At 53.6% G+C, this 57,671-nt stretch carries 51 protein-coding genes and 1 riboswitch (1 of these 52 running past the window's edge); of the genes, 37 read left to right on the top strand and 14 right to left on the bottom strand.

Features of this window, described 5'->3' with window-relative positions:
* Window positions 1-310 carry the 3' portion of a methionine synthase gene (metH, locus tag J1785_RS26535; RefSeq protein ID WP_217221063.1) on the top strand. It extends 3,392 nt beyond the left edge of the window, so the window shows 310 of its 3,702 coding nt (coding positions 3,393-3,702); its start codon lies beyond the left edge, outside the window; the stop codon is at window positions 308-310.
* A 52-nt stretch (window positions 311-362) separates the two neighbouring features.
* Here metH and J1785_RS26530 read toward each other — a convergent pair whose 3' ends face one another.
* The gene (locus J1785_RS26530; RefSeq protein WP_217221062.1) at window positions 363-1,073 is read right to left on the bottom strand and encodes a UTRA domain-containing protein; all 711 of its coding nucleotides are present in this window, start codon (window positions 1,071-1,073) and stop codon (window positions 363-365) included.
* Between the two features lie 202 nt (window positions 1,074-1,275).
* On the opposite strand from J1785_RS26530, the gene J1785_RS26525 reads away from it, so the two are divergent.
* The 7 genes from J1785_RS26525 (at window position 1,276) to J1785_RS26495 (ending at window position 8,205) form a co-directional block, all read left to right on the top strand.
* On the top strand, window positions 1,276-2,334 hold the full coding sequence (locus J1785_RS26525) for an ABC transporter substrate-binding protein (RefSeq protein WP_129954846.1): 1,059 nt from the start codon (window positions 1,276-1,278) through the stop codon (window positions 2,332-2,334).
* Between the two features lie 80 nt (window positions 2,335-2,414).
* Window positions 2,415-3,212: an alkaline phosphatase family protein gene (locus tag J1785_RS26520; RefSeq protein ID WP_129991926.1), complete on the top strand. Its 798-nt coding sequence runs from the start codon at window positions 2,415-2,417 to the stop codon at window positions 3,210-3,212.
* Window positions 3,213-3,238: 26 nt separating this feature from the next.
* The gene (locus tag J1785_RS26515; protein ID WP_129954844.1) at window positions 3,239-4,081 is read left to right on the top strand and encodes an ABC transporter permease; all 843 of its coding nucleotides are present in this window, start codon (window positions 3,239-3,241) and stop codon (window positions 4,079-4,081) included.
* Window positions 4,082-4,103: 22 nt separating this feature from the next.
* Window positions 4,104-4,889, top strand: a complete 786-nt coding sequence (locus J1785_RS26510) for an ABC transporter permease (protein ID WP_129954843.1) — start codon at window positions 4,104-4,106, stop codon at window positions 4,887-4,889.
* A gap of 2 nt (window positions 4,890-4,891) precedes the next feature.
* Window positions 4,892-5,884, top strand: a complete 993-nt coding sequence (locus tag J1785_RS26505; protein ID WP_217221061.1) for an ABC transporter ATP-binding protein — start codon at window positions 4,892-4,894, stop codon at window positions 5,882-5,884.
* The gene (locus J1785_RS26500) at window positions 5,881-6,537 is read left to right on the top strand and encodes an HAD family hydrolase (RefSeq protein WP_129954841.1); all 657 of its coding nucleotides are present in this window, start codon (window positions 5,881-5,883) and stop codon (window positions 6,535-6,537) included. Before J1785_RS26505 ends, J1785_RS26500 begins: the two co-directional genes overlap by 4 nt.
* Window positions 6,538-6,552: 15 nt before the next feature.
* The gene (locus J1785_RS26495; protein WP_015699010.1) at window positions 6,553-8,205 is read left to right on the top strand and encodes a Na/Pi cotransporter family protein; all 1,653 of its coding nucleotides are present in this window, start codon (window positions 6,553-6,555) and stop codon (window positions 8,203-8,205) included.
* A gap of 66 nt (window positions 8,206-8,271) precedes the next feature.
* On the opposite strand, the gene panS is transcribed toward J1785_RS26495, so the two are convergent.
* On the bottom strand, window positions 8,272-9,189 hold the full coding sequence (gene panS, locus J1785_RS26490; RefSeq protein ID WP_217221060.1) for a ketopantoate/pantoate/pantothenate transporter PanS: 918 nt from the start codon (window positions 9,187-9,189) through the stop codon (window positions 8,272-8,274).
* Window positions 9,190-9,282: 93 nt separating this feature from the next.
* Complete coding sequence (gene lysC / locus J1785_RS26485; protein ID WP_129991930.1) at window positions 9,283-10,671, bottom strand: lysine-sensitive aspartokinase 3; 1,389 nt, start codon at window positions 10,669-10,671, stop codon at window positions 9,283-9,285.
* Window positions 10,672-10,777: 106 nt separating this feature from the next.
* Window positions 10,778-10,968: riboswitch (Lysine riboswitch) on the bottom strand.
* A 228-nt stretch (window positions 10,969-11,196) separates the two neighbouring features.
* Here lysC and pgi point away from each other — a divergent pair.
* The 4 genes from pgi to ubiA all read left to right on the top strand — a co-directional run bounded on the left by pgi (window position 11,197) and on the right by ubiA (window position 15,039).
* On the top strand, window positions 11,197-12,843 hold the full coding sequence (pgi, locus tag J1785_RS26480; protein WP_129991931.1) for a glucose-6-phosphate isomerase: 1,647 nt from the start codon (window positions 11,197-11,199) through the stop codon (window positions 12,841-12,843).
* A gap of 251 nt (window positions 12,844-13,094) precedes the next feature.
* Entirely contained in the window at window positions 13,095-13,502 is a 408-nt protein-coding gene (gene psiE, locus J1785_RS26475) for a phosphate-starvation-inducible protein PsiE (RefSeq protein ID WP_129954837.1), read from the top strand.
* 89 nt (window positions 13,503-13,591) lie between these two features.
* Window positions 13,592-14,131 (top strand): chorismate lyase, encoded by a 540-nt coding sequence (gene ubiC, locus J1785_RS26470; protein WP_129954836.1) that lies wholly within the window; start codon window positions 13,592-13,594, stop codon window positions 14,129-14,131.
* Between the two features lie 41 nt (window positions 14,132-14,172).
* Window positions 14,173-15,039: a 4-hydroxybenzoate octaprenyltransferase gene (gene ubiA / locus J1785_RS26465; RefSeq protein ID WP_217221066.1), complete on the top strand. Its 867-nt coding sequence runs from the start codon at window positions 14,173-14,175 to the stop codon at window positions 15,037-15,039.
* A gap of 99 nt (window positions 15,040-15,138) precedes the next feature.
* On the opposite strand, the gene plsB is transcribed toward ubiA, so the two are convergent.
* The gene (gene plsB / locus J1785_RS26460) at window positions 15,139-17,622 is read right to left on the bottom strand and encodes a glycerol-3-phosphate 1-O-acyltransferase PlsB (protein WP_129954834.1); all 2,484 of its coding nucleotides are present in this window, start codon (window positions 17,620-17,622) and stop codon (window positions 15,139-15,141) included.
* Window positions 17,623-17,857: 235 nt separating this feature from the next.
* Here plsB and J1785_RS26455 point away from each other — a divergent pair, with 235 nt between their 5' ends.
* The 4 genes from J1785_RS26455 (at window position 17,858) to J1785_RS26440 (ending at window position 21,000) form a co-directional block, all read left to right on the top strand.
* The gene (locus J1785_RS26455; RefSeq protein ID WP_129954833.1) at window positions 17,858-18,226 is read left to right on the top strand and encodes a diacylglycerol kinase; all 369 of its coding nucleotides are present in this window, start codon (window positions 17,858-17,860) and stop codon (window positions 18,224-18,226) included.
* A gap of 119 nt (window positions 18,227-18,345) precedes the next feature.
* Window positions 18,346-18,954, top strand: coding sequence for a transcriptional repressor LexA (lexA, locus tag J1785_RS26450; protein ID WP_129954832.1), 609 nt, complete (start codon window positions 18,346-18,348; stop codon window positions 18,952-18,954).
* A gap of 282 nt (window positions 18,955-19,236) precedes the next feature.
* Window positions 19,237-20,601, top strand: a complete 1,365-nt coding sequence (gene dinF, locus J1785_RS26445) for an MATE family efflux transporter DinF (protein ID WP_217158762.1) — start codon at window positions 19,237-19,239, stop codon at window positions 20,599-20,601.
* A gap of 189 nt (window positions 20,602-20,790) precedes the next feature.
* Window positions 20,791-21,000: a CsbD family protein gene (locus J1785_RS26440; protein ID WP_013577368.1), complete on the top strand. Its 210-nt coding sequence runs from the start codon at window positions 20,791-20,793 to the stop codon at window positions 20,998-21,000.
* A 151-nt stretch (window positions 21,001-21,151) separates the two neighbouring features.
* Here J1785_RS26440 and zur read toward each other — a convergent pair whose 3' ends face one another.
* Window positions 21,152-21,661 (bottom strand): zinc uptake transcriptional repressor Zur, encoded by a 510-nt coding sequence (zur, locus tag J1785_RS26435; protein WP_129954862.1) that lies wholly within the window; start codon window positions 21,659-21,661, stop codon window positions 21,152-21,154.
* A gap of 99 nt (window positions 21,662-21,760) precedes the next feature.
* On the bottom strand, window positions 21,761-22,948 hold the full coding sequence (locus tag J1785_RS26430; RefSeq protein WP_217221059.1) for an ROK family transcriptional regulator: 1,188 nt from the start codon (window positions 22,946-22,948) through the stop codon (window positions 21,761-21,763).
* A gap of 109 nt (window positions 22,949-23,057) precedes the next feature.
* Here J1785_RS26430 and J1785_RS26425 point away from each other — a divergent pair, with 109 nt between their 5' ends.
* From J1785_RS26425 to pspG, 5 genes are all read left to right on the top strand, one after another.
* Window positions 23,058-26,312: a DUF5107 domain-containing protein gene (locus J1785_RS26425; RefSeq protein ID WP_217221058.1), complete on the top strand. Its 3,255-nt coding sequence runs from the start codon at window positions 23,058-23,060 to the stop codon at window positions 26,310-26,312.
* Between the two features lie 18 nt (window positions 26,313-26,330).
* Window positions 26,331-27,230: an aldose 1-epimerase gene (locus tag J1785_RS26420; protein WP_217221057.1), complete on the top strand. Its 900-nt coding sequence runs from the start codon at window positions 26,331-26,333 to the stop codon at window positions 27,228-27,230.
* 9 nt (window positions 27,231-27,239) lie between these two features.
* Entirely contained in the window at window positions 27,240-28,679 is a 1,440-nt protein-coding gene (locus tag J1785_RS26415) for a sugar porter family MFS transporter (RefSeq protein WP_129954827.1), read from the top strand.
* Window positions 28,680-28,808: 129 nt separating this feature from the next.
* On the top strand, window positions 28,809-29,813 hold the full coding sequence (gene dusA / locus J1785_RS26410; protein WP_129991937.1) for a tRNA dihydrouridine(20/20a) synthase DusA: 1,005 nt from the start codon (window positions 28,809-28,811) through the stop codon (window positions 29,811-29,813).
* Between the two features lie 191 nt (window positions 29,814-30,004).
* A complete protein-coding gene (pspG, locus tag J1785_RS26405) occupies window positions 30,005-30,241 on the top strand; it encodes an envelope stress response protein PspG (protein WP_129954825.1) in 237 nt (78 codons plus the stop codon).
* A 510-nt stretch (window positions 30,242-30,751) separates the two neighbouring features.
* Here pspG and J1785_RS26400 read toward each other — a convergent pair.
* The gene (locus J1785_RS26400) at window positions 30,752-31,735 is read right to left on the bottom strand and encodes a quinone oxidoreductase (protein ID WP_129954824.1); all 984 of its coding nucleotides are present in this window, start codon (window positions 31,733-31,735) and stop codon (window positions 30,752-30,754) included.
* Window positions 31,736-31,917: 182 nt separating this feature from the next.
* On the opposite strand from J1785_RS26400, the gene dnaB reads away from it, so the two are divergent.
* Together dnaB and alr are read left to right on the top strand one after the other, a co-directional pair.
* On the top strand, window positions 31,918-33,324 hold the full coding sequence (gene dnaB, locus J1785_RS26395) for a replicative DNA helicase (RefSeq protein ID WP_129954823.1): 1,407 nt from the start codon (window positions 31,918-31,920) through the stop codon (window positions 33,322-33,324).
* A gap of 179 nt (window positions 33,325-33,503) precedes the next feature.
* Window positions 33,504-34,583 (top strand): alanine racemase, encoded by a 1,080-nt coding sequence (gene alr, locus J1785_RS26390; protein WP_129954822.1) that lies wholly within the window; start codon window positions 33,504-33,506, stop codon window positions 34,581-34,583.
* A 3-nt stretch (window positions 34,584-34,586) separates the two neighbouring features.
* Here alr and J1785_RS26385 read toward each other — a convergent pair whose 3' ends face one another.
* Entirely contained in the window at window positions 34,587-35,366 is a 780-nt protein-coding gene (locus J1785_RS26385; RefSeq protein ID WP_217138131.1) for a transporter substrate-binding domain-containing protein, read from the bottom strand.
* A gap of 135 nt (window positions 35,367-35,501) precedes the next feature.
* Between J1785_RS26385 and J1785_RS26380 the strand changes: the two genes are divergently transcribed.
* Together J1785_RS26380 and J1785_RS26375 are read left to right on the top strand one after the other, a co-directional pair.
* Window positions 35,502-35,966: an Lrp/AsnC family transcriptional regulator gene (locus J1785_RS26380; protein ID WP_129954820.1), complete on the top strand. Its 465-nt coding sequence runs from the start codon at window positions 35,502-35,504 to the stop codon at window positions 35,964-35,966.
* Between the two features lie 245 nt (window positions 35,967-36,211).
* A complete protein-coding gene (locus J1785_RS26375) occupies window positions 36,212-36,844 on the top strand; it encodes a YitT family protein (RefSeq protein ID WP_129954819.1) in 633 nt (210 codons plus the stop codon).
* 66 nt (window positions 36,845-36,910) lie between these two features.
* Here the strand turns inward: J1785_RS26375 and J1785_RS26370 are convergent, their stop codons facing one another.
* Window positions 36,911-37,660, bottom strand: a complete 750-nt coding sequence (locus J1785_RS26370) for a 3-oxoacyl-ACP reductase family protein (protein WP_129991939.1) — start codon at window positions 37,658-37,660, stop codon at window positions 36,911-36,913.
* Window positions 37,661-37,886: 226 nt separating this feature from the next.
* Here J1785_RS26370 and J1785_RS26365 point away from each other — a divergent pair, with 226 nt between their 5' ends.
* A complete protein-coding gene (locus J1785_RS26365) occupies window positions 37,887-39,080 on the top strand; it encodes an amino acid aminotransferase (RefSeq protein ID WP_217221056.1) in 1,194 nt (397 codons plus the stop codon).
* Window positions 39,081-39,174: 94 nt separating this feature from the next.
* Here J1785_RS26365 and J1785_RS26360 read toward each other — a convergent pair whose 3' ends face one another.
* Both J1785_RS26360 and J1785_RS26355 read right to left on the bottom strand, forming a co-directional pair.
* Entirely contained in the window at window positions 39,175-39,960 is a 786-nt protein-coding gene (locus tag J1785_RS26360; RefSeq protein ID WP_129954816.1) for a DeoR/GlpR family DNA-binding transcription regulator, read from the bottom strand.
* Window positions 39,961-39,996: 36 nt separating this feature from the next.
* Window positions 39,997-40,893, bottom strand: coding sequence for a sugar kinase (locus J1785_RS26355; protein ID WP_217221055.1), 897 nt, complete (start codon window positions 40,891-40,893; stop codon window positions 39,997-39,999).
* Window positions 40,894-41,065: 172 nt separating this feature from the next.
* Here J1785_RS26355 and yihU point away from each other — a divergent pair, with 172 nt between their 5' ends.
* From yihU to J1785_RS26315, 8 genes are all read left to right on the top strand, one after another.
* Window positions 41,066-41,962, top strand: a complete 897-nt coding sequence (yihU, locus tag J1785_RS26350; RefSeq protein ID WP_217221054.1) for a sulfolactaldehyde 3-reductase — start codon at window positions 41,066-41,068, stop codon at window positions 41,960-41,962.
* A gap of 22 nt (window positions 41,963-41,984) precedes the next feature.
* Window positions 41,985-42,863, top strand: a complete 879-nt coding sequence (gene yihT / locus J1785_RS26345) for a sulfofructosephosphate aldolase (RefSeq protein WP_217158748.1) — start codon at window positions 41,985-41,987, stop codon at window positions 42,861-42,863.
* Between the two features lie 15 nt (window positions 42,864-42,878).
* Window positions 42,879-44,120 carry a sulfoquinovose isomerase gene (gene yihS / locus J1785_RS26340; RefSeq protein WP_217221053.1) on the top strand — a complete coding sequence of 414 codons (1,242 nt, stop codon included), beginning with the start codon at window positions 42,879-42,881 and terminating at the stop codon, window positions 44,118-44,120.
* A 17-nt stretch (window positions 44,121-44,137) separates the two neighbouring features.
* On the top strand, window positions 44,138-46,174 hold the full coding sequence (locus J1785_RS26335; protein WP_217221052.1) for an alpha-glucosidase: 2,037 nt from the start codon (window positions 44,138-44,140) through the stop codon (window positions 46,172-46,174).
* A gap of 56 nt (window positions 46,175-46,230) precedes the next feature.
* Complete coding sequence (locus J1785_RS26330) at window positions 46,231-47,616, top strand: MFS transporter (protein ID WP_129954810.1); 1,386 nt, start codon at window positions 46,231-46,233, stop codon at window positions 47,614-47,616.
* A gap of 45 nt (window positions 47,617-47,661) precedes the next feature.
* On the top strand, window positions 47,662-49,077 hold the full coding sequence (locus tag J1785_RS26325; protein WP_217221051.1) for an MFS transporter: 1,416 nt from the start codon (window positions 47,662-47,664) through the stop codon (window positions 49,075-49,077).
* A gap of 142 nt (window positions 49,078-49,219) precedes the next feature.
* Complete coding sequence (locus J1785_RS26320) at window positions 49,220-49,645, top strand: secondary thiamine-phosphate synthase enzyme YjbQ (protein WP_129954808.1); 426 nt, start codon at window positions 49,220-49,222, stop codon at window positions 49,643-49,645.
* Window positions 49,642-49,995, top strand: coding sequence for an MmcQ/YjbR family DNA-binding protein (locus J1785_RS26315; protein ID WP_129954807.1), 354 nt, complete (start codon window positions 49,642-49,644; stop codon window positions 49,993-49,995). The genes J1785_RS26320 and J1785_RS26315 overlap by 4 nt, the downstream gene beginning before the upstream one ends.
* Here the strand turns inward: J1785_RS26315 and J1785_RS26310 are convergent.
* Together J1785_RS26310 and J1785_RS26305 are read right to left on the bottom strand one after the other, a co-directional pair.
* Window positions 49,977-50,897, bottom strand: a complete 921-nt coding sequence (locus J1785_RS26310) for a pyridoxamine 5'-phosphate oxidase family protein (protein ID WP_217221050.1) — start codon at window positions 50,895-50,897, stop codon at window positions 49,977-49,979. The genes J1785_RS26315 and J1785_RS26310 overlap by 19 nt on opposite strands.
* Before the next feature lie 6 nt (window positions 50,898-50,903).
* Window positions 50,904-51,524, bottom strand: a complete 621-nt coding sequence (locus tag J1785_RS26305; protein WP_129991948.1) for a glutathione S-transferase — start codon at window positions 51,522-51,524, stop codon at window positions 50,904-50,906.
* A gap of 101 nt (window positions 51,525-51,625) precedes the next feature.
* On the opposite strand from J1785_RS26305, the gene J1785_RS26300 reads away from it, so the two are divergent.
* The gene (locus tag J1785_RS26300) at window positions 51,626-52,543 is read left to right on the top strand and encodes a LysR family transcriptional regulator (protein WP_217158738.1); all 918 of its coding nucleotides are present in this window, start codon (window positions 51,626-51,628) and stop codon (window positions 52,541-52,543) included.
* 115 nt (window positions 52,544-52,658) lie between these two features.
* Window positions 52,659-53,840, top strand: coding sequence for an esterase (locus tag J1785_RS26295; protein WP_217221065.1), 1,182 nt, complete (start codon window positions 52,659-52,661; stop codon window positions 53,838-53,840).
* Between the two features lie 50 nt (window positions 53,841-53,890).
* Here J1785_RS26295 and uvrA read toward each other — a convergent pair whose 3' ends face one another.
* Window positions 53,891-56,746 (bottom strand): excinuclease ABC subunit UvrA, encoded by a 2,856-nt coding sequence (gene uvrA / locus J1785_RS26290; RefSeq protein ID WP_129991950.1) that lies wholly within the window; start codon window positions 56,744-56,746, stop codon window positions 53,891-53,893.
* A gap of 325 nt (window positions 56,747-57,071) precedes the next feature.
* On the opposite strand from uvrA, the gene J1785_RS26285 reads away from it, so the two are divergent.
* Complete coding sequence (locus J1785_RS26285; protein ID WP_095924349.1) at window positions 57,072-57,614, top strand: single-stranded DNA-binding protein; 543 nt, start codon at window positions 57,072-57,074, stop codon at window positions 57,612-57,614.
* Window positions 57,615-57,671: the final 57 nt, after the last annotated feature.

The raw sequence follows: 57,671 nt of genomic DNA, 5'->3' as shown, positions 1-57,671 counted from the left end.
GATCCGCGAAAATTATCAGGGAATACGCCCGGCACCCGGTTACCCGGCCTGTCCTGAACATACTGAAAAAGGGCAAATCTGGAAGCTGCTGGATGTCGAAGCCAATACCGGTATGCAACTGACCGAGTCCTTTGCCATGTGGCCGGGGGCAGCTGTATCCGGCTGGTATTTCAGCCATCCTGACAGTAAATACTTCGCTGTGGCGCAGATCCAGCGTGATCAGGTTGAAGATTATGCAGCGCGTAAAAACATGCCGGTCGCAGAAGTGGAAAGATGGTTAGCCCCTAATCTGGGTTACGATGCCGACTAATAATATAAATGCCCGTTAACGGGCATTTTTTCCCCTTGATTTCCTTACGAATTCAGCTCACTTCCACATCAATGTGCAGTGCGTCATAGCGCCAGTATTCTAAATCGCAGTCGATGACCCGGTCGTGCTGGTCACGGTTGGTTCGCGTGATAAACAGTGCAGGGCTGCCGGGTGCCACTCTCAACGCATGCGAGGCTTCTTCACTCAGCAACGTAGGTACCATATCAAATCGTACGCGTCCGTAATGAATGTCGTAGCGCAGCGCATACAGATCGGTCAGCGATGATGTGAGATCAGCGCTGAGAATATCCTGAAAATACAGCGGATTAAGGTAGTGCTCGACATACAGTACCGGACGGTTATCGATATAACGTAACCGTCTTATGCAAATCACCTCACTCTCTGCCGGCACTAATAACTTCTGACACACCGTATCACTGGCAAGACAGTACTTCGCATCGATCACTTCGGTTTTTGCGCTGCGTCCCTGATCTTTCGCCATCGCGTGAAAATGACTTCTTTGCAGCGGGTTATAAATAATGCGCGGTGGGGACACAAACCAGCCCCGGCGCACTTCCCGGTAAATCAGACCCTGTGCCTCAAGCTGGCTCAATGCTTCCCGTAATGTGATACGGGTAGTGGAAAACTGTTCACTCAACGCGCGCTCAGAAGGCAGCCTTCCCTCTGCAGAAAATGCCCCGGCTGCAATACTTTCGCTCAATGCCTTGCAGATAACGGCAAGGGTGGTCTGCGATTCACTCATCGGTTAGCAAGCCTCATTTCAGTGCGTTTTTGCACCAATCTGACTCTGCATCGTGTCAATAATGTGCGCCCGTTAACAGCGATCAGCTTAAAACTGCTGCTTTTTCGCGCTGACATATAATTATCACAATTGAGCGTTAGATTGGCTTGGTTCTTGCTGGACTAGACCAGCACTTCACACACTATCATCTGGAGCATCCGTTATGAAACAGTTGTTCGCTTCTGTGTTAACCAGCGCGCTTGTCCTCTCCGCTTCACCGGCATTTGCCGCTGAGCCTCCTGCTGCACTCCTCAAAGCGGCACAAGCCGAAGGAACGGTAAACAGTGTCGGTATGCCTGATGACTGGGCGAACTGGAAAGGAACATGGAGTGATCTGAGCACTAAATATGGTCTGAAACACAGTGATACCGATATGAGTTCCGCCCAGGAAATCGCCAAATTCCTGGCAGAGAAGGACAATGCCAGTGCTGATATTGGTGACGTGGGCGCTGCTTTCGGACCGGTTGCTGTGCAAAAAGGCGTGACCCAGCCTTATAAACCGACAACCTGGGATCAGGTACCCGACTGGGCAAAAGATAAAGACGGTATGTGGGCGCTCGCTTACACCGGTACTATCGCCTTCATCATTGATAAATCGCAGGTTAAAGATGAGCCACACAGCTGGGCTGATCTGCTCAACAGCAAATACAAAGTGACTATTGGTGATGTGAGCACCGCAGCGCAGGCGGCAAACGGCGTGCTGGCGGCAACTTACGCGATGGGTGGGAATGAAAAGGATCTAAAACCAGGTCTGGAATATTTCGGCAAACTGGCGAAAGCAGGACGTCTGAGTCTGACGAACCCGGTGATCGCTTCTCTGGAGAAAGGTGAGGTGCAGGTTGGCGTCGTCTGGGACTTCAACGGGCTGAGCTATCGCGACAAAATCGACAGAACCCGCTTCGATGTGGTGATCCCATCGGATGGCACTATCACGTCCGGCTACACCACCATCATCAACAAATTCGCCAAACACCCAAATGCGGCAAAACTGGCACGTGAATACATCTTCTCTGATGCTGGCCAGATCAACTTAGCACAAGGTTATGCCCGCCCGATCCGTGCTGACCACATCACTCTGCCAGACGATGTAAAAGCCAAACTGCTGCCATCCAGTGAATACAAAAATGCACATCCGATTGCCGATCCGGCTGCCTGGGACAAGAGCGCGAAAACCTTGCCGCGCCTGTGGCAGGAAAACGTCATGATCAACATGCAGCAATAAATTCCTAAAAATAAGAAGAACCGGGCAGCGAAAGCATTGGTTAATGACAACACCTGTAAGAAATGAAAGGCATACATGTAATGAAAAGCATTCTGGTAGTTCTCGACGGCCTGAATTATCAGGTCGGCAACGACACAATGGGTTATTTACAGGCGCAGTGTGCCGCAGGACGTGGCCGCTTGTATCAACTGGAATGCGAATTGCCTTCGCTGTCCCGACCGCTTTATGAATGCATTCTCACCGGCATCACGCCGGTGGAGAGTGGCATCGTTCATAACCATGTTGACCGGTTATCGACACAACGCAGTATTTTTCACTATGCCCGCGACGCCGGTCTGACGACGGCTGCGGCGGCTTATCACTGGGTCAGCGAGCTGTACAACCGCACACCATTTGACCCGCCGCGTGATCGTCACACCAGTGATGAATCGCTGGCTATCCAGCACGGTCATTTCTATTACGACGACAGTTATCCTGATTCGCATTTGTTCGATGATGCCGAAAGCCTGCGACGTCGTCATGATCCCGACTTCCTGCTGATCCATCCGATGAACATTGATGATGCCGGGCATAAATTCGGCCTGTCGACACCGCAATATCGTAACAAAGCACGGATCGCAGACGGCATCCTGTCACGCTATCTGGGTGACTGGCTGGATGCCGGTTATCAGGTGATCGTGACCGCGGATCACGGCATGAATGATGACCGCAGTCACGGCGGGATTTTGCCGGAGGAGCGTCAGGTGCCGCTGTTCGTTTTTGGCAGTGCGTTCAGCTTCAAAGAGGCCGCACCGTTGCAGACCGAGTTGTGCGGAACCGTTTGTCAGATCCTTAATATTGCCCACGATAAGCCACATTGCGCGGCATTACTGGCCTGAATCCCGTCACTTTTAGAGGATACCCGATGAAAGCTAAGTGGATTGCGGCGTTGTTTATGCTGCCATTTCTGGTGTTTTTCATCGCTTTTCAGCTGGCGCCGCTGGCATGGATTGCGGTGAGCAGTTTTTACAGTGAGACGTATGAAGCCTGGGGACTGGGCAATTACACCGATATTCTGACATCACCGTTCTATTTACAGGCTATGCGTTTCTCGCTGGATATTTCCATCTGGTCGAGTTTATACGGCTTGCTTATCGCGTTGGTGGGCAGTTACTCACTTCGCCAGTTAGGCCCGACAAAGCTGCACGATTTTGTCATGTCGTTCACTAACATGACCAGCAACTTTGCCGGGGTGCCGCTGGCCTTCGCCTTCGTGATCCTGCTTGGCCTGAATGGTTGCCTGACGCTGCTGTTGAAAAAATATGGCCTGATGGAACACTTTGACCTCTATTCGAAAGACGGCCTGATTGTTCTCTATACCTATTTTCAGATCCCGCTCGGCGTGTTGCTGATGTATCCGGCATTTGATGCGCTGCGGGAGGACTGGCGTGAGTCAGCAGCCTTGCTGGGCGCGGGACGCTGGCGTTACTGGCGTCATATTGGTATTCCGGTGCTGTTCCCGGCCTTGCTCGGTACCTTCGTGATTTTGCTGGCCAATGCCCTTGGCGCGTATGCCACGGTGTATGCGCTGACCACCGGTAACTTTAACGTGGTGCCGGTGCGTATCGCGGCGTTGGTCTCGGGGGATATTTCTCTCGATCCGAACATGGGCAGTGCGCTGGCGATGTTGCTGGTGGTGCTGATGGCCTTTATCACGCTGATCCATCAGTGGTTATTGCGTAAAAGTTATCTCAGTCAGCGCAGCTGACGGGCAGAAAAAGGAACGTAAAATGTCGCGCTCTGAAGCGATTTACCACCGTGTGGTGATCTGGATTTTACTGATTGTCCTGATGTTGCCGCTGCTGGCGACGCTGGTCTATGCGCTGGTGCTGGAATGGGGTGCCACTATATTGCCTAGCGGCTTTACGCTCAAATGGCTGGTGGAATTGTGGAGTGATCCGCGTTTCCTGATTGCGCTCTGGCACTCGCTGCTGGTGTGTTTTGGCACACTTTTCCTGTCGCTGGTGCTGATCCTGCCACTCATGTTTGTGATTGCTTACTATTTTCCAAAGCTTGATGCGCTGATGAATATCCTGATCTTACTGCCGTTCGCCGTGCCACCCGTGGTGTCGTCGGTCGGTCTGATGCAACTCTATTCCGCTGAACCGCTGGCGCTGACCGGCACGCCGTGGATCCTGATCGGTTGTTACTTCACCATCGCGCTGCCGTTTATCTATCGCGCCATCTCCAACAACATGCAGGCGATCAACCTGCGTGACCTGATGGATGCGGCGCACCTGCTCGGGGCCAGCACCTGGAAAGCGGCACTGCTGGTGGTTTTACCGAACTTACGTAAAGGCGGAATGATTGCCGTCCTGCTGTCGTTTTCCTTCCTGATCGGGGAATTTGTATTCGCTAACCTGCTGGCAGGCAGCCGTTATGAAACGGTTCAGGTTTACCTCTATAACATGCGCAATGGCAGCGGCCATTTTACCAGCGCACTGGTCATCTCCTATTTCATGGTCGTCCTGATTTTCACCTGGGTGGCGAACATCCTGAACAAAGGAAAGCGCTGATTATGTCGTATTTACAGGTTACTCAACTCAATAAGTCTTACGGCCCGACGCAAATTTTCAACAACATCGATTTTTCAGCACAAGAGGGTGAATTCGTCACGCTACTGGGACCCAGCGGTTGTGGGAAATCCACACTGCTTCGCTGTCTCGCAGGGCTGACGTCGGTGGACAGCGGAAAAATTCTGATACAGGGGCAGGATATTGTGCCGTTTCCGCCGCAGCAGCGCGGTATAGGTATGGTCTTCCAGAGTTATGCGTTGTTTCCGAATATGACCGTGGAAGCTAATGTCGCATTCGGCCTGAAAATGCAAAAGATACCGGCTTCCGAGTTGCATCGCCGCGTCGGTGAAGTGCTGGAACTGGTGGAAATGAACGACTATGCCAAACGTTATCCGCATCAGCTTTCCGGTGGCCAATGTCAGCGTGTGGCGCTGGCGCGTTCACTGGTCACACAGCCGCGTCTGTTGTTGCTTGATGAACCGCTTTCCGCGCTCGATGCCCGTATCCGTAAGCATTTGCGTGAGCAAATCCGCCGTATTCAGCGTGAAATGAACCTGACGGCGATTTTCGTGACACACGATCAGGAAGAAGCGCTGACCATGTCCGATCGGATTGTGCTGATGAACAAAGGACAAATCGTCCAAAATGCTGACGCCGAAACCCTGTATACTGAACCGGTGGATGCGTTCGCCGCAGGCTTTATCGGCAGTTACAATCTGTTAAGCCCTGAACAGGCGATGGCGCTGACCGGCATACGTTATACCGGTCGCGTCGCCATCCGGCCGGAGTCGGTCACGATGTGTGAACTGACTGAGGGCATTCCGGCTAAAATTATCAGCCACAGCCTGCTCGGTAACGTCGTGCGTTATCGCGTTTTAGCGCACGGCGTTGAGCTTTCTGTGGATGTCTTAAACCGCTCTGTGGCCTCACTTCGTGCCGATGGCAGCGATATTGGTCTACAGTTAGATCTTGTTACGTTACGGGAAGTTGCATGAAACTGGCGCTGTTTGATCTCGATGAAACCCTGATTAGCGGCGACTGTTCGAGTTTGTGGTCAGCCTATATGGTGGCCAATGGCTGGGTGGCCGATGAACAGGCTTTCCTGCAACAAGATGCCGCACTGATGCAGCAATACGCTGCCGGCCAGATGGATATGCAGGAGTACATGCGTTGTACTTTGGTGCCGCTGTCCGGCCGCCGTCAACGTGATGTCGCGGCAATGGTCGCGAATTATATTCAGGATGTGATTGCCCCGCGTGTTTACGCGCAGGCGCGTGAGTGTCTGGCTGCTCACCGCGCACAGGGCGACCGGACGGTGATTATTTCCGCATCCGGTGAACATCTGGTGCAGCCAATTGCCCGTTTCCTCGGTGTTGATGAAACGCTGGCGATTGGTGTTGAAATCAAAGAAGGGCGCTTTACCGGCGCCACACAGGGGACGATGACCTACCGCGAAGGCAAAGTTTCGCGGTTACTTGAACTCATCAATCAGGACGAATCCCTGTTGCAATCAGCCAGTTTTTATTCGGATTCCCATAATGATCTGCCGTTGCTGACACGCGTTGGGCAGCCTGTGGTGGTGAATCCGGACGCCATCCTGCTCCAGCACGCCCGGCAGGCAGGATGGCCGGTCTATGCCTGGCGTTAATGGAGCTGTTTTTTCGTGTTAACCCTTTTGCATCTGTTGTCTGCTATTTCTCTGCTCGTATGGGGTACGCACATCGTGCGTACCGGCATCATGCGCGTCTTTGGCGCCAATCTGCGCCGTGTTCTGAGTAACAGTGTCGAGAAAAAACCGCTGGCGTTTGTGGCGGGGATTGGCGTAACTGCGCTGGTGCAAAGCAGTAATGCTACCGCGCTGCTGGTCACGTCGTTTGTATCGCAGGGGCTGGTGGCACTGGCGCCGGCACTGGTGATTATTCTCGGTGCAGATGTCGGGACCGCCGTGATGGCGCGTATCCTGACTTTCGATCTCTCCTGGCTTTCTCCGCTGCTGATTTTCGTCGGTGTTGCATTCTTCCTCAGCCGTAAACAAACCCGCGCGGGGCAAATGGGCCGCGTCGGTATCGGATTGGGTCTGATTTTACTGGCGCTGGAACTGATTGTGGGCGCAGCAACACCGATCATGCAGGCCTCCGGCGTGAAAGTTTTATTCTCCTCACTGACGGGTGATGTACTGCTCGATGCTCTGACCGGCGCAGTGTTTGCCATCATCAGTTATTCCAGTCTGGCTGCTGTGTTGCTGACCGCAACCCTTGCCGCAACCGGCGTGATTTCGCTTAAAGTATCGCTGTGTCTGGTCATCGGTGCCAATCTTGGCAGCGGGCTGCTGGCGATGATTAACGCCAGTAAAATGAACGCTGCCGGTCGCCGGGTCGCGCTCGGCAGCACGTTGTTTAAACTGATTGGTTTAGTGATTGTGCTGCCGTTTGTCGGACCGTTGTCGACCCAACTGGCGCGGCTTGGGATCCCGGATGAGGAACTGGTGATTTATTTTCACATGTTCTACAACCTGATCCGTTGTCTGGCAATGGTGCCGCTGACTGCGCCGATGGCGAAGATTTGCCAGATGATGATTGCCGATGTGCCGGAAGATGATCCGCGTCTGCGCCCGCGTCATCTTGACGTCAGCGCGATAGATACACCGACGCTGGCGCTGGCCAATGCCGCCCGCGAGACTTTGCGCATGGGCGACGTGGTCGAACATATGCTGATCCTCAACCGGGAAGTGATGCACGGTAAACTGGCGCAGGATCGCGAAGTGCGGCGTCTCGACGATGACGTTGATGTGTTGTACACCGCCATCAAACTGTATCTGGCGCAAATCAATAAAGAAGGGTTGGGCGAAGATGATTCCCGCCGCTGGGCAGAAATTATCGAAATGGCGCTCAACCTCGAACAGGCCGGTGACATTATCGAACGTATGACCGGCGATATCACCGCCAAATCCCACGCTACGCGCCGCGCGTTCTCGCCTGAAGGCTTGGTGGAACTGGATGCCTTACATGAAAAATTACAAGATAATCTGCGTCTGAGTTTGGGGGTATTCCTGTCAAACGATCTCACCAGCGCACGCCGTCTGCGACGTTCCAAACACCGCTTCCGCATTCTTGACCGCCGTTACGCGCATGCCCATGTTGATCGCTTGCATCAGCATAATGTGCAGAGTATTGAAACCAGTTCGCTCCACCTCGGGTTACTGGGAGATATGAAACGTCTGAACTCACTGTTCTGTGCGGTGGCGTATAACGTGCTGGATCAGGATGAGCAGGAAGACGAGCAGCGCGAACCGAATGATGATGCGCAACGGGTGTAGTCCGAATAAAAACGGGCGCTGAGGAAGGCGCCCGTTTCTTTTTCCTGTTTTTTTACGGTCTGGACATCAGTCTTTTTTGACCGGTTTGCCGGACCAGTAACCGGCCAGTAAAGAACCTGAAAGATTATGCCAGACCGAGAACAATGCACCCGGCAGTGCGGCCAGCGGGGTGAAGTAGATTTTCCCCAGCGTCGCGGCTAAGCCTGAGTTCTGCATCCCGACTTCCATCGCCAGCGTGCGACAGGTGGTTTCGTCAAAGCCAAACAGTTTTCCACCCCAGTAACCGCTCAGTAAACCAATGCCGTTGTGCAGAATAACCGCCACAATCACGATCAGTCCCACAGAACCGATAAAGCCCTGACTGCCCGCCACGACGGCGCTGATAATGGCGATAATGCACACCATTGAGAAAAGCGGCAGCAGCGGTTCGATGCGTTTTACGGTTTTCGTGAACAGATGATGAATAATCAGACCGGCTAAAATCGGGATGACGACGATTTGCAAAATGCTCAACAGCATGCCTTCCACATCGACCTTGATGTGTGTATCAACATACAGACGTGTTAGCAATGGCGTGGCGAAAACACCAACCAGCGTGGAAACCGCAGAAATCGTCACGGAAAGCGCGACGTCACCTTTCGCCAGATAAATCATAACATTAGAAGCGGTTCCGCTGGCCACGCTGCCAACCAGAATCATCCCTGCCGATAAATCTGCGGGCATATGGAACAGCTTTGCCAGTACCCATGCCGCCAGCGGCATGACCAGATAATGCAGGAAAGTAGCGGCAGCAACCGGGCCGGGCCGGGAAAGCACGCGTTTGAAATCACCGAATTCGAGAGTGACGCCCATCGCGAACATGATCAGCATCAGCAGGGTAGAAACGTGCGGGCCGATCGGCGTAAACGTGCCGGGCGAATAGTAGGCCGCAACGGATAACAGCGCGGCCCACAACGGGAACAGGCGGGTTATTATGGCTAACATTGAGGATGATCCTTGTCTTTGTTGTTTTGCAAAAGTACAGACAAAAAAAAGACCGGGCACGTGGCCCGGTCTTCTCAGATACCGCGCCCGTCTTTATTCGAATAGGTTGCGGTGTAGAGTTTTAACAACCTGATCGGCATCGTTGCCCGGCACCAGGAAGCATAAATTGTAGCTACTTGCGCCGTAGCAAATCATGCGGATATTGAACGGATCCAGTACGCCGAAGACTTCTTTGCCGACGCCACAGGCCTGTGACAGTTTGTTACCGATAATCGCGATCAGTGCCAGATTTTCTTCGACTTCCACGCGGCACAGTGAGGATAATTCTGTCAGCAGCGAGGTGGTCAGCAGGCTGTCACCCGAGGATGTGGAACCGGTGGTATCCAGCGTCAGTGCGACGCTGACTTCGGACGTTGTGATCAGATCAACAGAGATGCTGTGACGAGCCAGAATGCCAAACACTTCGGCGAGGAAACCGCGTGAATGGAGCATACTCAGGCTGTGCAGCGTGACCAGCGTTTGTCTGCGGCGCAGGGCTATCGCGCGGAACAGCGGCGGATTATCGCTGGTATCACACACCAGGGTGCCACCGCCTGACGGGTCCTTGCTCGAGCCTACAAACACCGGAATACCGCGGCGCACCGCTGGCAGCAGCGTTGCAGGATGCAGAACTTTCGCACCAAAAGTCGCCATTTCAGCCGCTTCTTCAAATGCTATACGGTCAATACGTTTTGCCGCCGGCACCAGACGTGGATCGGTAGTATAAATCCCCGGTACGTCCGTCCAGATATCCACCCGGGAAACGCTCAGCGCTTCGCCTAACAATGCGGCGGTATAATCGCTGCCACCACGGCCAAGTGTCGTGGTACGCCCTTTGCCTTCAGAACCGATAAAACCTTGTGTGATCACCAGAGCGTCCTGCAAGCGCGGTTGCAACTGCTGAACGGTTAACTCGTTTAATGCCTGAGTATCTGGCTCCGCCCGGCCAAAGCGATCATTGGTGCGCATAATTTTACGCACGTCGAACCATTCCACCGGCACGTTACGCTGGCGAATGATTTCAACAAACAGCAGAGTAGACATCAGTTCGCCATGGCTCACCAGTTCGTCAGTCAGCGCGGTAGATGTCGCCAGGCTCGCCGCTTCTGACAACATAGCGATATTTTCCAGCATGCGGCCGATTTCTTCGCGGATCACTGTCGGATTATCGAGGCGGTCGATGATAGCGCTCTGGATGCGCCGAATTTCATCAAGCAGGAACACCCGTCGTTCGGTTTCTTTACCTTCGGCCAGCTCGACTAATAAATTGGTGACGCCCGCAGAGGCGGAGAGGACAACCAGACGCACTTCAGGACGCGACAGCACGATATCCGCGCTGCGGTTCATTGCGTCGAAATCCGCCACGCTGGTACCGCCGAATTTGGCGACGATGACATTACCCAAAGGCTGCTGACTGGCGTTGCGGGATACTGCGTGATTCATGTAAAACCTCGTGTCCGGGTCGTCATACCATGACGGCCATCGATTCCATAAGAATTGGCACAAAGGGAAGAGCGGGAAACGGGAGCAGGCGTAGAGATACTACGATACACCCAGAAGCGCCCCACCTAGCCGACACCCTTTTGGGGTGTTCCGGTGACAACCCAGGGGATTCAGCCCCTGTAGTCGATCGTTCGCCTGCCGCGGGCTTATGATCTCGGCGCCGCTCCCCCTGATGTATCTTCGTAGGATTTCGGCTCCTCCGATACACTGCCTGGGCGACGCGCCTCTTCTGGCTCGCGCACCGAGCGCGCGAGTTAGGCGCTTAGGAATAGCCGTTTATCGCCCGTCTGTCAACGGTCAGGCAGCGCATGCGCTACATTTTGAGCGATTCTCATCTAATATTGTTCTCTGTCATTGTGATTAAGCAGATCTGACCTATCGCAAGAAAAGGCATCTCTTCCCGGGAACTTCAGGCTACAATCGGGACAGTTACCTCATATTTATTCTCAGCCTAAGAGCATTGCTATGAAAAATATCAATCCAACTCAGACCGCTGCCTGGCAAGCCCTGCAGCAGCATTTCGACAAGATGAAAGATGTGCAGATTAGCCATCTGTTTGCTGAAGATGGTGATCGTTTCTCCAAATTCTCTGCCACGTTTGAAGACCAGATGCTGGTCGATTTCTCTAAAAACCGTATCACTGCAGAGACGCTCGATAAACTGCAGGCGCTGGCGAAAGAGACTGACCTTCAGGGCGCAATCAAATCGATGTTCTCTGGCGAGAAGATCAACCGCACCGAAGACCGTGCTGTTCTGCACGTAGCCCTGCGTAACCGCAGCAACACACCAATCATCGTGGACGGCAAAGATGTTATGCCGGAAGTGAACGCAGTTCTGGCGAAAATTAAAGGTTTCACCGGGCGCGTTATCGGTGGCGAGTGGAAAGGGTATACCGGCAAAGCCATCACTGATGTGGTGAACATCGGGATCGGCGGTTCAGACCTCGGTCCGTTCATGGTGACTGAAGCACTGCGTCCGTACAAAAATCATCTGAATATGCATTTCGTCTCCAACGTAGATGGCACGCATATCGCTGAAACGTTGAAAGATTTGTCTCCGGAAACCACGCTGTTCCTGGTGGCATCAAAAACCTTCACCACACAGGAAACCATGACCAACGCCCACAGCGCGCGTGACTGGTTCCTGGAAACTGCCGGCGACAACAAACACGTGGCGAAACACTTCGCTGCGCTGTCTACCAACGGTAAAGCAGTGAGCGAGTTTGGTATCGATACCGACAACATGTTCGAATTCTGGGACTGGGTCGGCGGTCGTTACTCTCTGTGGTCAGCAATCGGTCTGTCTATCGCGTTGTCTGTTGGGTTCGATAACTTCGAACAATTGCTGAGCGGTGCTCATGCAATGGACAAACACTTCGCGAATACGCCGGCTGAGAAAAACCTGCCGGTGCTGCTGGCACTGATCGGCATCTGGTATAACGATTTCTACGGCACTGAAACCGAAGCTATCCTGCCATACGACCAGTACATGCACCGTTTTGCCGCTTACTTCCAGCAAGGCAACATGGAATCTAACGGTAAGTTCGTTGACCGTAACGGTAATCCGGTGGATTACCAGACGGGCCCGATCATCTGGGGTGAGCCGGGCACTAACGGCCAGCATGCGTTTTATCAGCTGATTCACCAGGGGACTAAAATCATCCCTTGTGACTTCATTGCGCCAGCCATCAGCCATAACCCGCTGAGCGATCACCACGCGAAACTGCTGTCTAACTTCTTCGCCCAGACGGAAGCGCTGGCATTCGGTAAATCTCTGGACGTTGTCGAGAAAGAATTCGCCGATCAGGGCAAAAAACCGGAAGACGTGAAACACGTTGCGCCGTTCAAAGTGTTCGAAGGGAACCGTCCGACCAACTCCATCCTGCTGCGTGAAATCACGCCTTACAGCCTGGGTGCGTTGATCGCGATGTACGAACACAAAATCTTTACTCAGGGCGTGATCCTCAACATCTACACCTTCGACCAATGGGGTGTAGAACTGGGTAAACAACTGGCAAACCGTATCCTGCCAGAACTGGAAGATGACAAAGACGTGACCGGGCATGACAGTTCGACTAACGGCCTGATCAACCGCTTCAAAAACTGGCGCTAATACCCGTTATCCTTCGCGCTGCCCCGGCGTTGGCTGCCTTCATGAACCCCGCTCACATACTTGTGTATGCTCCCGGGGATTCATTCAGTTGCCGCCTGGATGCAACACGAATGATTTAGGGCATTAAGGTTTTTATACGTCAAAATAAAAGGGTTAGCCTTCACCGGCTGGCCCTTTTTTAATGGCGCTTTTCCTGTGCTGACTCTGTGGTATTCTGCGGGTATTAATAACAAAAGTGGGATGTAGATCACATGGCAGGATCAAAGCGGGCATTAATGATATCCGTCATTATGCAGCGAATTTTGAACATATTCTTATTAGGACTGGCCGCAATCCTGATGATTTTTATCGGGCGTGAAACCTACCACTTAGCAATGGTGCTGTTCGTGAATAACGATCAGTCGTCCTCGTATCTGCTCATCGAGGGGATTGTGATTTACTTCCTCTATTTTGAGTTTATTGCTCTGATAATTAAATATTTTTCATCGGGCTATCATTTCCCTTTACGCTATTTTATTTACATCGGTATCACCGCGATCATCCGTTTGATCATCGTTGATCACAAAAGTCCTTACGACACATTGGTTTACGCCTGCGCCATCCTGGTGCTGGTTGTGACGCTGTTCCTGGCCAATGGCGAACGTCTGCGTCGCGAATAAATGAGGCAATTACTGCCTCGCATTCATACGCTAGAATGTGAGGCAGATAATTCATTGGAGGTATGAACACCTTCATTACGGAGCCATTGATGTCTGATTCCCATTCCACCGAAAAATCCCCGATCCACTGGTTTGACGATCCTTCGCAGGTGCCTGCGGATGTGGCTGACTGGCTGATGGAAATGGGATCCATGACCCGCCGGTTTGAAAAACAGGGTGTGACCGTCACCGTGAAACCGCAAAACGAATGTTTTGTCAGCCGCGAAGAACTGGGTGAAAGCGAGGCGCAGCAGTTGCCGGAAAGCGCCCGTTACTGGATCCGGGAAATCGTATTGTTTGGTGACGCACAACCGTGGCTGCTGGGGCGCACGGTCATTCCTGAAGAAACACTGACCGGGCCAGATCTGGCGCTGGTCGATTTAGGGACTGTGCCGCTGGGCCGCTACCTGTTCAGTGGCAATAATCTGTCCCGTGATTATATCCATCTGGGTCAATTACACAGTGAGCAGGGCGAGTTATGGGCACGCCGTTCCCGCCTGCGCTTGTCTGACAAGCCGCTGTTGTTGACCGAAATTTTCCTACCGGACTCACCGGTTCATCGTCCGCAAAGTCAGGCGGAGCAGGAATGAGTCAGACTAACCAAGCAGGAGAACAAAGAGTGTCAGGAAGTATGACTCAGGGCACATGGCGTGATTACTGCCGCCTGATGCGTATTGATAAGCCGATCGGCTCATTGTTGCTGTTGTGGCCAACGTTATGGGCACTGTGGGTAGCCGGTGGCGGAATGCCCTCTGCGAAGATTTTGCTGGTCTTCGTGCTGGGCGTGTTTTTCATGCGTGCCGCCGGTTGCGTAGTGAATGACTACGCCGATCGCAAATTTGATGGTCATGTAAAACGTACCGCTCAACGGCCATTGCCGAGCGGGACGATCACTGGCAAGCAGGCGAAAATATTATTCGTCGGACTGGTGCTGGTGTCATTCCTGCTGGTTTTGCTGCTTAACCGCATGACCATTTTACTGTCTCTGGCCGGACTGGCGCTGGCATGGATTTACCCATTCATGAAGCGCGTCAGTCATCTGCCTCAGGTCGTTTTAGGCGCAGCGTTTGGCTGGGCTATCCCGATGGCTTATGCGGCGGTGAGCGAAAGTGTGCCGCTCAGTTGCTGGTTAATGTTCGTGGCAAATATCTGCTGGACGGTGGCTTACGATACGCAATACGCGATGGTCGATCGTGACGATGATGTGAAAATCGGCGTGAAATCGACAGCGATTTTGTTCGGACGTTTTGACACGCTGATCATCGGCCTGCTGCAACTGGCAACGCTGGTTCTGATGGGCATTGTCGGCCATCTTTCCCAGCTCGGTGCACCGTTTTACTGGTCGCTGCTGCTGGCTGCTGCGCTGTTTGTACATCAGCAGAAGCTGATTGCCAAACGTGAACGTGATGCCTGTTTCCTGGCTTTCCGCCAGAACAATTATGTCGGGCTGGTGCTGTTCCTCGGCATTCTGATGAGCCTGTCAGGGTTCACGTTGTAAATATTCCTGAACTGATTCAACGCCCATAAAAAAACGCCCGGCCTCCGTAAAGAGTCCGGGCGTTTTTATGCAGCCAGCACTGGCTGGCGCTAATGGCGGTTAATGATTGGTATCGCGCACATCCAGCTTCGGCTCCGCCGGAGGCGCAGTCGGTTGCGGCAAATCAGACGGCATACCCGCACTCTCAATGGTCAGCTTGATGTCTGATGTCATCAGATCACTGAGCATGAGATAAATTTCACGTGTTTGTTCCTGAATGGCATCACCGCTGTCACTGATATAGCCTTCAGCGCGAAGTGTGCCGACCAGCGTCGAGAAAACGGCTTTATCGAAGAATTCAGGGGCATTGATACCGTGCAGTACGGACAAACGCTGCGCCATAATCCGGCTCTCTTTTTCCAGCGCACCACGGTTGATACTTGGGTTATTGGTGAGCAGGGAGAAGGTAATCGCGTAGCGTTGCAGCGTTTCACGTACACCGGCCGCCAGCAGTTGCAGGGTACGGATCCGCGCCGGATTAAGGGTCAGTTCATCATCTTCAAGATGAATGATTTGCTGACGTGCCAGTTCCAGCGTCAAAACATCCAGTACCTGTGGCAGCTCAGACGTCTCGAAATGCATAAACAATTCGGCTTTGAGCATCGGATAAATCAGTTCGACCTGACGCAGTAATTCCGCGCGGCTGACCTGACGGTGGTGCATCACAATGCTTGAAATCAGCGACGGCAACACCAGCATATGATGGATGTTGTTGCGGTAGTACGTCATCAGAACGGCCTGTTCGCGAGGCAGTACGATGATGTCGCCAATGTTGTCTTTCTCAACCTGGAACTTGTTCATGTTCAGCGCGTGATCGAGCAACTGATCGGCAGTCAGATCCGGCACCGTTGAATCCGCGTTGTAAGGTACGTTACGCAGTAATTGCAGGTAGCAGTCTATTTGCTCGGTCAGTTGTTCACGAGTCAGTGAACGCTGACGGGACGCCAGCAGCGCGGTACAACACAAGTTCATAGCATTGGCAGCCGCTGAATTGTTGATACGCACCATGATCTGTTCTGCTAAGTCCTGTACCGTTGGCGTCAGCCAGCTCGGACGTTGTGCTTCGATCGGGTCGATGGCTTCACGCCAGGTCGGCACATTCTGGTTCAGGTAAGTGGTCAGATGCAGCGGTTCACCAAAGTTCACATAACCCTGGCCGAGATTGCGCAGCTTGCGCAAGCCGTTAAGCATTTGCGTCAGGCTTTCTTTCTCTTTAGTCGCACCGCGCAATTCTTTGGCGTACGTACCGACTTCCATGACGTGCTCATAACCGATGTAAATTGGCACCAGCGTGATCGGGCGTGAACCACCGCGCAACATGGCCTGAATAGTCATGGCCAGCGTACCGGTTTTCGGCTCCAGCAGGCGTCCGGTTCGCGAACGCCCCCCTTCCACAAAGTATTCCACCGAATAACCACGGCTGAATAGTTCGCCCAGATATTCACGGAACACCGTTGAATAGAGCTTGTTGCCTTTGAAGGTTCGACGAATAAAGAACGCGCCCAGACGGCGGAAAATCGGGCCAGCTGGCCAGAAATTCAGGTTGATGCCAGCGGCAATATGCGGCGGTACCAGCCCCTGATGATAGAGCACGTAAGACAGAAGCAGATAGTCCATGTGGCTGCGGTGGCAGGGCACATACACAATTTCCTGACCGTCCAGCGCCAGCTGGCGTACACGCTCAGCATTATTAACATTGATGCCTTTGTACAAACGGTTCCACGTCCAGCTCAGTACGCGATCAGAGAGGCGCACGGCTTCATAAGAGAAGTCAGCGGCAATCTCTTCCATCAGGGCGATGGCATTTTGCTGGGCTTTTTCGTGGGAAATTTTCTTGCTGCGGGCTTCGTCTTCAATCGCTTTTTCAATGGCTTTTGAGGACAGCAATTTGTTGAACAAGTCCTGACGTGCCGGAAGACGTGGGCCAACGGCGGCCAGACGTTGACGGGAGAAGTGCATCCGCGCCACACGTGCCAGCTTTTGAGCAATGGTTTTATCTGTGCCGTGTTCCGTCGCCATATAACGCAGGGAAACAGTATTGGAGAAGCGGACAAAACTGTCCCGCCCCAGCCAAAGCACAGCGAAGAATTTCTGGATGCCGTTCAGTACGCGCAGATGTGGCGTGTCATCCTGACCTTCACGGCCCGGTGCCCGACCAAACATCACCGACACCGGCAACATCTGAATGTCTAAATCCGGGTTATTGCGGTGCAAATCAAGGTAGTCGTGGAACAGCTTTACGGATTCCTGCTTCGGCGTGTAATAAGAGAATACGCGCGGACCTTCAGCAATAAAGACATGGCTTGGCAGCAGGGTTCCGTCAATTTCCAGCGGAATAAGGGGATCAGGCAGATTCTGTGCCAGACATTGCGCACGCAACGTCAGCAAATCGGCTTTGGAATTATAGGGCAATACATACAAAATCGGCCGCGTCGGGTCTAAATGCAACTCGGTAACCGGATCTGAAGGTATGACCTTGCTCTTTACCAGCAATGAGAGCGGTAAATTCAATAATGTGTAATAAAGTCTACGCCAACCTGACATAAAAACGTGAAGCCTCTTGTTAGCCATTTCGCCGCAAGGATACCAGAAAGCTCAGATGAGATCTGTGGTGATGCAATACCCTTCTTATTTCAAGCCGCAGGGGTGTTGGCTTAAGACGTTCACCCGAATCACTTACTCATGTAAGCTCATCAGGATTCACTTCTTTACCGCCTTTCTGCACCCCGACTATTTGGGGTATAAAGTGCGGCAAATTCTCTAAGGATCAGTAAAAGAAATGGCTAACCAAGTCACTGGATTTACCCGAATTTATAAAGCAGCTGGCTATTCCTGGAAAGGGCTGAAAGCGGCATGGCAAAATGAAGCGGCCTTTCGCCAGGAAGCCAGCGTCGCTATTCCGTTAATTTTGTTATCTTTTTGGTTTGATGTCAGCCCCGTAGAACGCATTCTGCTGGTGGGATCCGTTGTTTTGGTCTGTGTCACTGAACTGCTCAACAGCGCGGTGGAATGCGCGATAGACCGTATCGGATCTGAGTTTCACGTACTTTCAGGCCGTGCAAAAGATATCGGCTCGGCTGCCGTACTTCTGACCATCATATTGGCGTTTTTTGTCTGGGTCAGCATCTTTTGGCCACGATGGTTCTGATTTGGAATCTGCATTCCAGGAATCAACGTTATGCCCTGTTTTTATTCAATCTTAGGTTTTCATTGATCGTTTAGCTGTATATACTCACAGCAAGACTGTATAAACAACCAGGGGGCGGAATGAAAGCTTTAACGACCAGACAACAAGAGGTCTACGACCTTATTCGCGATCATATCTCCACCACCGGTATGCCACCCACCCGCGCAGAGATTGCATCACGTCTGGGGTTCCGTTCCCCCAATGCGGCGGAAGAGCATCTCAAAGCGCTGGCGCGTAAGGGTGTTATTGAGATTGTTTCCGGCGCATCACGCGGCATTCGTTTGCTGATGGAAGAAGAAGAGGGTTTACCGCTGATCGGCCGGGTTGCTGCCGGTGAGCCGTTGCTGGCCCAGCAACATATTGAAGGACACTATCAGGTCGATCCGGCCATGTTTAAGCCGAGTGCCGATTTCCTGCTGCGTGTCAGCGGTATGTCGATGCGTGATATCGGTATTCTTGATGGCGATCTGTTGGCTGTACATAAAACGCAAGACGTGCGTAATGGACAGGTTGTCGTGGCCCGTATAGACGATGAAGTCACCGTGAAACGTCTGAAAAAACAGGGCAGTGTGGTGCAGTTATTGCCTGAAAACAGCGATTTCCAGCCGATCGTGGTTGATTTACGTGAGCAGAATTTCAGCATTGAAGGGTTGGCCGTAGGCGTCATCCGCAACGGTGACTGGATCTGACCTTCGTACTTCGGGCTGCAGATGCGTTGGCTGCGTGCGTTCACCCGAATCACTGACTCCTGTCAGCTCATCGGGATTTTTTTACTTGCCGCCTTCCTGCAACTCGAATGACTCGGTCAGATATTACTGGGTCAAATTCTTGATCCCAATGGTCATATTGTTGATTTGCGGGTTCGTTAGCCGCCTCTGACATACCGCTAAGCTTTAACGTTTCATCTCGTCGCCCCTTCCGGGGCGATGTCACTTACAGGCATAACCTGAACCTCCGGCATGAGATTCTCTATGCAACATCATTCCCTGCGACAAACACTCAAAAACACCTTTTTAAGCCCCGCCGATAAGGCGCTCTGGAGGCTGGCATTGCCGATGATTTTTTCAAATATCACGGTGCCTCTTCTCGGGCTTGTGGATACGGCGGTGATCGGTCATCTCGACAGCCCGGATTATCTCGGCGGAGTGGCTGTGGGTTCGATGATCACGACTTTCCTCTTTATGCTCTTACTTTTTTTACGGATGAGTACCACCGGCATGACCGCTCAGGCGCTGGGCGCGAATGATAACCGGTTGCTGGCACGCGCTTTCGTACAACCCTTTCTGCTGGCCGTATTGTCTGGTCTCACCATAGTGTTGTTCCGGCACCCCCTGATGGAACAGGCGTTTCATATCGTCGGGGGCAGCCAACCGGTGCTTGAACAGGCGAGGCTGTTTATCGAAATTCGCTGGTTCAGTGCCCCGGCTTCACTGGCGAATCTGGTGATCCTTGGCTGGCTGTTGGGCATTCAGTATGTTCGCGGGCCGGTGATTTTGCTGATTGCCGGGAATCTGCTGAATATCATTCTGGATCTGTGGCTGGTGATGGGGCTGGGCTGGAATGTGCGTGGTGCTGCCATGGCGACGGCAAGTTCCGAGTATTTCACGCTATTTATCGGGCTGTACTTTGTCTGGCGGGTGATGAAGCAACGGGGTATAACCGGCGCACAAATCACCTCGGCCTGGCGTGGTAACCTGCGCCGTCTGCTGGGGCTTAACCGCGACATTATGTTGCGTTCACTTCTGCTTCAGCTTTGCTTTGCCTCACTGACCGTTCTCGGCGCACGGCTTGGCAGCCACATCGTGGCGGTGAATGCGGTGCTGATGAACCTGCTGACCTTCACCGCTTTTGCGCTGGACGGTTTTGCCTATGCTATCGAAGCGCATTCCGGTGAAGCATTCGGTGCCCGGAATCGCCAGAAATTGCTGGATGTCTGGCATGCCGCGTGCCGTCAGGCCGGGCTGGTTGCCCTGATTTTTGCCCTGATTTATGCGCTTGCAGGCGGGGCGATCATTGATGCGCTGACGTCACTACCTGAGTTACGCGAACTGGCGGACCATTATCTGGGCTGGCAAATCATCCTGCCGCTGGTAGCTGTCTGGTGTTATTTACTGGATGGCATGTTTATCGGTGCCACGCGCGGGCGGGATATGCGTAACAGTATGGTCGTGGCGGCGATAGGATACGGGCTGACGCTTTTCAGCTTACCGCTGTTGGGCAACCATGCCTTGTGGCTGGCATTGACGGTTTTCCTGGGGATGCGGGGATTATCCCTTGGCTGGATTTGGCGCCGTTACTGGCGGCACGACACCTGGTTTTCGCTTCATGCGGACTGATTTGTATGCTTTTCAAAGGAATAAACCCCGCCCTGGCGTTATTTCCTGCTTTGGATTAATCCTAATAACGGGTTTTATCTCTGTTTCAGGAGGATTAATCGAGATTCTCTACTAACCTTTAAAGTGTTAAGGACGAACTGCAAGCCAGAAATGCAGTTCACAAAACCCAAGGTAACAGGAGATATTATTATGAATAAGGATCAAGCCGACGGTAACTGGAAACAGTTCAAAGGGAAAGTGAAAGAACAATGGGGTAAATTGACTGATGATGACCTGACAGTGGTTGAAGGTAAACGTGATCAGTTAGTGGGTAAAATTCAGGAGCGCTATGGCTATCAGAAAGATCAGGCCGAGAAAGAGCTCAATGAATGGGAAACCAAAAATAAATATCACTGGTAACATGCGACTCCCCCTCGCATATCAGTGACGTATCCTGAAAAATGCTGCTCCTACCCGGAACAATTCAGGATACGGGTACACGGAAGTACCCAACCTTTGCATTTCATCTTCCCGCAGTCTTTCAGTTCCTCTGCCGTAACACCTTCATCTCTCAGCGTTTTTTCACCACTATACTGTGGTCGTGATCACACCGGTCATGGCTATCACAGGTTTCCACTACTTTACATTCTGCACATAATCCATGCGCTTCCACCACAGAATGGCGAAGATCAAAGCCGGATTCCATTGCCAGTTTTGCCAGGCGCTCTTCAATGCCATCGGTGGTTTTTTCGGTGACCAGCCCACAGCGGTCACAGATAAACAGCGCAGAAGTATGGCTTGGCTCTTCAAAATGATGGCAGAGAACATAACTATTTGCAGATTCAACGCGGTGAATAAACCCCTGTTCCAGCAGAAAATCCAGCGCCCGGTAAACCGTTGGCGGTTTCGCCTGAGGTTCGCTCACACGCAACAGATCCAGCAAATCATAGGCGCTGATCGCACCGGGTTGTTGCGTCATCAGACGCAGTACTTCCAGCCGCTGCGGGGTCAGGCGAACATTGCGCTGCTGGCAAAGCTCTTCAGCTTGTGAAAGTAATTTTTCCGGGTTATTCAGGGTCATGGCAACGGTCTCTGAGCGCAGATTGGAATAAATAGGCCACATCATGCGACCCGTGATGATTTTACCATGCTTGCACCAAAACGACGAATTATGCGCCATTCAACCTGCCATCGCGTCCAGCGCCTTTTCCACATACAGATATCCGATACCCATAATCTGCTGCTCCCGGCTCAGTATTCCCGGTGCAATATGCGTCGCCTGAGTTTTGACGTGATCGATACGATCAAAGGGATTGAGGCCGCTTTGTCCGCAGACGGTTTTCAGCCAGGCATCGCCAAAACCACAACTGCGGCCATAAAGATAAATGTGATTGATATTCAGAATGTTGAGAAAGTTATACAGACTCAGCCCCAGCGCGCGGGCACCTTCCATAACCTGCTCGCAAATGGCACTTTCACCCCGATGATAGCGGTCGATCAGTTCCTGTGTTGAAGGCGTTCTCCTTGCCGGATCCGCAGGCTCAAGCTGACGGGCCTTTTTCTTTAATGCTGACAATGAGGCCAGCGTTTCGAGGCAACCATATCGTCCGCAGGCGCACCGGTCGCCGTGGGGATCAATGATGGTATGGCCGATTTGTCCGCTGCCAAACAGATTACCGCGATAAATTTGCTGGTTAATCACGAAGGAAGAACCGATGCCGTAATCGACATTAATTACACAAAAATCCTGATGATAATTAATGCCTTGCCATTTCTCCGCCAGCGCCAGCATGATGCAGTCATTGTCCATCAGGATGTCAGTTTGCAACTTTTCTTCCAGAAGATACTTAATCTCAATTTCACCGGTCCAGGGTGCCTGCGGCATCCGCTGTGATACGCCGGTAGTCGGATTAACCTGCCCGTGGATCGCCAGTGCCAGCCGGATTTTCAGTCCGGGATAGCTTTTTTTGTACTGATGAAAGCAGGCTTCGATTTGCGTCAGCAGTGCATCCGGCGTTCTGACCGAAATCTCCGTCATTTGATAGTCACTCAGCGGTAAAACGAGTCTGCTGACCAGAATACTTTCGATGCGGTAAGGCGTGATATTCAGGCACAGCACGGCGCTGCCGTCGATGGCTATCTGGTAACTTCCGCCGCCCAGCCCGCGCGAGTGTAAATTGACCGGACTGTGGATGATTAAGCCATCATTTTGCAGATCGTCGAGGATCTTACTGACGGCCGGGATCGACAGACGGGAAAGCCTGGCCAGCGTAGATTTACTGGCATTTTTCTCGCGATATAGCAACGTCATCAGCACCTGCTTATTGAACTGACGCAGCCGCAGATTATTCAATCCGGTTACCGACATTTACTAAACCCCGTTTACTGAATTGCGTGACCGTAGCAAATCCTCCCTGTCAGTACGCTGCGTAGAATCTCGAAATTGATATTTCGATCCAGCGCACTGAGGGGAAATCATGAGCACAGCGGTAAAAGTCTGGCAGGAAGCGATCGAGCTCCCGACCTGGCTGACAGGAAAACAGGACACGCACCCGATGTTTCTGGCACACCGGGTTTATCAGGGGTCTTCCGGTGCGGTATATCCGTACGGCGTGACGGATACGCTGACCGGTGCGAAGGTTATGAAAACCTATCAGGCGCTGTATCTGGAAAATGATTTTCTTAAAATCATGCTGCTACCGGAGCTGGGTGGTCGTGTCCACCGTGCCTGGGACAAAATAAAACAGCGTGATTTTGTCTATTACAACGAAGTGGTGAAACCCGCGCTGGTCGGTTTACTGGGGCCGTGGATTTCCGGGGGTATCGAATTTAACTGGCCGCAGCATCACCGTCCGACCACTTTTATGCCGGTGGATTTCACTCTTCAGGCGCACGATAACGGTGCTCAAACCGTGTGGATGGGCGAAGTGGAACCGATGCGCGGCTTGCAGGTAATGACCGGTTTCACCCTTTATCCCGATAAAGCGCTGCTGGAAATCAGCGCCAAAATTTACAACGGCAATCCGACGCCGCGCCATTTCCTGTGGTGGGCTAATCCTGCAGTTACCGGCGGAGATGGCCATCAGAGCGTATTTCCGCCGGATGTCACCGCCGTTTTCGATCACGGTAAACGGGACGTTTCTTCCTTCCCGATAGCCACCGGCACCTATTATAAGGTGGATTACTCGGCGGGCGTGGATATCTCGCGCTATAAAAACATTCCCGTTCCGACGTCCTACATGGCCGACAAATCTGACTATGACTTCGTGGGCGCGTATGACCACAAACAGCAGGGCGGATTACTGCACATCGCTGACCATCATGTATCGCCGGGTAAAAAGCAGTGGACGTGGGGGAACTGCGATTTCGGTCGTGCGTGGGATCGTAATCTGACCGATAACAACGGGCCTTATATTGAGCTGATGACCGGCGTATTCACCGATAACCAGCCGGATTTCACCTGGCTGGATGCATTTGAGGAGAAGTGTTTCGTTCAGAACTTCCTGCCTTACAGTGCCCTGGGTACGGTGCAGAATGCCTCCGGGCAGGCGGTGATTAAACTTGAGCGTCACGGGCCAAAACTGGCGTGGGGCATTTATGCGGTCAGTCCGTTGCAAGGCGCGAAAATCAGGATCAGTTCTGAAGATGGCACGCAAATTCTGCTGGAAAAGGACATGACTTTGCAGCCTGGAGACGTGGTTCAGGGCGAACTGAGTGGCGAATTCCCATCGCGCCTTCAGCTGCGCTTGCTGAATGAACAGGGGCAAGAGCTGTTGTCCTATCTGGAGCATCAGGCCAGTGAGACGCCGTTACCGTCGCCTGCCAGCGCGCCCTTGCCCGCGCAGGACATCACTTCGGCAGATGAGGCCTGGTTTATCGGTCAGCATCTTGAGCAATACAACCATGCCAGTCAGGAGGCTGTGAATTATTACCGGCGTGGTGTGGAACTGGATGCGCTGGATTATCGCTGCAATCTGGCGCTGGCAACACTCAGCTACAATCAGGCTAATTTTACTCAGGCCCTGGCTTTTGCTGATGTGGCGCTGAGCCGGGCACACAGGCTGAATAAGAATCCGCAATGCGGGCTGGCGAGTCTCGTTCGTGCGAACGCGCTTGAGGAGACCGGTGATTTTGACGCGGCTTTTGACAGCTATTACCGCGCCGTCTGGAGCGGCAACGCTAAATCCGGGGGCTACTTCGGGCTGACACGGATAGCCATCCGCCGTGAGCAGTATCCGCAGGCGCTGAGTTTCTGTGAGCAGGGGCTGGCGACGCAGGCGAATCATTACGGCCTGATAGGACTGAAAGCCACGCTGCTGTGTCTGCTAGGTCAGGACGCCGAGACGTATATCGAAGCACATTTAACACGTTACCCGCTGCATTACCTTCTGCACTTTCTGCGTTATCACCTTTCGCCTGATGCGAAATCGGCAGCGCAATTGCGCGATGTCACCGGCCGGCGTGGCGAAAACGCCATGAATATCGCCATTCAGCTGACCGGTTGCGGACTGGATGCGCTGGCACTCGAAGCGCTGGACGTGCTGAAAAGTCAGGAAACGTTACCGCTGTATTTGCAAGCTTCCCTGCAAAAAGAAGGGCGCGAGGCATTGTGTCTGGCAGCGCGAAATGCTTTCCCGCAGCATGTTCGTTTCCCGCAATGGCTGGCGGAAGTTCGCATGCTTGAGGCTTTCCCTGATGACGCATTTGCCTTGCATTTACTGGCGTCTTTCCATTACAGCAAAGGTAATACACAAACGGCGGTGGCCTGCTGGCAGCGTTGTCTGGTGCTGGAACCGGACTTTGCGGATGCATGGCGCGGACTGGGAATTGATGCGTGGAACCGTCAGCAAGATAGTGCAAAAGCGCACCACTGTCTGGAAGAGGCGTGCCGTTTACAGCCACAGGATGCGCGGCTGTTATTTGAATCTGATCTGCTTAACCGCCTGACCGGCGTTGCGCCGCAAATCCGTCTGGCGCGGTTGGAAAAAGTGTTGTCCGTCGCCACACAGCGTGACGATCTGATCGCTGAACTTCTCAGTTTATATAACCAGTGCGGACAGTTACAGGCAGCACGGGCACTGCTGGCTGACCGGAAATTCCATCCATGGGAAGGCGGTGAAGGGCGCATCACCGGTCAGTATCTGCTGAATAAACAGTTGCTGGCGTTTGAATATCTCAGTGCAGGAGATGTGGTTGCCGCGCAGACGCAGCTGTTATCCGCGCTGGAATATCCGCAAAACCTCAGCGAAGGACGGCTGGTCGGGCAAACGGATAACGATATCTGCTTCTGGCTGGGTATTTGTGCGCAAAAACTTCAGCAGCATAAACAGGCGCAGACTTGGTTTGAGCGTGCGGCGGCGGGCGACAAAGGGATTGGCGAGCGGCGCTATTACAATGATCAGCCGGTAGATTATTTGTTCTATCAGGGTATGGCACTGCGCAAACTTAATGATATAGAGCAAAGCCGTCAGGTCTTCAGGCACATGCTGGAATGGGCGGAGAGCACAGCGGACCAGCCTGTTCAGGCTGATTTCTTCGCGGTGTCATTGCCGGATTTAGTCGTGCTTACCAGCGATCGTCAGAAAGAGCATCGCATTCATTATCTGCTGGTGAAAGCGCTGGCCCTGCGTGGTCTGGAAAACGAGGCTTACGCCGATGTGTTGCAGCAAATCTTTGCGCTGGATCCTTCCTGTGCCAAAGCACATCTCTTTTCACAATTGCCGGATTGCTGAGTGAAGGAGAAGAGAAAAATGGCTCTGTATTCTCTGGAAAATCATCGGCTTGCATTGACTGTGTCGCCATGCGGCGGCACTATCCTGCAACTGCTGGCAAAGCGGGCGGATGACAATGTCCCTCTGCTGCGCCCGTCAGTACTGAGTGAGGATACCCCAGCCGCAGAGTCGGCCTGTTTTCCTCTTCTTCCCTTTGGTAACCGTCTGAAAGGCAACGCTTTTGATTTTGAAAGCCGCCATTACACTCTGCCGCCCAACACCGGGGACGCGCATTATCTGCATGGCGATGGCTGGCTGGGAAACTGGCAATGCGTTTTTCAGAATGAGGTCGCGCTGACGCTGGCGTTTACGCATCGCAGCGACAGTTACTGCTATCGGGCGGAGCAGCATTTTTCTTTGCATGATAACCGGCTGGATATCAGCTTATGTATCACCAATCAGGGGGCTGATCCTCTGCCTTTCGGGCTGGGATGGCACCCGTTTTTCCCGCTCAGCGAAACCACCCGTCTTCAGGCAACAGCGTCCGGTTACTGGCAGGAAGACGCGCAGTGGCTGGCGGGCAAACACCATAACAAGCTGCCTGCCGGTCTGGATTTCTGCACGCCTCAGCCCCTTCCCCGCCACTGGGTGAATAACGGTTTTTCCGGCTGGGATGGCAAGGCAGAGATTGTCTGGCCAGAATCCGGCCATACGCTGCGGCTGACCATGTCTCCGGACTGCCCGGTGTTCTTCCTGTTTATATCCGACAGCCGTTTTGACCCCGGTTGTCAGCATGATTTCTTCTGTTTTGAACCCATGACCCATGCGGCAAACGATCATCATTTGCCGCACGGGGGCTCGCTGCGGGTGTTATCTCCCGGCGAATCTCTGACACAGCAAATGTCGCTGCATAGCGCGACGATTAACATCCCGGAATGAGGAATGCTTATGTCTGACTCAAAAGCTTTGAATATGCCCTACGTGTGGATGATTTGTCTGGTGGCTGCCTGCGGCGGCTTATTGTTTGGCTATGACTGGGTGGTGATCGGCGGCGCAAAACCTTTCTACGAGGCGTATTTCGGCATCACCGATGCGGCAATGTCTGGTTGGGCCATGAGCTCCGCGCTGCTGGGTTGTGTTCTGGGCGCGGCGGGTTCGGGCTCACTTTCGGACCGGTACGGACGTCGCCTGCCTCTGATTATCGCTGCCGTTCTGTTCACTGCATCAGGTGTCGGTACGGCACTGGCATTCAGCTTTAACAGCTTTGTGTTCTGGCGAATTGTGGGCGGTGTTGGGATTGGCCTGGCTTCCGCGCTGGCCCCGGTTTACATCGCAGAAATCAGTCCGGCAGAAAAGCGCGGGCGCTTTGTGGCCGTGAATCAGCTGACAATTGTGCTGGGGGTGCTGGCCGCACAGCTTATTAATCTGATGATAGCCGAACCGGTCGCCTCTGCCGCTGTGCAGGCGGACATTTTACAGAGCTGGAACGGTCAGACCGGCTGGCGTTATATGTTTGGTGCTGAAGCTATCCCGGCCGCCATCTTCCTGATCCTGATGTTTGTGGTACCGGAATCCCCGCGCTGGCTGGCGAAAGCTAACCGTTATCCGCAGGCCGAAAAAGTTCTGCAACGGATCGGTTCCGTGGAATATGCCCGCGTTACGCTGGCGGATATCCGCCGGTCACTGGGCTCGGAAAACCAGAAAGTGCCGTTTTCCACGCTGTGGGAGCCGCGCGTCAGGCCGGTCATTCTGATGGGGATTGTGCTGGCAATTTTCCAGCAATGGTGCGGCATCAACGTGATATTCAACTATGCACAGGAAATTTTTGCCTCGGCGGGATTTGACATCAACGATACGCTGAAATCGATTGTCGCCACCGGCCTCATCAACCTTATTTTCACTTTACTGGCACTGCCGCTGGTGGACAGAATCGGCCGCCGTCGCCTGATGCAGCTGGGTTCTGCGGGGCTGACCGTCATTTATATTTTGATCGGACTGTCTTATTCGTTTGGTGTCACGGGGTTACCGGTGTTACTGCTGGTGCTGGTGGCTATCGCCATTTATGCCATGACGCTGGCACCGGTGACCTGGGTATTGCTGTCTGAAATTTTCCCTAACCGGGTGCGTGGTAACGCGATGGCGGTGGGCACGCTGGCATTGTGGATCGCCTGTTTCCTGCTGACTTACACCTTCCCGCTGATGAACGCAGCGCTGGGTGCAGCGGGCAGTTTCTTCATCTACGCTGTTATCTGTCTGGCGGGTTGGATTTTCATCCAGTGCAACGTGCCGGAAACTCGCGGGGTGACGCTTGAAGCACTGGAGCAGCGTCTCAGCCGTACCGACGCCGAGCGAAAAGCTGAAAAAGCGGCGATGTCCGAAAGCCACTAAACCCCATACGATGCCGAATCTTTGTTCTGTGGTATAATCAGCGATTAACTTCCCTCTGGCGTTGCGCCGGAGGGAGCACCACGAACCCCTTCAGCGAATGTCAGGCCGATGTCAGAAACTCAACACGCAATGCCCCAGCCCACCTCTTTTTCCGCCCAGCGTTTTTCCGTTGCGCCGATGCTCGACTGGACCGATCGCCACTGTCGCCATTTTCACCGGCTGTTGACCGGTCAGACGTTGCTGTATACCGAAATGGTGACCACCGGTGCCATTATTCACGGCAAAGGGGATTATCTGGGGTTTGGTGAAGAAGAACATCCGGTTTCATTGCAGCTTGGCGGCAGCAACCCGGCCGATCTGGCGTATTGCGCGAAGCTGGCGCAAGAGCGTGGTTATGATGAAATTAACCTGAATGTTGGCTGCCCGTCTGATCGTGTGCAGAACGGCATGTTTGGGGCCTGTCTGATGGGGCAGGCATCGCTGGTCGCCGACTGCATTAAAGCGATGCGCGATGTCGTCTCGGTTCCGGTTACGGTCAAAACCCGTATCGGCATTGACGATCAGGACAGCTACGAATTCTTGTGTGATTTTATCCGTCAGGTCTCTGAAAACGGCGGTTGCGATACTTTCATTATTCATGCGCGTAAAGCCTGGCTTTCCGGCCTCAGTCCGAAAGAAAACCGTGAAATTCCGCCGCTGGATTATCCGCGCGTGTATCAGCTCAAGCGTGATTTCCCGCACCTGACCATGGCCATTAACGGCGGCATCAAAACCCTCGAAGAAGCTAAAACGCATCTGCAACATATGGATGGCGTGATGGTCGGTCGCGAGGCTTACCAGAATCCGGGTATGTTGCTGAACGTTGATCGTGAATTATTCGGCTCTGATGCACCGCTAAAAACCGGGCCGGATATTATCCGCGCGCTGTATCCGTATATCGAAGCGGAACTGAGCAAAGGCACTTACCTCGGCCACATCACCCGTCATATTCTCGGCCTGTTTCAGGGGGTGCCGGGAGCGCGTCAGTTCCGTCGCCATCTTAGCGAGAATGCACATAAAGCGGGTGCGGGCATCGATGTGGTCGAACAGGCGCTGCAAATGGTTGCTCAGCAGCAAGTGACAGCGCAGGCCTGAAAACAGGTGAGTAAAATCACTATTTATTAGTCAAATTTACTATATTTTCGCAGGCTGTACGTGCCTGCGAAGATTTTTTCCTTTATTATTCAACACATTATTTATCCTCTCATACTGGCACGTTTCTTGTAATGGCTAATACGTGTTTGGACGCTACGTCTTATTGCACATGGCTTATTAAGGAGCACCCGATGCTGGAAATTCTCTTCGTGCTTGGTTTTTTCTTTATGCTGATGCTGACCGGCATTTCTCTGCTGGGTATGGTTGCGGCTCTGATCGTAGCATTTGCTCTGATGATGTTGGGCGGCTTCCTGGCTATTGTTATAAAAATGTTACCATGGCTGGTTCTGGCCGTGATTACGGTCTGGATTTATCGGACATATTTCCGGCCTGATGAGCCGAAATACCGCCGCCGTCGCTTGCCGTAATAACAGCTTCAATTTATAGATTTACGTAACTGCATGAAATCATGGTGATTGCTGGCTGTGTTTTGAGCGCAAAAAAATGTAACCGTTGCAGCGATAACTTTTGCTTATGTGCTAGCGATCACAAGCTGAATCAGAATGTGCGGTCGAAATACATAAATCATATTTTTTAACATGGGTGACTGTTAGGATGGAATTCATTGGCAGCCAGCAGGCTGTAAAACGAATTCATCAAGTCCGCTGAGGCACACAATAGTCGCTTAAGTGACATCGCCCTGCGGATTTACCCGGCAGTACCCTACAGCAGTACCCGTCTGATATCAGAGGTCGTCTGAGTCAGGCAGTAAAAAAGGCTTTCACATCCGTGAAAGCCTTTTTTGCATTTTTCCCCGTCGCCCTTGCCGCCACAGCTGTATTAGCTGCACTCACTCACCCGAATCACTTACCTGAGTAAGCTCATCGGAACGCATTCGTTTGCTGCCTTGCTGTAACGTCAATGGCTTAAGGAAACTGTTATGGGAGGAGCAAACTCGAGCCTTGCGTCACGCGGCTTTCCAGCGTTTCATGTGCGCGTTTTGCCTCGGAAAGCGGGAATTTCTGGGCATCGCTGACCTCCACTTTTATCGCGCCACTGGCGATCAGTGAGAACAACTCACTGCTTGCTTCCAGCAGTTCTTCCCGGTTAGTCACGTAGCCATTCAGGGAAGGACGCGTCACAAACAGCGAACCTTTCTGATTGAGTATCGCCAGATCTACGCCTTTTACCGGGCCGGACGCATTGCCGAAACTGACCAGCAAACCGCGGCGTTTCAGGCTGTTTAACGATTTTTCAAAGGTATCTTTGCCGACGGAGTCATAAACCACACCGACTTTTTCACCGTTGGTCAGTTCTGCCACGCGGGTTGCGATATCTTCTGTCCGGTAATTAATGGTTTCCCACGCACCGGCTTGTCTGGCACGTTCAGCTTTTTCATCGGAGCCCACGGTGCCAATCAGTTTTACACCCAGTGCTTTCGCCCACTGGCAGGCAATCAGGCCTACGCCACCTGCTGCGGCATGGAAGAGAATGGTTTCACCGGCCTGAACTTCATGGGTTTTGCGCAGTAAATAATAAACTGTCAGCCCTTTAAGGAAAGAGGCTGCGGCCTGTTCAAAGCTGATCGCCTCCGGCAAAAGAGCAATTTTTTCCTGCGGCACGTTATGGAATTCGCTGTAAGCGCCAGGCGCGGATTGTGCATATACCACACGATCGCCCGGTTTGATGTCAGTGACACCGCTGCCAACTTTGCTGACTACGCCTGCCGCTTCCGTGCCTAAACCCGCCGGAAAACTGGCTGGTGCATAAAGACCGCTGCGCACGTAAGTATCAATATAGTTGATGCCGATGGCTTTATTCTCGACCTGGACTTCACCTGCCTGCGGATCCCGGGGCTGATAATCAACGTATTGCAGGACGTCCGGGGAACCTGTTTCAGAAAACTGGATGCGCTTTGCCATGTTTTTTCCTCGTGATGGAGACTGATTTCAACCCTAGGCTAAATGTCCCGGACAATCCAGATTTTCGGCACTAAGGGTTAATACCCTTTTGAAATGGTTTATACTGTCGCGCGAGTCAGGCTCCGATTTTTGGAAACCTGACGCTCATAAAACAGGCGCTTAGAGCAGGAAATAATCCACAGATGGCAGCAAAAAAACCGACCAATCAACAGAACGAAAACCGCGATCGCCAGATGGAAGGCTTGAAACTTCCGCCGCATTCGCTGGAAGCTGAACAATCCGTTCTGGGCGGGCTGATGCTGGACAATGAACGCTGGGATAACGTGGCCGAGCGGGTGGTCAGCAATGATTTCTTCAGTCGCCCGCACCGCCTGATTTTTACCGAAATGCAGCGTTTGCTGGAAATGAGCAAGCCGATCGACCTGATCACGCTTTCTGAATCTCTGGAACAGAAAGGCGATCTGGATTCTGTCGGCGGTTTTGCTTACCTGGCAGAACTTTCTAAAAACACCCCAAGTGCGGCGAACATCGGCGCTTACGCGGACATTGTGCGTGAACGTGCTGTGGTCCGGGAAATGATCTCCGTCGCTAATGAAATTGCCGACGCAGGCTATGATCCGCAAGGCCGCAGCAGCGAAGACCTGCTGGACTTAGCCGAATCCCGGGTATTCCAGATTGCCGAAAGCCGCGCCAGTAAAGACGAAGGTCCGAAAAGCATCGACCGTATTCTGGAAAGCACGGTTTCCCGTATCGAAGAGCTGTTCCAGCGTCCGCACGACGGTGTAACCGGCGTTTCAACCGGTTATGCTGACCTCGACAAGAAAACGGCGGGTCTGCAAAAATCTGATCTGATCATCGTGGCGGCGCGTCCGTCGATGGGTAAAACCACTTTTGCGATGAACCTCGCCGAAAATGCCGCGATGATGCAGGATAAACCGGTCTTAATCTTCAGCCTTGAGATGCCCGGCGATCAGCTCATGATGCGTATGCTGGCGTCGCTTTCCCGCGTCGATCAGACCAAAATCCGTACCGGTCAGCTTGATGATGAAGACTGGGCGCGTATTTCCAGCACCATGGGGATTTTGCTCGAAAAACGTAACATGTATATCGATGACTCCTCCGGCCTGACGCCAACCGAAGTTCGTTCGCGTGCGCGACGCATCTTCCGTGAGCACGGGGGTCTGAGCCTGATCATGATCGACTATTTGCAACTGATGCGCGTTCCGGCGTTGTCCGACAATCGTACGCTGGAAATCGCCGAAATCTCCCGCTCGCTGAAAGCGCTGGCGAAAGAATTGCAGGTGCCGGTGGTAGCGCTGTCGCAGCTGAACCGAAGCCTGGAACAACGTGCGGATAAACGCCCGGTCAACTCCGACTTACGTGAGTCCGGCTCAATCGAGCAGGATGCCGACTTAATCATGTTTATCTATCGTGACGAGGTCTATCACGACAACAGTGAAGAAAAAGGCATCGCGCAAATTATTCTCGGCAAACAGCGTAACGGCCCGATCGGTACCGTCCGCCTGACCTTCAACGGTCAGTGGTCGCGGTTTGATAACTATGGCGGCCCGCAATACGACGAAGATTAGTGTGGGGCTATTTTGCTTGCCATTTTGTGGCCGGGCAGTGCTCACTTTTTTTGGAAAGATTGGCTCGTGTACTACGTGTACACTCCGGTTTTTCCGCGCTGGCCGAACGCAAACTGGCTGCGCCAATAACGCCCCTTTAGGCTGCTAAAACCTCAATAATTTCATGCAAAGGACTTAAAATGAAAGCGGCTACGGCTGTCATTGATCGCCGCGCTCTGCGACACAATCTGCAACGGGTTCGTCATCTGGCGACACAAAGTCGTCTGGTTGCGGTGGTGAAAGCAAACGCTTATGGGCACGGTCTGCTGGAGACGGTGCACAGCCTGCAGGATGCCGATTATTACGGTGTTTCGCGGCTCAGTGAGGCACTGATGCTGCGTAAAGCCGGAGTGGTAAAGCCCGTCCTCCTGCTCGAAGGTTTTTTCTCTGCCAGCGAATTACCGCTGCTGGTCGGCCATCAGCTGGATACCGCTGTTCACAGCATCGAACAACTTGAGGCGCTGGAAAGTGCTGATCTCGCGCGTCCGCTGAATGTCTGGTTGAAAATCGACACCGGTATGCACCGTTTAGGTGTCCATCCGGCACAGGCCGATGCATTCTATCAGCGTCTGAGTGCCTGCAAAAACGTGGTTCAGCCAGTCAATATGATGAGCCATTTCTGCCGCGCGGATGAACCGGAAAGCGATGCCACACCGAAACAGCTGAGCTGCTTTAATGAATTTGCCAAAGGCAAGCCGGGGCAAAAATCCATTGCGGCTTCCGGCGGTATTTTACTGTGGCCGGAATCGCATATGAATCTGGTTCGCCCGGGCATTATTTTATATGGTGTGTCGCCGATGGAAACCGGAACGGCCAGCGATTTTGGGCTTCAACCGGCAATGACCCTGACTTCCAGCCTGATTGCCATACGTGAACATGCCGCCGGTGAACCTGTCGGTTACGGCAGTACCTGGGTCAGTGACCGCCATACCCGCCTTGGTGTGGTGGCAATGGGATACGGCGACGGTTATCCGCGCAGTGCGCCAAATGGTACACCTGTGTGGGTTAATGGCCGTGAGGTACCGGTTGCCGGGCGCGTGTCGATGGACATGATCACCGTCGATCTGGGGCCGGAAGCCACAGACAACGTAGGGGATGAGGTGATTTTCTGGGGCGAGAAATTACCGGTTGAGCGCATTGCGCAGGCAACCGGTATCAGTGCTTATGAGCTGATTACCCAACTCAGCGAGCGGGTCGCCCGCGTTTATATTGGCGACTAAACCTTACTTTTTCACCGCCAGCCACTGGCTGACAATTTTCTGATATTCGCCGGTGGCTTTACTCAGGTGCAGCCACTGGTCGACATACATCTTCCAGCTTATGTCATCACGCGGCAGCATGTAGGCCTTTTCGCCATATTGCAGCGGCTTCTTCGGATTCACCGCACACAGTTTCGGATAATGTTTCTGCTGATACAGCGCTTCCGACGCATCAGTGATCATCACGTCCGCTTTCTTATCCACCAGCTTCTGGAAGATGGTCACGTTATCGCTCAGTGCCAGCGTGCCTTGCGGCAGATGGCTGTGCACGAAGGCTTCATTGGTACCGCCCGCCGGTTCAATCAGGCGCACGGACGGGCGATTTAACTGCGCAATCGTCTGGTACTGACGCACATTTTCACAGCGCACCAGCGGGATTTTCCCGTCCTGATCCAATACATTAGCGAACCAGGCTTTTTGCTGGCGTTTAAGCGTCACTGAAATTCCGCCCATCGCGATATCACAATGCCCGGCGCTCATTTCGTCCGGCAGTGTTTTCCAGGTGACCGGCACCCAGTTCACTTTTACATCCAGACTTGCCGCCAGTGATCCCGCCATCGCAATATCAATACCTTCGTACTCTCCGTTTTCTTTCAAAAACGTATACGGTTTATAGTCACCGGTGGTACAGACATTCAGCGAGCCTTTCTGTAATACGCGCTCAAGGTGTGAAGATGGGGTGTCAGCTTTTGCCAGACCGGGCAAGGCAGACAGCAAAACGAGAGAGCAGAGTACTTTTTTCATTATTTTTTCCTTGCGTTTAAATCATGCGCAAGTATAAGAAAAAATCGCCGGGAAGTATTTATAACTGGCCAGAGTGGGAATGTTTTTTGCAATAAGAATCCGACACATAAAAATTAAAACGACAGGAACACTGCCATGTACAGCATTGATGATTACGATCTTAAAATTCTGACCTTATTACAAACGAACGGAAGGCTGACCAATCAGGAATTAAGCGAACTGGTGGGGCTGTCAGCATCACAGTGTTCACGTCGGCGGATTGGCCTTGAACAGGCTCAGATGATCCTCGGCTATCACGCGCGTCTGGCACCGGAAGCACTGGGCTTGGGGATGATTGGACTGATTGAAGTCAGGCTTATAAACCATTTACCTGCACAGGTCGATGCATTTCACAGCATGTTGGGTGAAGTTGATGCGATTATTGATGCCTATAAAACCACCGGGGATGCGGATTATCTGCTGAAAGTTGCGGTGAAAGATTTAGCCGGTTTAAGTACGTTGATCAGCCAAATCCTGTCAGCGCATAAAAGTGTCTCCCATGTAAAAACATCGGTAGTGCTTAACCGTCTAAAAGAAAACGGCTTATTGACGATTGCCTGAAAAAATCCCCCCTTTATTTTGCGTGCACTATTAAGGTGATTTGTTTTGGTGCAATATCACTTTTATGGTGCATTATTTTGAATTAATATGCGTGTTTTGTGCATGTAAAGAATAATTAACGCGTCATAAAATCTTATTTTCGATTTTTGATGCAAATTACGCGCGTGAATATTGCCTTAATTCTCTATCTCAATAATTATCTCAAAATCAGACGTTAGGATTATTATTTTGGGGTATGGGGAATTATGGCAACTCTTGATGACATCAAACAGCCGGTTGAACAGCCGCGCATCGGGCATACGCTGATTGAAGATGCGCTGGCGATCATTATCGGTACACTGATGGTCTCTTTTGGCGTGGTGATGTTGCGGCAGGTCGGCGCACTGACCGGCGGCACGGCAGGAATGGCATTTCTGGCACATTACGTCACGCAGGTTTCGTTCGGTACGGCCTTTTTTATCATCAACTTACCTTTCTATTATCTCTCTTTTCGTCGTATGGGTTTGCCGTTCACGCTGAAAACGTTTGCCGCTGTTGCACTGGTTTCCGTCTTCTCCGATCTGCATCCGCTTTTCGTGCACTTTGATCATCTTCAGCCATTCTACGCGACGTTGTTTGCTAACGTGATTATGGGCATCGGCTTTATTGTGCTGTTCCGTCATAAAGCCAGTCTGGGCGGCGTGAACATTCTGGCGCTGTTTCTGCAGGACAAATACGGTATCCGTGCCGGTAAACTGCAAATGGGTGTGGACTGCTGCATCGTCCTGGCGTCGCTGTTCGTCGTCAGTTACGAAATGCTGATTGCTTCGGTGTTGGGTGCGGTGATCGTCAATCTGATCATTGCAATGAATCACCGGCCGGGGCGCTACAGCGTCTGACGACATGGATGAAAATGACGCAGGGTTCAGAGACCTGCGCCATTTTTGTCAGTACATCGGCATAAATTATGCGCCGAAGCCGCCGTCAATCGTCAGGTTCGCACCGGTGATATAACCCGCTTCAGGGCCGGAAAGATAAGCCACAAAGCTGGCGATTTCACTGTCTTTGCCGTAGCGGTTGAGCGCCATATAAGAACGCATGCCATCAGCCATTTCGCCGTCAGCCGGGTTCATATCGGTATCGACCGGGCCGGGTTGGACGTTGTTCACGGTAATGCCACGCGGCCCTAAATCCCGTGCCAGACCTTTGGTCAGGCCGACGATAGCTGATTTGCTCATGGCATAAACAGCACCACCCTGGAATGGCATGCGATCGGCATTGACGCTGCCGATGGTGATGATGCGTCCGCCGTCAGGCATATGGCGCGCAGCCTGTTGGCTGGCGACAAAAACGCTGCGCACATTGATGGCGATGGTACGGTCGAAATCATCCATCGTCAGCGCATCGATTTCGCCGAACGCCAGCACACCGGCGTTATTGACCAGAATATCGATTTTACCGAATGCTTTCGCCGCGCTGTCGATGGCGGAGCGGACGCTACTTTCATCGGCGCTGTCGGCTTTAATCGCCAGCGCTTTGCCACCGCTGGCTTCGATAGTTTTCACCAGCGCCTGCGCTTTATCTTCAGATGAGACATACGTGAAAGCCACGCTGGCACCTTCGCTGGCCAGACGCTGAACAATAGCGGCACCGATGCCGCGTGAACCGCCCTGAACGAAAGCGGCTTTACTTTGCAATGCGTATTGAGTCGTCATATTACGGTACTCCGGATGGATGAGGTGATGGTTTGATCGTAGCTCATAGCAGCAAATCAGAATCTCAGGTGAACGGCCGGTTTGATATGCAATACGTGCCCGAAAATTGCCAACATAGTTGTCATCTTTTTTAACGAACTTTGATAGTCTGTGAAACAGTTGTGATGCGCCGGCTTACCGGACGTGGATCGCAGCGCCACTCAACCCAACCCAGGAGATGTATACCGTGTTCCAACATGTCGATGCCTATGCCGGTGACCCGATTTTGTCGCTGATGGAAAGCTTCAAGACCGATCCGAGACAAGATAAGGTAAACCTGAGTATCGGTCTTTATTACGACGGGCAGGGTATTATTCCGCAACTGGCGGCGGTGGAAAAAGCCGAGCAACAACTGAATGCCGGGCCGCAGGCCGCGTCAGTCTATCTGCCAATGGAAGGGTTACCTGCGTATCGTGCAGGTATCCAGGCGCTGCTGTTTGGTGCCGGACATCCGGCGCTGAAACAACAGCGTATCGCGACTATTCAGACCGTCGGCGGTTCCGGTGCACTGAAAGTTGGCGCTGATTTCCTGAAGTTTTATTTCCCGAATTCTGAAGTTTATGTGAGCGATCCGACCTGGGAAAACCACGTGGCCATCTTTAGTGGCGCAGGTTTCAAAGTGCATACTTATCCTTACTTTGATCCTGAAACCTTGGGAGTGAATTTCCCGGCGATGATTGACCGCCTGAAAAGTTTACCAGCGCAAAGCATCGTTCTGCTGCATCCGTGCTGTCACAACCCGACCGGTTCTGACCTGACGCCAGCACAGTGGGATCAGGTGATTGAAATCACCAAACAGCGTGAGCTGATCCCGTTCCTCGACATCGCTTATCAGGGCTTTGGCGCGGGCATTGACGACGACGCCTACGCTATCCGCGCGATGGCCTCTGCTGGCGTTAACTGCTTTGTCAGTAACTCCTTCTCGAAAATTTTCTCCCTGTACGGTGAACGTGTCGGCGGCCTGTCTGTGGTCTGCGAAGACAGCGATGCGGCGGGACGTGTGCTGGGTCAGCTGAAAGCAACCGTGCGCCGTAACTACTCCAGCCCGCCGAGCTTCGGTGCAAAAGTCGTTGCAGAAGTTCTGAGCGACAGCGCCCTGAACGCCCAGTGGAAAGCGGAAGTCGAGAGAATGCGCATCCGTATTCTGGAAATGCGCCACACCCTGGTCGACAGCCTGAAAACGGCCTTACCGGGGCGTGATTTTGGCTACCTGCTGCAACAGCGCGGTATGTTCAGCTACACCGGTTTCAGCGAAGCGCAGGTTATCCGTCTGCGTGAAGAGTTTGGCGTTTACCTGATCCTCAGCGGCCGCGTCTGCATGGCCGGTCTGAATCACCATAACGTCAGGCAAGTGGCTGAAGCTTTCGCCGCGGTCCAGTAAATTCCCGTCATATTTCGGGCTGCGGATGCGTTGGTTGCGCTCATTCACCCCGGTCACAGGGTACGCTTAAAGGCCGACAGAAATGTCGGCTTTTTTATTCCGCCGTGCTGACTTTGATGACTTCTACCTGATGGTTTTTCAGTACCTTGAGCAACCCGGCGGCCGGAAGTTCGTCAGTGAACAGCGCTGTGGCTTGCGAGATATTGCCGATTTCGACCGCTGCAGAGGCATGATATTTGGTATGGTCAGCGGCCAGCAGAATATGACGTGAATGCGCCATCATGGTTTTCACCACGCTGGCTTCGTTGACGTCGAACTCCAGCAGGGCACCGTCGCTTTCAATAGCGCCGACACTGGTCACCAGATAGTCGGCACGGAATCCTGCGACAAAAGCCGTGGCGGCAGGGCCGATAATTCCGCCATTGTGCGGACGCAGTGTTCCGCCCGGCACCATCACTTCAAAGCGCGGATTCTTATACAAGATATGTGCGACGCGCAGACAGTTGGTGATAATCCGCAGGCGGTTATGATTGAGCAGCGAATGGGCGACCTGCTCGACCGTGGTACCGATGGTGATAAACACTGTCGAGCCGTCAGGAATGTAATCAGCGATGGCTTCCGCAATGGCTTTTTTCTCTTCCGTCCAGGAAATCTCGCGCTGTTCGAAGGCGGTATTAACCACACTTGACGCACGCCCCGCGCCGCCGTGATGGCGCGTGATCAGCCCCTGATCGCTGAGTTTGCGGATATCGCGGCGGGCAGTTTGGGTCGAGACATCCAGCAGCGCCGCCAGCTCTTCAATGTTCATGTAACCGCGCTCGGCAATCAGTGCGAGCAGTTGATCGTGGCGCGGATTGCCGGTCAGTTCAGTAAGACTCATGGATACATCCTTCAAAATGAGCGTCTGAGTCGTATTCTATACAGAAAGTGACAAAAAAGACCGGGTCTGATCACAGTCAGGTATCCCCGCGCGGCCACCAGGCTGTGTACATTTCAGTGCCGCGACCCCGCTGGCAAAGCGAACCGCTTCGGCAGGCAAGGCGTTCTGAGACAGACTGACCGCCAGTGCGCCATGAAAAACATCGCCTGCGCCGGTTGTGTCTACGACATTAACGGCGAAGCCCGGCTGATGATGCAGCCTGTCATTTTCCAGCCACAGACAACCTTGCCCGCCCTGTGTGACATAGACATGACCCTTTGTGAGCGTTTTGGCTTTGGCTAATGCAGAACCGGCGTCAGATTTTCCGGTCAGCCGTTGTAAACCCGGAGCGGAAAACGCGGCGTGATCGCTTAAAGCGACTAAATCGGCGATATCCTGCGGCGTCACATCGGCATCCAGCACCGTCATTACACCCACCTGACGCGCCAGCGTAAATGCCTGTTTCGCTCCCTCATGCCAGCGCACATCTGCCAGCACCACATCCCACTGTGAAAAATCGATAGCCTGTAACCATGTGGCACAAGCGGGCAAATCCGGGCCGGGATAATTGATAATGATCCGCTCACCGTTGTTGTCCACCAGAACGGCGGATTGAGACGAGCTGGCGCCTTCCACGCGGCGGACGTACCGGGTATTTACCCCCAGGGAGTCCAGCTCCGCGAGCAGCCGGTTTCCGGTATCGTCATCACCCACACGGCCAATAAAATCCACCTGCGCCCCCAGCCGGGCTGCCGCAACGGCTGCCGTAGCGGCGGGACCGCCGCCCACTTCATGATATTTTTCAGCGACATATTTTCCCCCTCCCGCAGGCAATTCTTCAACGTAATAGATCCGGTCCATTACGGTAATCCCGACACAGGCAATGCGAATCATGGCTATTCCTTAAGCGTATTTTGATGAGGTTATTTTAATTTAGCCAATTGTTAAAAAAGTGATGGCTGTCAATTTTTTGACTTTAAATTACAAATACGATCAAAAAACGACAAACAAAGACACCGCTGATTATCAAAAAGTGACATGTCTGATCAGCACAAAGGAGAGACGCATGGCAAATGTGGCATTTATTGGTCTGGGGCAAATGGGCGCTCCGATGGCGGCCAATCTGGTTAAACAGGGGCACCGGTTAGCGGTGTTCGATCTCAGCCCGCAGGCAGTACAGAAGCTGGTACATCAGGGCGCATCGGGCGTTAAGAGTGCGGCAGAGGCGGCGCAGGGTGCGGATTTTGTTATCACCATGCTGCCCAATGGTGATCTGGTGCGCGAGGTTCTGTTTGGCCCTGAGGGTGTCTGCGAAACCCTGAACCCGTCGGCACTGGTTATCGATATGTCGACAATTCACCCGTTACAGACCGACAAGCTGATTGCTCAGATGCACGAAAAGGGCTTCAGCATGATGGATGTGCCGGTGGGCAGAACCTCTGATCATGCAGTGGCCGGGACTTTACTGCTGCTGGCGGGCGGTACGCCTGAACAGGTTGAACGCGCAACGCCGGTGCTGATGGCGATGGGGTCTGAACTGATCAATGCGGGCGGGCCGGGCAAAGGGATCCGCGTCAAGCTGATCAACAACTACATGAGCATTGCCCTGAATGCGCTCTCCGCTGAAGCCGCCGTGTTGTGCGAGGCACTGGATCTGTCTTTCGATGTGGCGCTGCAGGTGATGAGCGGAACACCGGCCGGAAAAGGCCACTTCACCACGTCATGGCCGAACAAAGTGCTGAAAGGGGATGTGTCACCCGCTTTCATGATTGACCTCGCCCATAAAGATCTGGGTATTGCGCTGGATGTCGCTAATCAGCTGCATGTGCCGATGCCGCTCGGTGCGGCTTCCCGTGAAGTATACAACCAGGCACGCGCCGCAGGACGCGGACGTCAGGACTGGACGGCCATTCTTGAGCAGGTGCGCACCAGCGCCGGTCTGACACAAAAAATACATCCGTAACGCCTTAACCAAGGAAAGTTGAATGACTCACTACAGCCTTAACGATATCACCCGTCCGTCCGGCGGATTCGCCATGCTGGCGGTCGACCAGCGTGAAGCCATGCGTTTAATGTTCGTGGCCGCCGGCGCGAAAGCTCCGGTTACCGATCAGGTGCTGACCGATTTTAAAGTCAATGCCGCGCGGATTTTATCGCCGTACGCTTCTGCAATTTTGGTCGATCAGCCGTTCTGTTACCGCCAGATTGTTGAGCAGAATGCCATCGCGCAAAACTGCGCCATGATTGTGGCGGCTGACGAATTTATTCCGGGCAACGGCATGCCGGTGGACAGCGTGGTGATCGACAAAAGTGTAGATCCACAGGCGGTCCGGGAAAACGGCGGCAAGGCGCTGAAATTACTGGTGTTGTGGCGCAGCGATGAAGATCCGCAACAACGTCTGGAGATGGTGAAAACATTTAATCAACGCTGCCATGCGCACGGTCTGCTGAGCATTATCGAACCGGTGGTCAGGCCGCCTCGCCGTGGCGATAAATTTGACCGCGAACAGGCGATTATTGATGCCGCGAAAGAACTCGGTGACAGCGGCGCTGACCTTTATAAAGTCGAAATGCCCCTTTGCGGGCGCGGTACACAGGCCGAACTGCTGCGCGCATCACAACACCTCAATGAACACATTCATATGCCGTGGGTGATCCTCTCCTCAGGTGTTGATGAAAAACTCTTTCCGCGCGCAGTCAGCGTCGCCATGACGGCAGGCGCCTCCGGTTTCCTCGCAGGCCGTGCAGTCTGGTCATCCGTGGTCGGTTTACCGGATACCGAACTTATGCTCAGGGATATTTCCGCGCCGAAATTGCAGCGTCTGGGCGAGATTGTCGACGACATGATGGCCCGCCGCCGCTAACGAAAGGAGTGGAAAATGAAATGGTTTAACACGATGAGCCACCACCGCTGGCTTGAACAGGAAACCGACCGGATCTTCGAATTTGGCAAAAATGCCGCTGTCGCCACCGGCTTCGGCTGGCTGGGTAATAACGGACAAGTCAGGGCGGATATGGGGGCCCATTTGTGGATCACCGCCCGCATGTTGCACGTGTATTCGGTTGCCGCAGGCATGGGGCGTCCCGGAGCGTATGCGCTGGTGGATCACGGGATCCGCGCCCTTAACGGCGCACTGGCGGATAAACAGTACGGCGGCTGGTACGCCTGTGTAAACGATGAGGGCGTGGTGGATGCCTCGAAGCAAGGTTATCAGCATTTCTTCGTTTTACTGGGCGCAGCCAGCGCCGTCACCACCGGCCATCCGGAAGCCAGAACGTTACTCGATCAGGCTATCGGTGTGATCGAAAAATACTTCTGGAGTGAAGATGAACAGATGTGCCTCGAGTCGTGGGATGAAGCGTTCAGCCAAACCGAAGCTTATCGCGGCGGCAATGCAAATATGCACGCCGTCGAAGCTTTCCTGATTGTCTACGACGTTACGCACGAGCGGAAATGGCTGGATCGCGCACTGAGAATTGCCTCGGTGATTATTCATGACGTCGCCCGTCGCGGCGAATACCGGGTCAATGAGCATTTTGATACGCAGTGGAACCCGATCCGCGATTACAACAAAGATAATCCGGCGCACCGTTTCCGTGCTTACGGCGGCACGCCAGGGCATTGGATCGAATGGGGCCGCCTGATGTTGCATCTTCATGCTGCGCTGGAAGCCCGTTTTGAAACGCCTCCGGCCTGGCTGCTGGAGGATGCAAAAGGATTATTCCACGCCACAATCCGCGATGCCTGGGCACCGGACGGCGCAGATGGTTTTGTCTATTCCGTCGGCTGGGACGGGAAACCCATTGTGCGTGAACGTGTGCGCTGGCCGGTTGTTGAGGCGATGGGCACCGCGTATGCCCTGCATTGTGTTACCGGCGAAGCGCAATACGAAACCTGGTATCAGACCTGGTGGGACTATTGCGTGAAATACCTGATGGATTACGAAAATGGTTCATGGTGGCAGGAGCTCGATACCGACAATAAAGTCACTACCAAAGTCTGGGATGGCAAACAGGATATTTATCATCTCCTGCATTGTCTGGTGATCCCGCGTCTGCCGCTGGCGCCGGGGCTGGCACCTGCCGTGGCCGCCGGACTGCTGGACATCAATGCAAAATAAAAATCACGGAGACCATCATGAGTACCCTACAAAATAAAAATACTCAGATTGAATTTACCGCCGGTAATAATGAATTTTCGCTGATTTATCAGCAGCGCCTGATTTTACGTCATACCGCGCAAGCACCCTGTTTATGGATTGGCGGCGGCGAAGCGGATATCGCTATGTTTCGTGGCAATTTCAGTATTAAAGATCGCCTGAATGAAAAGGTTGCGCTGACGGATATCACCATCACCGCTCAGGCTGCGGGGTGGCAAGTGCGTTTCAGCCGTGGTGGTACGCTCAGCGCAACGCTGATTATCACCACCGATGATACCGGGCGTTTACAGCTCAACCTGCAAAACGACGACAGCAGGCATAACCGCATCTGGTTGCGGCTGTCGGCGCAGGCGGAAGATCATATTTACGGCTGCGGTGAACAGTTCTCTTACTTCGATTTACGCGGCAAACCCTTCCCGCTGTGGACCAGCGAACAGGGCGTCGGGCGCAACAAACAAACCTATGTTACCTGGCAGGCCGACTGCAAAGAGAACGCAGGCGGCGACTATTACTGGACATTTTTCCCACAGCCGACCTTTGTCAGCACACAAAAGTATTACTGCCATGTGGAAAACAGCGGCTACATGAATTTCGATTTCAGCGCGCCGGAATACCATGAACTGGCCTTTTGGGAAGATAACGCCACCCTGCGTTTTGAATGCGCCAGTGACTATATCAGCCTGCTGGAAAAACTCACCGCGCTGTTAGGCCGCCAGCCTGAGTTGCCGGACTGGGTGTATGACGGCGTGACGCTGGGCATTCAGGGCGGTACGGAAGTCTGCCAGCAAAAACTGGACGTGATGCGCGAAGCGGGTGTGAAGGTTAACGGCATCTGGGCACAGGACTGGTCCGGCATTCGCATGACCTCGTTCGGTAAACGTGTGATGTGGAACTGGAAATGGAACAGCGAACTGTATCCGCAGCTTGACGCACGTATTCCGCAGTGGAAAGAAGAGGGCGTGCAGTTCCTTTCTTACATCAATCCCTACGTTGCCAGCGACCGGGATTTGTGCACCGAAGCCGCAAAAAAAGGCTACCTGACGCGGGATGCCAGCGGCGGTGATTATCACGTCGAGTTTGGCGAGTTCTGTGCAGGCGTGGTGGACCTGACTCATCCGGCGGCCTATGAGTGGTTCAAAAACGTTATCAAAAAGAACCTGATTGAACTGGGTTGCGGCGGATGGATGGCAGATTTTGGCGAATATCTGCCGACCGACACTTTCCTGCACAACGGCATCAGCGCGGAAATCATGCATAACGCCTGGCCTGCACTGTGGGCGAAATGTAACTACGAAGCCCTGCAGGAAACCGGCAAACTCGGCGAGGTGCTGTTCTTTATGCGTGCCGGTTACACCGGCAGCCAGAAATATTCGACGATGATGTGGGCAGGCGACCAGAACGTGGACTGGAGTCTGGACGACGGACTGGCCTCGGTTATTCCGGCGGCATTGTCTCTGGCGATGAGCGGTCACGGTTTACATCACAGCGACATCGGCGGTTACACCACACTGTTCGGGATGAAACGTAGCAAGGAATTGCTGCTGCGCTGGTGCGATTTCAGCGCCTTCACGCCGATGATGCGCACCCACGAAGGCAACCGTCCGGGCGATAACTGGCAGTTTGACGGCGACGCCGAAACCATTGCGCATTTTGCCCGCATGACCGGCGTATTCACTCATCTCAAACCCTATATCCGGCAGGCCGTACAGCAAAACAGCCAAAGCGGTTTACCGGTGATGCGTCCGCTGTTTCTGCATTACGAAGAGGATGCCCGCACGTATACCCTGAAATACCAGTATCTGTTCGGTCGTGATCTGCTGGTGGCACCGGTGTATGAGGAAGGGCGCAGCGACGGGTCTCTGTATCTGCCGCAGGATACCTGGATCAACATCTGGACCGGCGAAACGCATCACGGCGGCGATGTAACGGTGGCCGCACCGTTGGGTCAGCCACCGGTCTTTTATCGTGCAGACAGCGAGTGGGCAGCGCTGTTCGGTGCATTACGTCATATCTGATAAGACTCAGCCGCCGGGGTTGGCGACCACGCCCCGGCGTATGAAGGAGAATCATAATGAGTCAGACAACACCGGAAAATCCCGCGACCCTGCGCCTGCCTTTCAGGGAAAAACTGGCCTACGGCATGGGGGATTTAGGCTCCAATATCCTGCTCGATATTGGCACGCTGTACCTGCTGAAGTTTTACACGGACGTGCTCGGTTTGCCGGGCACTTACGGTGGCATCATTTTTCTGATCGCCAAATTCTTTACCGCCTTCACCGATATGGGCACCGGCATCATGCTGGATTCACGGCGTAAGATCGGCCCAAAAGGCAAATTCCGTCCCTTCGTATTGTATGCCGCGTTTCCGGTCACCCTGCTGGCGGTCGCTAACTTTGTCGGCACACCGTTTGAGATAACCGGTAAGACCGTCGTGGCAACACTGCTGTTTATGTTGTACGGGTTGTTTTTCAGCATGATGAACTGCTCCTATGGCGCGATGGTGCCTGCCATCACCAAAAATCCGGACGAGCGTGCGTCGCTTGCGGCCTGGCGGCAGGGCGGTGCCACACTGGGGCTGCTACTGTGCACTGTCGGTTTTGTGCCGGTAATGAATCTGCTCGAAGGTAATGCGCAGCGCAGTTATATCTTTGCCGCGACGCTGTTCTCGCTGGTGGGTTTGCTGTTTATGTGGCTGTGTTATGCCGGAGTGAAAGAGCGTTATGGCGAGGCGCAACCTGCAAATCAGACGCAAAAACCGGGGCTTTTGCCGTCATTTCGCGCCATCGCCGGTAACCGTCCTTTGTTCATCCTGTGTATCGCCAATCTCTGTACGCTGGGGGCGTTTAACGTCAAGCTGGCGATTCAGGTGTATTACACGCAGTACGTGCTGAACGACCCTATTCTGCTCTCCTATATGGGCTTTTTCAGCATGGGATGCATTTTCATCGGCGTATTCCTGATGCCTGCCGCCGTCAGACGATTCGGCAAGAAAAAAGTCTATATCGGCGGTCTGGCGCTGTGGATCGTCGGCGACATCCTCAACTACTTCTATGGCAGCGGCTCCGTCAGCTTCGTCGCATTCTCCTGTCTGGCGTTCTTCGGTTCGGCGTTCGTCAATAGCCTGAACTGGGCACTGGTGTCCGATACGGTGGAATACGGCGAGTGGCGTACCGGCGTTCGTTCGGAAGGTACGGTTTACACCGGCTTCACCTTCTTTCGCAAAGTCTCACAGGCACTGGCAGGATTTTTCCCCGGCCTGATGCTGACGCAAATCGGCTATGTGCCCAATGTTGTGCAGTCGGCGCACACGCAGGAAGGGTTGCGTCAGTTGATCTTCATTTATCCCTGTGTGCTGGCGGCAATCACCATCGTGGCGATGGGCTGTTTCTATAACCTCAACGAGAAAATGTACGTGCGCATCGTTGCGGAAATTGAACAGCGTAAGCAGACGGCATAGTGCATTCACTGTAACAGCGCCCTGCGGGGCGCTTTGAGGATTGCCATGAAGGATTTTCATCACCCTGATCCGCTGACATTGCGGGAGAAGTGTGCCTATGGAATGGGCGATTTTGGCTCGAACCTGATGTTGTGTATCGGGACGCTGTATCTCCTGAAATTTTATACTGATGAGCTGGGCATGCCGGCGTTTTATGGCGGCATCATCTTTCTGGTGGCGAAGTTTTTCACCGCGTTTACCGATATGCTGACCGGCGTGTTACTTGATTCCCGTCGTCATATTGGAGCCCGGGGTAAGTTCAGACCGTTCATTTTATATGCCTCCGTGCCGGTCGGGCTGGTTGCGACGGCGCAGTTTATGGCGAATGACTTCGGTCTGCCGGTAAAAACGGCACTCGCCACTGTCCTGTTTATGTTGTTCGGCTTGTTCTACAGCCTGATGAATTGTTCTTACGGCGCGATGGTGCCGGCTATCACCAGAAATCCGCATGAGCGGGCGCAGCTTGCCGCCTGGCGTCAGGGCGGTGCCACACTCGGGTTGCTGCTGTGTACGGTCGGGTTTATGCCTGTCCAGGCGTTGCTGGGCAATTCCCCTTCGGTGGGATATTTCTGTGCCGCGCTGATTTTTGCCACCTGCGGTATTCTGTGTATGGGCTGGTGTTATCGCGGCGTCAGGGAGCGTTACGTCGGGATTACGCCTGCGGAACATAAATCCGGTATTCTGCGGTCATTTCGCGCCATATTCCGTAATCCGCCGTTACTGGTACTGTGCCTCGCCAACCTGTGTACGCTGGCGGCGTTTAATATCAAACTGGCGATCCAGGTGTATTACACGCAGTACGTTCTCCACGATATTCATCTGCTGTCATGGATGGGTTTTTTCAGCATGGGCTGCATATTGATTGGCGTGTTTCTGGTACCGGGTTGTGTGAAACGCTTCGGCAAAAAGCAGGTATACCTGGGAGGATTATTGCTGTGGGCAACCGGCGATATACTTAACTTCTTTTGGGGAAACAGTTCGTTAAGCTTTGTGTTGTTTTCCTGCATGGCATTCTTTGGCACCGCATTTGTCAACAGCCTGAACTGGGCACTGGTACCGGATACCGTGGATTACGGCGAATGGAAAACCGGTATTCGTGCCGAAGGCTCGGTGTATACCGGTTATACCTTTTCACGAAAAATATCTGCCGCGCTTGCCGGTTTCCTGCCGGGAATTATGCTGACGCAAATCGGTTATATCCCGAATGCGGTGCAGGGCAGCGCGACCTTACTCGGTTTACGCCAGTTGATCTTTGTCTGGCCCTGCTTACTTGCCATTACCGCCGCCATCATCATGGGCCTCTTTTATAAACTGAACGAAGCACGCTTCGCGAAAATAATTGAGGAAATCGCTCAGCGCAAAAATGATAACGAGCCTGAAACACCGGCTGAAAAAAGCAATCTTTCCGCCGTTATACAATAAAAAAGCAGGTCGCCACGATGAACGGATAATGGGGCGGCCTTTTTCATCTTTACGGCTCTTTACGTCTCCCGCCTTTATTTTTCGCCATGTTGTTGCACACTTACTACAGTTGAATTTACGGCTGAAAGGATGTGGAAAGTATATGTGGCATCAGCAAACTATTACGCTCGGCGCGAAAGCGCGGGGTTTCCATCTGATCACCGATGAAGTGGTCAGCCAAATTGAGCGTCTGCATGAAGTACAAACCGGGCTGGTGCATTTATTTATTCAGCACACTTCAGCGTCGCTGACGCTGAATGAGAACTGTGACCCGACCGTGCGCTACGACATGGAACAACATTTCATGCGTACCGTGCCGGAAAACGCGCCCTACGAGCATGACTACGAAGGCCGCGATGATATGCCGGGTCACATTAAGTCATCGCTGTTAGGTGCATCATTAGTGCTGCCCGTTTCCCGGGGAAGGTTGCTGCTTGGCACCTGGCAGGGGATCTGGATGGGCGAACATCGGATCGACGGCGGACAACGCCGGATCGTCATCACGTTACAAGGAGAAATCCAGGCATGACCAGTTCAGAATTGCTGACCTACTGCATGGGGAAACCCGGTGCGGAGCAAAGTGTTGAAAATCAGCGCGGCGCAAATCAGGTAAAAGTGGGCGATGCGATGTTCGCCATGGTGTGTGAAATCGACGGTCGCGAGGCCATTTCGCTGAAAGCCAGCCCGGAGCTGGCAGAGCAATTACGTGCAACACATCCGGATATCGTGCCGGGAGATCATCTCAACAAAGCACACTGGAATACGGTATTCCTCGACGGTTCGCTGCCCGATTCCCAGTTTTATTATCTGATCGACGGCTCTTATGCGTTGGTGGTATCCGGTCTGCCGGAAGCGATACGTCAGGAAATCGGCCGCTGATTGTCCGGCCAGTTGCCGCTGTTAAGTGTTGAGGGGGAGAAGTCTGCCGCCTTAGCCCGCCATGGCAGTGCGCCACGAAAGCGCCACGCGCGTGTGATGTCCAGACTCCAGTAACGTTCTGCGCCCGCAGGCCCTGGAATATCTTCCGGGTGCCAGTGGATCTGCGTGTGTCCCTGAAGATGCAGCACATCACCGTTCTCAAAATCGATAAACAGCAGTGCCGCACGCGGTTCTGCCAGTAAATTCCCCAGCGTATTCATATAACGGTTACCGCGAAAATCAGGCACCCACAAACGGTTTCCCACCAGATGCGCAAACCCCGGCTGACCGCCGCGATGTGACATATCGGCACCGCCGTGTGCGTGGCTGGCGATAAAAAACGTATCGGCACGGGCAATCAGTGCGCGGGCATCAGCATCCGGTTCGGACATATCCTCCCGCGCAGGCAGCGGCAAACTGACGGTTACATCGGCCAGTTTGCGAACCTGAATATACTGCGGACAATTGCCAAAACTCTGATCGACGACGATCTCAATGCGGTTTTTATCCATGCGCCCGATCCTGCCGTTCACACGGTTACGCCGCCGGTTGGAAAAATCGATCCCCAGCCCGCCGATCTGTTTCCCCGGTTGTAAGGCGGCCAACGCCGGATCGTCATCCCGCCGCGGTGTATTGATCCGCAAATGCGACGCGTCCGGCGTACGGATAAACCCGGCGGGGCCGGTCAGCAGAGTCGCCACCGGCCAGCAGTGGTCATCCAGCGTCGAGATAAACAAATACGGTAGCGCGGCGAAAAACAGCCGGTGCTGTTCCGGCATCGCATCGCGGATGCCGTGTGCGGAAACGTCAAACCCTGCCATGTCCTGCGCCAGGATTTCGTCTGCATGGAAGGGGTTATTCATCGTCTTTTACCCCGCGTTCTCAGGCAGTGGCAACGCCGGAAGTGGCGTAAAGCCCGGCAGGCTTTCGATCCGTTTCAGCCAGCGGTGAATCGCCGGATAATCCGCCAGCGAAACGCCGCCTTCCGGTGCCGCCGCTACATAGCTGTAACAGGCCAGATCGGCAATCGTGGCCCGCTCCGTCGCCAGAAACTCGTGGTTTTCCAGATGCTGTTCAAGCTGCGGCAGGAATTTTGCCGACACTTTCAGCGCACTTTCATACACTTCCGGTGCTGAGAATTGTTTCACCATACGGGCAGATGCCGGGCCGTAGCGCACTTCACCGGCAGCGCGGGACAACCACTTTTGGACTTCCGCCGCCTGGAACGGATCTTCCGGTAACCAGTGACTGTCGGGTGCGTAGCGTTTCACCAGATACACCAGAATCGCATGACTGTCGGTGACAATGTGTTCGCCGTCGGTCAGCACCGGCACTTGTCGCAGCGGGTTTAACTGCGCGAATTCTGCGGTCTGGCGAACCTCTTTGCCGCCGTCTTTAGTTTCAAAGGGCAGACTGAGCATGTTCAGCAGCAGGATGACGCGGTGGCAGTGACCGGAAAGCGGCGTACTGTAAAGTTGAATGGCGGGCATGGGTTGTCTCCTTTTGAGGTATGAATCAAAGATTACTCTTGCGCCAGATGATTGTGATCCACGAAGATTGAAATTGAGCGTTTCACTTTGTGGAAGAATCTATGGACCGTTTGGATGAAATGGCGATTTTTGTCGCTGTACTTCAGTATGGCAGCCTGGCGGAAGCTGCCCGTAAACTTCACCGTTCTCCACCGGCCATCACCCGCGCCATCGCCTCGCTGGAACACCGGTTCGGCGCAAGGCTGGTCGAGCGCACCACGCGCAGTCTGGCGCCGACAGAAGCGGGCGCACGGCTGGCAGAAAAAGCCCGGCTGCTGCTCAGCCAGTATCAGAATGCGGTAGAAGATACCGCTGAAACTCAGCTCAGCGGCCTGCTGCGCATCACCGCGCCGGTGCAGTTCGGGCGTAAACACGTTGCGCCCCTGGTGATGGAGTTTCTGGCGCAACACCCTGATATGCAAATCGAAATGATACTCAATGACCGCAATCTGGATCTGATCGACGAAGGGTTAGATCTGGCGGTACGCATCGGTCATCAGGAAGATTCAGGCAAAGTCGCGCGCAAGGTCGCCGAAGTCACCCGCGTGCTGGTCGCCAGCCCGGCGTATCTGGCGCAGCATGGCGAACCGAAGCATCCGTCTGAACTGGCGGTGCATCAGACGGTGACGGGCACGCTGCGCACGCAAATCTGTGAATGGCGTTTCGGGCCGCATGAGGATGATTTGCGCGTCCGGTTGTCGCCGCGTCTGCTCTCCAATGATGTGGAATCGCAGTTGCTGGCGGTGCGCAGCGGGCAGGGGATAGCACGGTTACTGTCGTATCAGGTGAAGGATGATGTGCAGGCGGGCCGTATGGTACGGCTTCTGGCGGATTTCGAACCTTTGCCTTTGCCGGTACAACTGGTGGCGCAGCAGGTCCAGCAGATGCCACGCAAGGTGCGGATATTCTGGGATTTTGCTTATCAGCGACTGAGTGCATTGCCTCAGCTTCATGCGTTAGACGCATCTTCTGAACAGTGACGCCGATCACGCCCGCTGGCGGCAAAAATAATCTACTCTGAGAGTTGTGCAAAAACAGTGAGTTACTTAAGGGCACGTTGTCCATTTGCTCACGCCAACCCAAAAGGAAAGGATGATGACCCGTAACCGGCTGAATCTTGCCACGCTTTTGATTCTGGCGCTCAGTGCGCCGTTTCCCCTGACCGTCAGTGCGCAAAGCCTGCCGCAGGATCCTGATGCGTCGGTGCCTGCGAAGAATTACATCACGGCGGTGAATCCTGATTTAACCATCACTTACCGGTTGTATGCGCCGACGGCTGAACATGTCGATGTGGTGACCGGTGCCACGCCGGTGACGTACATTCCGCATCAGATGACCAAGGACGATAAAGGTATCTGGAGCTGGACGTCAGATGTACAAAAACCTGATCTCTATGAATATTTCTTCAACGTCGATGGCTTGCGGATTGCCGATCCGGGCAGTGCAATGCCCAAGCCACAGCGTCAGGTGAATACCAGCCTGATTCTGGTGCCGGGCAGTATTCTGGATGTGAACAAGGTGCCGCACGGAGAAGTGCGCACACTGACCTATCATTCCGTCGCGCTGAATTCTGAACGTCAGGTCGCGGTGTGGACGCCACCGGGTTACAGCGATGCCTCACAGCCGCTGCCGGTGCTCTATTTCTACCACGGTTTTGGCGACACCGGCCGCTCGGCGCTGGATCAGGGTCGCATTCCGCAAATCATGGATAACCTGCTGGCGGAGAAAAAAATCGTGCCGATGCTGGTGGTGATCCCGGATACAGAAACCGATGCCAAAGGGATGGTGCCGGAAGATTACGTCACCAAAGATCGCCGCAAGGAATTCTATCCGCGCAATGCTGCCGCTGCCGATAAAGAACTGACCGGTGACATTATCCCGCTGATTTCCAAAACTTTCCGCGTACGTGATGATGCCGCCGGACGCGCGCTGGCCGGGCTGTCACAAGGGGGTTATCAGACGCTGGTCAGCGGCATGACGCACCTCGACCAGTTCGGCTGGCTGGCGACCTTCAGCGGTGTCAGTACCACGACGGTGCCGAATGCCGACGTTGAGAAACGCTTCGCCGAACCGGATAAAATCAACGCGCAGCTGAAAAACTTTACGGTCGTTGTCGGCGAAAAAGATGTGGTAACGGGCAAGGATATCGCCGGACTGAAGTCTGAGCTGGAAGAGAAAAAGATTAAATTCGATTACCACGAATACCCGAAGCTTGGCCACGAAATGGACGTCTGGCGCCCGGCCTATGCGGAGTTTGTGCAGAAGATATTTAAGTGATCTCAGCGCCTCCCCCTTCGCAGGGGAGGGCGCTGATCGGCGCTTAAAGATTACGCTGTTTTCTTCGCCTGCTGGCTGTGGCGTTCCAGCAGCGGTTTCAGGAAGCGCGCGGTATGCGATTCTTTGCATTCCGCGACGGTTTCCGGTGTACCGGCGACCAGAATCTGTCCGCCACCCGCGCCACCTTCCGGCCCGAGATCGACAATCCAGTCCGCGGTTTTAATCACGTCCAGATTGTGTTCAATCACCACGATAGTATTACCCTGATCACGAAGCTGATGCAGCACTTCCAGCAGTTGCTGGATATCGGCAAAGTGCAGGCCGGTGGTCGGCTCGTCGAGAATATACAACGTCTGACCGGTGCCGCGTTTGGACAGCTCACGCGCCAGTTTCACACGCTGTGCTTCACCGCCGGACAGCGTGGTCGCGGACTGGCCAAGGCTGATGTAGGTCAGACCCACGTCGATCAGCGTCTGCAATTTACGCGCAAGCGCAGGGACGGCATCGAAGAAATCACGCGCTTCTTCAATGGTCATCTCCAGCACTTCGTGGATGCTCTTGCCTTTGTATTTAATTTCCAGCGTTTCGCGGTTATAGCGTTTGCCTTTGCACTGGTCACACGGCACATAAATATCCGGCAGGAAGTGCATCTCGACTTTGATCACGCCGTCGCCCTGACAGGCTTCGCAGCGGCCGCCTTTGACGTTGAAACTGAAACGCCCCGGCGTGTAGCCGCGTGAACGTGATTCCGGCACACCGGCAAACAGCTCGCGCACCGGCGTGAAAATACCGGTATAGGTCGCCGGGTTGGAGCGCGGCGTACGGCCAATCGGGCTCTGGTCGATGTCGATGACTTTATCGAAATGTCCCAGGCCTTCGATTTCACGGTACGGCGCGGCTTCAGCAATCGTCGCACCATTCAGTTCGCGCTGTGCCAGCGGGAACAGCGTGTCGTTGATAAGCGTCGATTTACCGGAGCCGGACACGCCGGTGATACAGGTAAACAAGCCAACCGGCAGCGTCAGCGTGACGTCTTTCAGGTTATTGCCTTTAGCGCCCGACAGTTTCAGCACTTTTGCCGCATCCGCAGGGACGCGCTGTGCCGGTACAGAGATTTCACGTTTGCCGCTCAGGAACTGCCCGGTCAGTGAATTCTCGGTCGCCATAATGTCTTCAGCCGTACCTTCAGCCACCACTTCGCCGCCATGCACGCCCGCGCCCGGTCCGATATCAATAATATGGTCAGCGGCGCGGATGGCGTCTTCGTCATGCTCAACCACAATCACCGTGTTACCGAGGTCGCGCAGGTGGATCAGTGTTTCCAGCAGACGTTCGTTATCGCGCTGATGCAGGCCAATGGAAGGTTCATCAAGTACGTACATCACGCCCACCAGACCGGCACCAATCTGGCTTGCCAGACGGATACGCTGGGCTTCGCCGCCGGACAGTGTTTCCGCAGAACGAGACAGCGAGAGGTAATTCAATCCGACATTCACCAGGAATTTCAGGCGATCGCCGATCTCTTTCAGCACTTTCTCAGCAATTTTGGCGCGCTGGCCGCTGAGTTTCATATTGCGGAAGAAATCCATCGCATGACCGATGCTGAAATCGGAGATTTCCGGCAGCGTGGTTTCTTCGACAAACACGTTACGGGCTTCTTCACGCAGACGGGTGCCACGGCAGGACGTACACGGACGGTTGCTGATGTATTTCGACAGTTCTTCACGTACCGCGCTGGATTCCGTTTCTTTATAACGGCGTTCCATATTGTGCAGCACGCCTTCAAACGGATGGCGACGAATCGAGGTATCACCGCGATCGTTGATGTATTTAAATTCAATCGTCGTTTTGCCGGAACCGTGCAGGATGGCATGTTGTACGTCGCTGCTCAGTGCATTAAACGGCGCTTCCACGTCGAAATCATAGTGCTCGCCCAGCGAGCGCAACATCTGGAAGTAATAGAAGTTACGGCGATCCCAGCCACGGATCGCGCCACCTGCCAGTGAAAGCTCAGGATTCTGCACCACACGATCAGGATCGAAAAACTGCTGTACGCCCAGTCCGTCACAGGTCGGACAGGCACCGGCCGGGTTGTTGAACGAGAACATACGCGGTTCAAGCTCACGCATGCTGTAGCCACACACCGGACAGGCAAAGTTAGCCGAAAACAGCATTTCTTCCGCTTTCGGGTCATCCATATCGGCGACCACGGCGGTACCGCCGGAAAGCTCGAGCGCGGTTTCAAACGATTCCGCCAGACGCTGGGCCAGATCGTCACGTACTTTAAAGCGGTCGACGACCACTTCAATGGTGTGTTTTTTCTGCAGTTCTAATTTCGGCGGATCCGACAGGTCACAGACTTCGCCATCAATACGCGCACGGATGTAGCCCTGCGACGCCAGGTTTTCCAGCGTCTTGGTATGCTCGCCTTTGCGGTCTTTGATGATGGTCGCCAGTAACATCAGGCGCTGGCCTTCCGGCTGCGCGAGTACGTTATCCACCATCTGGCTGACAGTCTGGGCTGACAGCGGAATATTATGATCCGGGCAGCGCGGCTCGCCCACGCGGGCAAACAGCAGGCGCAGATAATCGTGGATTTCCGTGATGGTCCCGACGGTAGAGCGCGGGTTGTGTGATGTTGATTTTTGCTCAATCGAAATCGCCGGAGACAGACCTTCAATATGGTCGACGTCCGGTTTTTCCATTAAGGATAAAAATTGGCGTGCGTAGGCTGACAGCGACTCGACGTAGCGGCGCTGGCCTTCGGCGTACAGTGTATCAAACGCCAGAGAAGACTTGCCTGAACCAGATAAGCCGGTGACAACAATCAGTTTGTCGCGCGGGATAATCAGGTTGATATTCTTGAGATTATGGGTGCGTGCGCCCCGAACTTCGATCTTATCCATTCATCATTCCCGGATTAACTTGATAGCTCACCGTGCCGGTGACCGCCGTGAAAACCTGTTTCGCGCCAGTCATCGAATCGGGCACAGAGAAGAACGTAACGCGCAATTATGACACAAATCACAGCCTGTGCCACCCCAAAACCTGAATGTATATCCAGTACTCGATGTAACGATGGAATGTTTGCTGAACAATCTGGAAAGAAAATCCCAACGTTTTACATCCATGGTACGAAGGCAACGTTTTGTGGTTATAATGTCGCGAAGTGAGTTCCTCACACCCCAAACTGTGGTTTCAGCCACGACATACATCATCAGGAGAATCCACATGGCCAGCAGAGGCGTAAACAAAGTTATTCTCGTCGGTAATCTGGGGCAAGACCCGGAAGTCCGCTACATGCCTAACGGCGGTGCAGTCGCCAACATTACACTGGCAACGTCTGAAAGCTGGCGTGACAAAGCGACCGGCGAGCAGAAAGAAAAAACGGAATGGCACCGTGTTGTGCTGTTCGGTAAATTAGCTGAAGTTGCGGGCGAATACCTGAAGAAAGGTTCCCAGGTTTACATCGAAGGCGCACTGCAAACCCGTAAATGGACCGATCAGGCTGGCGTTGAAAAATACACCACCGAAGTCGTGGTTAATGTGGGCGGGACCATGCAGATGCTCGGCGGCCGTGCCGGCGGCGGCGCACCAGCAGGTGGCGGTCAGCCATCCGCAGGCGGCCAGCAGGGCGGTTGGGGTCAGCCTCAGCAACCACAAGGCGGCAACCAGTTCAGCGGCGGCCAGCAGGCACGTCCGGCTGCGCAAAACAACGCGCCAGCACAGAACAACGAACCACCAATGGATTTCGACGACGATATCCCGTTCTGATTTGTTGCCTTCGGGCTCCTCTGTCAGAAAAGCAAAAAGCCCCGAAAAGGGGCTTTT

Origin of the sequence: Rahnella perminowiae (genome assembly GCF_019049755.1) — a bacterium.
In the GTDB taxonomy this organism is placed as follows: Bacteria; Pseudomonadota; Gammaproteobacteria; order Enterobacterales; family Enterobacteriaceae; genus Rahnella; species Rahnella perminowiae.
The sequence above is the reverse complement of the archived record's forward strand: the minus strand, read 5'-3'. Positions and strand labels throughout refer to the sequence as shown.

What these genes read in the sequence shown, in the direction of transcription:
- J1785_RS26285 (WP_095924349.1), top strand. Translation starts at nt 57,072, where the DNA reads ATGGCCAGCAGAGGCGTAAACAAAGTTATTCTCGTCGGTAATCTGGGG.
- J1785_RS26515 (WP_129954844.1), top strand. Translation starts at nt 3,239, where the DNA reads ATGAAAGCTAAGTGGATTGCGGCGTTGTTTATGCTGCCATTTCTGGTG.
- J1785_RS26295 (WP_217221065.1), top strand. Translation starts at nt 52,659, where the DNA reads ATGACCCGTAACCGGCTGAATCTTGCCACGCTTTTGATTCTGGCGCTC.
- J1785_RS26305 (WP_129991948.1), bottom strand. Translation starts at nt 51,524, where the DNA reads ATGCCCGCCATTCAACTTTACAGTACGCCGCTTTCCGGTCACTGCCAC.
- J1785_RS26425 (WP_217221058.1), top strand. Translation starts at nt 23,058, where the DNA reads ATGAGCACAGCGGTAAAAGTCTGGCAGGAAGCGATCGAGCTCCCGACC.
- ubiC (WP_129954836.1), top strand. Translation starts at nt 13,592, where the DNA reads ATGTCTGATTCCCATTCCACCGAAAAATCCCCGATCCACTGGTTTGAC.
- dinF (WP_217158762.1), top strand. Translation starts at nt 19,237, where the DNA reads ATGCAACATCATTCCCTGCGACAAACACTCAAAAACACCTTTTTAAGC.
- J1785_RS26335 (WP_217221052.1), top strand. Translation starts at nt 44,138, where the DNA reads ATGAGTACCCTACAAAATAAAAATACTCAGATTGAATTTACCGCCGGT.
- J1785_RS26530 (WP_217221062.1), bottom strand. Translation starts at nt 1,073, where the DNA reads ATGAGTGAATCGCAGACCACCCTTGCCGTTATCTGCAAGGCATTGAGC.
- J1785_RS26375 (WP_129954819.1), top strand. Translation starts at nt 36,212, where the DNA reads ATGGCAACTCTTGATGACATCAAACAGCCGGTTGAACAGCCGCGCATC.
- yihU (WP_217221054.1), top strand. Translation starts at nt 41,066, where the DNA reads ATGGCAAATGTGGCATTTATTGGTCTGGGGCAAATGGGCGCTCCGATG.
- J1785_RS26400 (WP_129954824.1), bottom strand. Translation starts at nt 31,735, where the DNA reads ATGGCAAAGCGCATCCAGTTTTCTGAAACAGGTTCCCCGGACGTCCTG.
- dnaB (WP_129954823.1), top strand. Translation starts at nt 31,918, where the DNA reads ATGGCAGCAAAAAAACCGACCAATCAACAGAACGAAAACCGCGATCGC.
- J1785_RS26330 (WP_129954810.1), top strand. Translation starts at nt 46,231, where the DNA reads ATGAGTCAGACAACACCGGAAAATCCCGCGACCCTGCGCCTGCCTTTC.
- J1785_RS26355 (WP_217221055.1), bottom strand. Translation starts at nt 40,893, where the DNA reads ATGATTCGCATTGCCTGTGTCGGGATTACCGTAATGGACCGGATCTAT.
- alr (WP_129954822.1), top strand. Translation starts at nt 33,504, where the DNA reads ATGAAAGCGGCTACGGCTGTCATTGATCGCCGCGCTCTGCGACACAAT.
- J1785_RS26325 (WP_217221051.1), top strand. Translation starts at nt 47,662, where the DNA reads ATGAAGGATTTTCATCACCCTGATCCGCTGACATTGCGGGAGAAGTGT.
- plsB (WP_129954834.1), bottom strand. Translation starts at nt 17,622, where the DNA reads ATGTCAGGTTGGCGTAGACTTTATTACACATTATTGAATTTACCGCTC.
- J1785_RS26500 (WP_129954841.1), top strand. Translation starts at nt 5,881, where the DNA reads ATGAAACTGGCGCTGTTTGATCTCGATGAAACCCTGATTAGCGGCGAC.
- J1785_RS26520 (WP_129991926.1), top strand. Translation starts at nt 2,415, where the DNA reads ATGAAAAGCATTCTGGTAGTTCTCGACGGCCTGAATTATCAGGTCGGC.
- J1785_RS26360 (WP_129954816.1), bottom strand. Translation starts at nt 39,960, where the DNA reads ATGAGTCTTACTGAACTGACCGGCAATCCGCGCCACGATCAACTGCTC.
- J1785_RS26440 (WP_013577368.1), top strand. Translation starts at nt 20,791, where the DNA reads ATGAATAAGGATCAAGCCGACGGTAACTGGAAACAGTTCAAAGGGAAA.
- panS (WP_217221060.1), bottom strand. Translation starts at nt 9,189, where the DNA reads ATGTTAGCCATAATAACCCGCCTGTTCCCGTTGTGGGCCGCGCTGTTA.
- pgi (WP_129991931.1), top strand. Translation starts at nt 11,197, where the DNA reads ATGAAAAATATCAATCCAACTCAGACCGCTGCCTGGCAAGCCCTGCAG.
- dusA (WP_129991937.1), top strand. Translation starts at nt 28,809, where the DNA reads ATGCCCCAGCCCACCTCTTTTTCCGCCCAGCGTTTTTCCGTTGCGCCG.
- lysC (WP_129991930.1), bottom strand. Translation starts at nt 10,671, where the DNA reads ATGAATCACGCAGTATCCCGCAACGCCAGTCAGCAGCCTTTGGGTAAT.
- J1785_RS26310 (WP_217221050.1), bottom strand. Translation starts at nt 50,897, where the DNA reads ATGAATAACCCCTTCCATGCAGACGAAATCCTGGCGCAGGACATGGCA.
- ubiA (WP_217221066.1), top strand. Translation starts at nt 14,173, where the DNA reads ATGACTCAGGGCACATGGCGTGATTACTGCCGCCTGATGCGTATTGAT.
- pspG (WP_129954825.1), top strand. Translation starts at nt 30,005, where the DNA reads ATGCTGGAAATTCTCTTCGTGCTTGGTTTTTTCTTTATGCTGATGCTG.
- J1785_RS26385 (WP_217138131.1), bottom strand. Translation starts at nt 35,366, where the DNA reads ATGAAAAAAGTACTCTGCTCTCTCGTTTTGCTGTCTGCCTTGCCCGGT.
- lexA (WP_129954832.1), top strand. Translation starts at nt 18,346, where the DNA reads ATGAAAGCTTTAACGACCAGACAACAAGAGGTCTACGACCTTATTCGC.
- yihS (WP_217221053.1), top strand. Translation starts at nt 42,879, where the DNA reads ATGAAATGGTTTAACACGATGAGCCACCACCGCTGGCTTGAACAGGAA.
- uvrA (WP_129991950.1), bottom strand. Translation starts at nt 56,746, where the DNA reads ATGGATAAGATCGAAGTTCGGGGCGCACGCACCCATAATCTCAAGAAT.
- yihT (WP_217158748.1), top strand. Translation starts at nt 41,985, where the DNA reads ATGACTCACTACAGCCTTAACGATATCACCCGTCCGTCCGGCGGATTC.
- J1785_RS26430 (WP_217221059.1), bottom strand. Translation starts at nt 22,948, where the DNA reads ATGTCGGTAACCGGATTGAATAATCTGCGGCTGCGTCAGTTCAATAAG.
- psiE (WP_129954837.1), top strand. Translation starts at nt 13,095, where the DNA reads ATGGCAGGATCAAAGCGGGCATTAATGATATCCGTCATTATGCAGCGA.
- J1785_RS26420 (WP_217221057.1), top strand. Translation starts at nt 26,331, where the DNA reads ATGGCTCTGTATTCTCTGGAAAATCATCGGCTTGCATTGACTGTGTCG.
- J1785_RS26320 (WP_129954808.1), top strand. Translation starts at nt 49,220, where the DNA reads ATGTGGCATCAGCAAACTATTACGCTCGGCGCGAAAGCGCGGGGTTTC.
- J1785_RS26380 (WP_129954820.1), top strand. Translation starts at nt 35,502, where the DNA reads ATGTACAGCATTGATGATTACGATCTTAAAATTCTGACCTTATTACAA.
- J1785_RS26315 (WP_129954807.1), top strand. Translation starts at nt 49,642, where the DNA reads ATGACCAGTTCAGAATTGCTGACCTACTGCATGGGGAAACCCGGTGCG.
- J1785_RS26510 (WP_129954843.1), top strand. Translation starts at nt 4,104, where the DNA reads ATGTCGCGCTCTGAAGCGATTTACCACCGTGTGGTGATCTGGATTTTA.
- J1785_RS26525 (WP_129954846.1), top strand. Translation starts at nt 1,276, where the DNA reads ATGAAACAGTTGTTCGCTTCTGTGTTAACCAGCGCGCTTGTCCTCTCC.
- J1785_RS26415 (WP_129954827.1), top strand. Translation starts at nt 27,240, where the DNA reads ATGTCTGACTCAAAAGCTTTGAATATGCCCTACGTGTGGATGATTTGT.
- J1785_RS26505 (WP_217221061.1), top strand. Translation starts at nt 4,892, where the DNA reads ATGTCGTATTTACAGGTTACTCAACTCAATAAGTCTTACGGCCCGACG.
- J1785_RS26300 (WP_217158738.1), top strand. Translation starts at nt 51,626, where the DNA reads ATGGACCGTTTGGATGAAATGGCGATTTTTGTCGCTGTACTTCAGTAT.
- J1785_RS26370 (WP_129991939.1), bottom strand. Translation starts at nt 37,660, where the DNA reads ATGACGACTCAATACGCATTGCAAAGTAAAGCCGCTTTCGTTCAGGGC.
- J1785_RS26455 (WP_129954833.1), top strand. Translation starts at nt 17,858, where the DNA reads ATGGCTAACCAAGTCACTGGATTTACCCGAATTTATAAAGCAGCTGGC.
- zur (WP_129954862.1), bottom strand. Translation starts at nt 21,661, where the DNA reads ATGACCCTGAATAACCCGGAAAAATTACTTTCACAAGCTGAAGAGCTT.